The following is a 56,645-nucleotide window of genomic DNA, read 5'->3' on the forward strand; positions in this document are numbered from 1 at the left end:
ATTTCATATCGGCACAAAAAATATTCCTTGCGAAAGTGTTCCCCAAAATGTCGAGGAATGGGCAACCCTGTACCTGCAGCATTGCCAAGAGGTTCTATCATCACCGCCGCCGGCCTGCCGCATAAAACCGTGCCCGGTTGACCGGATTGCCTTGACGCCCTGCTCCCTGGTCGACATCGAGGACGTTTCGCTGGGGCAGACGCTTGTCAGTCGAAGCACCTCTCGCTCATTCAGCGAACAAGCCATTTCAATCGAGCAGGTCAGCACCCTCCTCTACCTGACCCTGGGTTACCTGAACGAGCGCCCTTTGGCTCACGAGACCGGTCATCCCGAAACGCTGGGCGCGCGACGCAGTAGCCCCTCGGGCGGCGGCCTGAATGCCTGCGAAGGTTACCTGTACGTGCGTCACGTGGCCGGGCTGGAGCCGGGAATCTACGCCTACCATCCGGCCGAACATGCCTTGAGCCTGATCCGGTCACTTCCGGATGAACCGCTGGGGCAATTGTTAGCCGGACAGCACTTCATCAATCCGTTGCCATTCGGGCTATTCATCACTTCGCGCTTCGACAAGCTCTGGTGGAAGTACGAACACTCGCGCGCCTATCGAATGGCGTTTGTCGAAACGGGCCACGTGTCCCAGACCTTTTTGATGGTGGCGACTGCGCTAGGCCTCAAGACCTGGCTGACCGGGGCATTGAGCGACCGTCAGGTAGAACGGCTGCTTGACCTTGAAGACACTCCCGAACAGCCGTTGTTTTTTGTCGGCTGCGGTCATGGCGATGGGCAGGTCCACTGCCAGGCGCTGATGGCGCTGGTCAATGGCCAGGACTCTGCATCATGAGCGACCCGACCTTCACTCAGAGGCCGCGCTACACCTTGGGCGACTGGGATAAAAAAGCTGCGGTGCGCGTGCGCAAAAACCACTACCGCCTACCCGACGATCTGGAGCATCAACTCGCCAGTCGCGACTGGTTTGCGCCAGCCTTCATACCCTATATCGAACATCCGCTGATCAATAAGGCGGGACGCGCCATTGCCCAACGCCTGGCGGCCAATCACCTGGTGTACTTCCTCGACTACACCACCTTACTCGAACACCGAGTGGTCAATCGCGCAGTGGAAACCATCGTCCATGGCGAACTGAGCGTACCCATCCCCAGCCAGATGAAAACCGCCGCCCTGCAGCTCTACACCGACGAGGGTTACCACGCACTGTTTTCCAATGAAGTGGCCGAACAGATCGTCGCCCTGTACGACATCCGCGACCGCTCGCTCCCCAGGCGCATCGACCGCCTGCTGGGCGTGATCGAAGCCACAAGCCCCCCGGATCGCCCTCTGGCGTGGTTTCTGCTGGGGTTCGTTTCCGAAACGATCATCGCCAAGGAGCTGCTGGCCATTACCCGCGAGACCTTGGTCTCCACGGTTTACCAGATGCTCAGGAATCATCTCGAGGACGAGGCACGCCATAGTCGCTATTTCAGCGAGGTGTTCCAGTATCTGTGGTCCGCCCTGGCCCCTGACCAGCGTGCTCTGGCCGCAAGGCTGCTGCTGGACATCATCGGCCTTTACTTCGAGCCCGACATCCCTTGGTTAACGCGCAGCCTCGCCAGCGTCGGCTTTGACGAACAGGACGCGTTGAAGATCGTTGCAAACCTCCTGCAACCGGACGCTCACGCCCAGCGAGTTCGCTCGGGAGCAGTCTCGACCTTCACGGCCATGCAGCAGGCAGGTTTCTTCGATGACGACCCCAATCGGCAGATGTTCTTCCAGGCGAGGTTTATCGATGGCTGACACTCATGAGCTCGCCACACGCAAAGCGGCCACTGTCGGCTTATTGTTGATGCTGACCTTGCTCGGCGTATTCCCCATCGATGTGGTGCTGCCTTCGTTTCCGGCGCTGTCCGCACACTTTGAGCGTCCATCGCCCGATATCGCCCTGTCTGTCAGCCTGTTCGCAGTGGGGATCGCAATGTCCCAACTGCTGGTCGGCCCGCTTTCCGACGCCATGGGACGGAAGAACCTGCTGCTGATCGGGATCATCGTCTCGGCCGTTGGCGCGACCGGGTGCGTGGTTGCCAATGACTACTGGTCCTTCCTGCTTTTCCGGGTCATCCAAGCCGTGGGATGCGGTTGTTTCGTGCTCTCTCAGGCACTGATCCAGGACCTGTTTACAGGCCAGGAGCAGCAGCGATTACGGATTTTCCTGGTCACCTGCGGTGGCATTTTCATTTCCGTTTCACCCTTGGCCGGCACCGGACTGCAAAGCTGGATGGGCTGGCGCGGCAGCTTCCTGGTATTCATTGCCCTGGCTGTCAGTGTGTTCTTGAGCGCCAGTCTTCTACTCAAGCCTTTGCCAGCGGATAGCCAACCCAGGCGCCCGGACTTCATTGCGTCCTACCGGACGGTATGCAGTGACTTCAACTTCATGGCCTACTGGCTGACGTCAGCATTGGCTTTTTCCTGCCATTTCTCGTTCATCGTCATCTCACCGCTGGTTTTCATTGACCAGTTACAACTGTCGCCGCAGGCATTTTCGCTGACGTTGCTGGGCTACGGGCTGGCCTATATCGGCGGTGGAGCGGTCGCGACCGTGCTGAGCAACCGGATCGACCCACAGACGCAAATCCTCACGGGGCTGTGCCTGATCCTGACGGCGGGAGTGTTGATGCTTGGGCTCTCCAGCCATCTGGGCTTGTCGGTCACCACGCTGCTGCTGCCCATGATCGTGTGCACCGCCGGAACGACCATTGCTCGTGCGGCCGCCCACACCCGGGCAATGAATATCTTCCCCGAGCAAGCCGGTACATCGGCCTCGGCGGGCAGCGTGCTGATCTTCATTGTCGGCGGTTTGACCAGCGCTGCGCTCAGCCTCACTCCGCTGGACCTGCAAACCACCCTGGCTCTATGCCTGATGTTGCTCAGCCTCCTGGGGCTGGCACTCAATGGTCTGCTTCGGCATCGTCACAGGACGCTGTTGACGGGTTGAACATCGCCAGTCGTCATCCCGAGCACGACATTGGCACCCGATCAGCGCTTTGCGTCATTTCATCCTGACGCCAGGGGTGTAGAATCGCGACATTCATCGCCATTCATCCCCGGCGGGTTTATGAGCTCATGCTGAGGCGCGCAGCGATCCTGCAAAGTCATCGGCCACTTCCGGACACACGGCCAAACCCGGGTGTTCCAGACGTCAACAGAAGCTCACTTCCCATTGATACCTGATACGTACCTGATTTGCCGCCCGGAGTGCTCCATGCCTGATTACCGCTCGAAAACATCCACCCATGGCCGCAACATGGCCGGCGCCCGTGCATTGTGGCGCGCCACGGGGATGAAGGATGACGACTTCAAGAAGCCGATCATCGCCATTGCCAACTCCTTCACCCAGTTCGTGCCAGGCCATGTTCACCTCAAGGACCTGGGCCAACTGGTTGCCCGGGAAATCGAACGCGCGGGTGGCGTAGCCAAAGAGTTCAACACCATTGCCGTGGATGACGGTATCGCCATGGGCCACGACGGCATGCTTTATTCGCTGCCCAGTCGCGAGATCATCGCCGACTCCGTCGAATACATGGTCAATGCCCATTGCGCCGACGCCATCGTGTGCATTTCCAACTGCGACAAGATCACCCCCGGCATGCTCATGGCGGCCTTGCGCCTGAACATCCCGGTGATCTTCGTTTCCGGCGGCCCGATGGAAGCCGGCAAGACCAAGCTCGCCAGCCATGGCCTTGACCTGGTCGACGCCATGGTGATCGCCGCCGACTCCAGCGCTTCCGATGAAAAGGTCGCGGAGTATGAGCGCAGCGCCTGTCCGACCTGCGGTTCGTGCTCCGGCATGTTTACCGCCAACTCGATGAACTGCCTGACCGAAGCCCTTGGCCTGGCCCTGCCGGGCAACGGTTCGACCCTCGCCACCCACAGCGATCGCGAACAGCTGTTCCTGCAGGCCGGCCGGACCATCGTCGAGCTGTGCAAGCGTTACTACGGCGAGGATGACGAGTCGGTGCTGCCGCGCAACATCGCCAACTTCAAGGCGTTCGAAAACGCCATGACCCTGGACATCGCCATGGGCGGCTCCACCAACACCATCCTGCATTTGCTGGCCGCCGCCCAGGAAGCCGAGATCGATTTCGACCTGCGCGACATCGACCGTCTGTCCCGTCACGTGCCGCAGCTGTGCAAGGTCGCGCCGAACATCCAGAAGTACCACATGGAAGACGTGCACCGCGCTGGCGGGATCTTCAGCATCCTCGGCTCCCTGGCCCGTGGTGGCCTGTTGCACACCGACCTGCCGACCGTACACAGCAAAACCATGGCCGAGGCCATCGCCAAGTGGGACATCACCCAGACCACCGACGAAGCCGTGCATCATTTCTTCAAGGCCGGCCCGGCAGGCATTCCAACGCAAACGGCGTTCAGCCAATCGACTCGCTGGGAAAGCCTGGACGATGACCGTGAAAACGGCTGCATCCGCAGCGTCGAGCACGCGTACTCCAAAGAAGGTGGCCTGGCTGTGCTGTACGGCAACATCGCTCTGGATGGCTGCGTGGTGAAAACCGCCGGCGTCGACGAATCGATCCATGTGTTCGAAGGCAACGCCAAGATTTTCGAAAGCCAGGACAGCGCCGTGCGCGGGATCCTCGCCGACGAAGTGAAGGCCGGCGATATCGTGATCATCCGCTACGAAGGGCCAAAAGGTGGTCCGGGCATGCAGGAAATGCTTTACCCCACGTCCTACCTGAAGTCCAAAGGACTGGGCAAAGACTGCGCACTGCTGACCGATGGCCGTTTCTCCGGCGGCACCTCGGGCCTGTCCATCGGCCACGCTTCACCGGAAGCCGCTGCTGGCGGTGCCATCGGCCTGGTGCGCGACGGCGACAAAGTCCTGATCGACATTCCGAACCGCTCGATCAACCTGCTGATCAGCGATGAAGAACTGGCTGGGCGCCGTGTTGAACAGGACAACAAAGGCTGGAAGCCGGTGGAAGTGCGTCCGCGCAAAGTCACCACCGCCCTCAAGGCCTATGCCCTGCTCGCCACCAGCGCCGACAAGGGCGCGGTGCGTAACAAGGCGATGCTCGACGGGTTGTAAGCGTCCATAAACAGCAATAAAAAATGCTCCACTCAAGGTGGGGCATTTTTTTGCAGTGAAACAAACCATCGATGATCAACTGTGCGAGCCTGCTTGCGAAGGCGGTGTGTCAGTCGGAATCGATGTTGAATGTGTCGCCGTCATCGCGAGCAGGCTCGCTCCCACAGGGTTTACTGGATATCTTCCGGCTTGACGATCACCCAGTTCTTGTCCGCCGTCACTGGCAGCCCTTCCTTGGCCTGGGCCGCGGCGTGCTTGGCCATCATGCCGTTGATCTGGTCCATGTACTTGTCCTTGCGGTTGACCCACAGGTGAATGCCACCCTTGGCCACGTTCACATCGTGGAACAGCATGTAGCCGTCGCTGCTGGGGGTGTCGCCAGCCACAAGCACCGGTTTTTTCCATTCGTCGATGTACGTCAGGATTGCCGCGTGCTTGCCGGCCATCCAGGTCGCCGGAGTCCACAGATACGGTGTGTACTCAAGACTCAGGTTGGCCTTCTCGTCATATTTGCCATTGGTGATCTGCTTGCGGGCGGTGGTCAGTTCGCCGGTCTTGCGATCCTTGAGCAACGTGGTCACGCCGATGATGTTCTGCGGCTTGAGGTTGTAGCCGTATTTCGGATCGGCGGCGACCATGCGCACCAATTCTTCCGAAGCCGCGGTCATGACATAGACCTCGATGCCGTTTTCCATCAGTTTGTTGTACAGCTCGACCTGACCGGTGAAAATCTTCGGCGGGTTGACGTTGTAGTTGACCACCTTGTCGCCGTCGTAATACGTGGTCGGGACCGGCTTGCCAGAAGCCATCAATTCGTCGACGTAGCCTTTGAGTTCTTTGAGGGTAAAGCCGGAAAACACTTGGGCGACCCAGGGGTAGCAGACCATGTCGTCCACTTCGCACAAACGGTAGTAGTAGCTGAACAGGCTTTCCTTGTGTTCGGCCGTGTCTTTGAACGGCATCAGCTTCAAGGATGGGTCGAGGGTTTCGCGGGTGATGAGGCCCTTGTTCTCCATGAACGGCAGCAAGGACTCTTCCAGGTCGTAGCGGTAACTGGTGTTGTCCATGTCGAACACCGCGTAGTTACCTTTGTTGGCGTTGGCCGCGATCATCGCGTCCAGCGCCTTGGCCTGCTCCGCGGGCCAGTGCTTGAGCTCAGTAGCGAGCGCCTGGCCAACGAGACCCAGGCCCAAGGCGACAACGAGAAGGTGAGGTGCAAGCTTCATCGGCGTTTCTCCAAGGTTCAAAGAACTCGACGCTAACAAATGCTTGTGACGTTTCTCTCCTGCCCGCGACCGCTTGCGTCTTGATACCGCCAGCGGCATGCCCATAAACGTCATTGCCTTATTCCATAAACGACAATCTACATACCTTTTTATTATTAATTCATTAGATATCAGGCTGTTAGGCTTCCCGCCTCGCAGTCGCGGCTTCAGGCGACTGGCACAAGTCCTATCGGAGTTTTTTTGATGAATCTGCCACTGATCCTCAATCTGCTGGTGTTCCTCGCCTTGCTGTTTGGTCTGGCGCAAACCCGTCACAGCACCTGGAGCCTGGCCAAAAAAGTCCTGCTGGCACTGGTGCTGGGCGTGGTGTTCGGCACCGTCCTGCACACGATTTACGGCGCCGGCAACCCGGTGTTGAAAGCCTCGATCGGCTGGTTTGACCTGGTGGGCAACGGCTATGTGCAGTTGCTGCAAATGATCGTGATTCCGCTGGTCTTCGCTTCAATTCTCAGCGCGGTAGCGCGCCTGCATAACGCCTCATCCCTGGGCAAGATCAGCTTCCTGACCATCGGCACACTGCTGTTCACCACCGCCATCGCCGCCCTTATCGGTATCGGCCTGACCAACCTGTTCGGTCTCACCGCCGAAGGCCTGGTGGCCGGCAGCCAGGAAATCGCACGCCTGCAGGTGATCCAGAGCGACTATGCCGGCAAGGTCGCAGACCTGAATATCCCGCAACTGCTGCTCTCGTTCGTTCCGCAGAACCCCTTTGCCGACCTGGCCCGGGCCAAGCCGACCTCGATCATCAGCGTGGTGATATTCGCGGCCTTCCTGGGTGTCGCGGCACTGCAATTGCTCAAGGATGACGTGGAAAAAGGTCAGAAAGTGATCAATGCCATCGACACCCTGCAAAGCTGGGTGACACGTTTGGTGCGGCTGGTGATGAAGCTGACCCCGTACGGCGTGCTGGCGCTGATGACCAAAGTGGTGGCCGGCTCCAACGTGCAGGACATCATCAAGCTTGGCAGTTTCGTGGTGGTGTCATACCTGGGACTGGGCCTGATGTTCGTGGTTCACGGTCTGCTGGTGTCCGCCGCTGGGATCAACCCGCTACGCTTTTTCCGCAAGATATGGCCGGTCCTGACCTTCGCCTTCACCAGCCGCTCCAGCGCCGCGACCATCCCGCTGAGTATCGAAGCCCAGACCAGCCGCCTCGGCATTCCACGGGCCATTGCCAGCTTCAGCGCGTCGTTCGGCGCCACCATCGGCCAGAACGGCTGCGCCGGCCTCTACCCGGCCATGCTGGCGGTGATGGTCGCGCCGACCGTGGGCATCAACCCGCTGGATCCGGTGTGGCTCGCGACGCTGGTAGCGATCGTGACCTTGAGCTCGGCCGGGGTGGCCGGTGTCGGTGGAGGCGCGACATTTGCCGCGCTAATCGTGCTGCCGGCCATGGGCTTGCCGGTTTCACTGGTGGCGCTGCTGATTTCCGTCGAGCCGCTGATCGACATGGGTCGCACGGCGTTGAACGTCAGCGGCTCGATCACCGCCGGGGCGATCACCAGCCAGGTGATGCAGCAGACCGACAAGGCTTTGCTGGATGCCGAGGAGCATGGGGAGTTGGTGCAGGCTTGATTGCTCCCACATGGCTTACAGCTTTTCCCACACCTCAAAGCTGTAGGCCGGCTTGTCGCCCTCGGCCGGATTCGGCTGGTTCGACACCTGTTTCCACTGGCTCGAATCGAACGCCGGAAACCAGGCATCGCCATCCGGGCTCAGCGCCACACGGGTCAGGTACAGTCGGTCCGCCTGCTCCAGGGCCTGGGCGTACAGCTGAGCGCCGCCGATCAACATCAGTTCGTCGACACCCTGCTGCAACGCCCACGCCTCGGCCCGTTCCACCGCTGCCTCCAGCGTGGAAAAAACTTCCGCGCCCTCCAGCACGAGGCCAGACTGACGACTGACCACGATGTTCAAGCGCCCCGGCAGCGGCCGCCCCAGGGAGTCCCAGGTCTTGCGGCCCATGATGATGGGCTTGCCCAAGGTGGTAGCCTTGAAGTATTTAAAGTCCCCCGGCAAGTGCCAGGGCATGCTGTTGTCGACGCCGATCACACGGTTTTCACCGAGGGCTGCGATCAGGCTTAAAGGGAGTGTTTTTTTCATGCCGGCGAGGATACCAGAGGCCACAGCGGTTATGCTCAACCCTCATTTGCGACGGAAGCGCCTGTGTCTGAGCCTCTGACTGAACTGTACGACCTCTGGTTGACCGAGACGGTACGTCTGCGTGAAGAACACGCCGGCCCGCTCGAAGATCAGGAGGCCAATCGCCTGGCCCGCGCGGCGGGTGGCGATTTATCCAGCCGTATCCGTCACCGCGCCCGCTGGCTGGCCGAGCGCGACGGCCTCAGCCAGGCCTTGCATCACTGGCTGCAAGGGGCGCGCCTGGCGCTGATCATAATGGCCGTACTCGCCATCATCAGTGGCGCTGGCCTGGGCTTTGCCGCACTCGGCGACGGACACACGCCGGTCAATGTGTTCTGGGCCCTGGGCAGCCTGTTGGCGTTAAACCTGATCTTGCTTATCGGCTGGGCCCTGGGCCTGATCTTTGCGGGTGAGCAAGGTGCAGCGCTGGGGCGCCTGTGGTTGTGGCTCAGCGAAAAACTCGCCCGCGACGCCAAGGCTGCGCAACTGGCGCCAGCCCTGCTGCTGTTATTGCAACGGCACAAGCTCAATCGCTGGGCCCTCGGTGCGCTGGTCAATGGTTTGTGGCTGCTGGCGATGCTCAGCGCGCTGGTCATCGTACTGATGCTGATGGCCACCCGGCGCTACGGTTTTGTATGGGAAACCACCATTCTCGGCGGTGAGACCTTCGTCGTCATGACCCAGGCCCTCGGCGCCCTGCCCGCCCTGCTGGGTTTGAGCGGGCCAACCGAAGAGATGATTCGCGCCAGTGGCGACGCCGCGCTGAATATCGAAAGCGCCCGCCAGGCCTGGGCCGCTTGGCTGGTGGGCGTGACGCTGGTCTACGGCGTGTTGCCGCGCCTGTGTCTGGCGCTGGTGTGCCTGTGGCGCTGGCGTCGCGGCCGCGCCACGCTGCGCCTGGACTTGAACCTGCCAGGTTATGCCCAACTGCGGGAGCGGCTAATGCCCAGTAGCGAGCGCCTGGGCATCAGCGATGCCGCGCCCGCGCAATTGCATCAAATTGAAAGTGACGTTGGCGCGCTGCAAAGCGACGGTGCGCTGCTGGTGGCGATCGAACTGGACGACCGGCCTTGGCCACCGAAACTGCCAGGCACGGTGAAAAACGCCGGAGTGCTCGACAGCCGCGAATCGCGCCACAAACTCCTCGAACAACTGTCCCGCTTTCCTCCCGCGCGCCTGGCGATTGCCTGCGACCCACGACGTTCACCGGATCGTGGCAGCCTGGCGCTGATCGCCGAACTGGCCCGCAGCGCCGGCGCCACCCGCATCTGGTTGTTGCAGGCACCGCCCGGGCAAGCGCTGGACGCTGAACGCCTGGGCGATTGGCACAACGCGCTGCAACAGTTGCAATTGCCCTTCGCGGACTGCGCGCCTTTGAACTGGCTGGAGACCGGCCATGACTGAACCCACCAAGCCGCTAAAGCTGGCCGTGGTTGGCCACACCAATGTGGGCAAAACCTCCTTGCTGCGCACACTGACCCGGGACGTCGGCTTCGGCGAAGTGTCCCACCGTCCCAGCACAACCCGACACGTCGAGGGCGCGCGCCTGTCGGTGGACGGCGAAGCGTTGCTGGAGCTGTACGACACGCCGGGCCTGGAAGACGCCATCGCCCTGCTTGACTACCTCGAACGCTTGGAGCGCCCCGGTGAGCGCTTGGACGGGCCGGCACGCCTGGCGCGATTCCTGGACGGCAGCGAGGCACGACAACGCTTCGAACAGGAAGCCAAAGTGCTGCGACAATTGCTCGCCAGCGATGCCGGACTCTATGTGATCGATGCGCGAGAGCCGGTGCTGGCCAAGTACCGGGATGAGCTTCAAGTGCTCGCCAGTTGCGGCAAACCGCTGCTGCCAGTGTTGAATTTCGTCAGCAGCGCCAGCCACCGCGAGCCCGACTGGCGCGAAGCCCTGGCACGGTTGGGGCTGCACGCTCTGGTGCGTTTCGACAGCGTCGCCCCACCCGAGGATGGCGAGCGACGCCTGTATGAAAGCCTCGCCCTGTTGCTGGAAAGCGCCCGTGGGCAACTGGAACGACTGGTCGCCGATCAACAGGCCCAACGCTTGGCCCGTCAGCAGAGCGCGCAGCGCTTGATCGCCGAACTGCTGATCGATTGCGCCGCTTGCCGACGCAGCGTAGCCAGCGATGCCGAGCTGGAACGACAGGCCATCAGCGAGCTGCGCAACGCAGTGCGTCAACGGGAGCAGCGCTGCGTCGAAGCCTTGCTCAAGCTCTACGCCTTCCGCCCCCAGGACGCCGCGGCCAGCGATTTGCCTCTACTTGACGGCCGCTGGGGCGATGACTTGTTCAATCCTGACACCCTCAAACAGCTGGGTGTGCGTGTGGGTGGTGGGATCGCCGCGGGCGCAGCGGCCGGTGCCGGCGTGGACTTGCTGGTGGGCGGTCTGACCCTCGGCGCCGCCGCCCTGGCCGGCGCCATTGCCGGTGGCGCCCTGCAAACCGCCCGCAGTTACGGGAACAGGTTGATGGGCAAGCTCAAGGGCCAGCGGGAGCTGACAGTGGACGACAGTGTGCTACGCCTGTTGGCCCTGCGCCAACGGCAACTGTTGCAAGCCCTCAACCAGCGCGGCCATGCGGCAATGGACAGCATCCACATCGCCACACCCCAGGATAAAACCTGGCGCGAGGGCAAACTGCCCGAAGCGCTGAACAAGGCCAGGGCGTACCCGCAATGGTCGTCGCTTAATCCGCAGGCGCGGTTGAGCCAATCGGAACGCCAGGAACAGATCGAGCAGCTGGCTGAGCAGCTCTAGATGACACAACCCCTGTGGCAAGGGGATTTGTGGGAGCAAGGCTTGCCCGCGATGAGAGTGTCGCTACCGGTGCTTATTCGTCGGTCAAGGCACTGAGCGCCGCCGCAGCTTCTGCCAATTCCAACTCACTGAACACTTGCACCCCATGACGTTTGAGCAAGGCCGCCGTCACGCCTTCGCCAGGCACTTTCACGCCGCTGAACGTGCCGTCGTAGGTCAACAGATTGCCGCACGACGGGCTGTTGGCCTTGAGCACGGCGATACGGATAGCGTGTTCGCGCACCCGCTCCAGCGCTTGATACGCGCCGGACAGAAACTGTTCACTGACGTCTTCACCCTCGGTGGTGATTACCGTCGCCTGGCCGTCGAGCACCTGAGTGCCTTGCCCACCGGGAATTTCTGCCGCCGCCCGAGGCGTGGGCAAGCCGCCGGCGACTTCCGGGCACAGCGGCACGACCCGACCTTCGTCGAGCCAACGTTGAAGCTGATCGAACGGGCCACTGGCACCGCCGTCGTAGCGCACGCGATGTCCGAGCAGGCAGCGGCTGACGAGGATCTTTTCCATGCTCAGAACACCTCGGTGCCGCGGCGCCGGAACCAGCCGGTCAAGGACAGGCGATCTCGCGCCGCCGGCAGGACTTCATGGGGGATGTCCCCCGACAGGAACACCACCAGACAACCGCCGGTGGGCACCACGTCGTGCTCCACGCCATCGTCCAGGTACATGCGTAACTGGCCGCCATGCTCCGGCAACCAGGCGTCGTTGAGGTAAAGCACCGCCGACACCATGCGTCGATCGTCATCGCGAAAGCGGTCGACGTGCTTGAGGTAGAAGGCGCCAGGAGGGTACAGCGCGAAGTGGCTTTCGAAATCCTCCAGCCCCAGGAACAACCCGCGATTGATCGCCTCCCGCAAGCTGTCCATCAAGCCCAGGTAACGGTCGCACGCTTGCGCCTGACCGGGCTCGATCCATTGGATACGATCACCCCGAATCCCTTCACGAATCTCCGAAAACGGCCCGCGCCCGACCGCCGCCGGGGCCAGTTCGCCTTCGGCGGCGCGCTGGCGACATTCGGCTGCCAGGGCGCGGGTCAGCGCGTCCGGCAGGAAGATATTCTGCTGCGACCAGCCGCGCTCGGCCAGGTCGTCGACGATACGTAACAGCAGTGGGTGATCAGAAGGTATTTGCATGGCGCGCATAGTATTCCTGTGCCTGCAAAACCGACAGCGCCGCGCAGCGGGTTTGTCACGCCTGATGGCGCAGGCGCAGGAACTTGATACGAATTCTCGACAAGTCCCCACACCCCACGGAGAATAGTCGGCTGCTGACAGGAGTCCCTATGCGCCGTTTGCTTTTCTCATTGTTGATGTTCTGTGCGTTGCCCGCCTGGGCAGACAGCTACGACCAGTTGTACAAGGTCGCCGGCTGGCCGGAACAACGGGCGCATTTCAATGACGCCTTGAGCGCCGCGCAGCAGCGTTACCAGAGCAGCCTGCCACCGGCAGTGTTCCAGGCACTGGTCAACAACAGCAATCAACGCTTTGCCCCCCAGGCCATGGACCAGCGGGCCGAGGCGCAATTGCGCAAGAACCTCACCGACCCAGCCCCGGCCCTGAGTTTTTTTCAGTCGCCCCTGGGCCGCAAAGTCGTGGCAGCCGAGCTGCTGGCGACCCGTCGCGACCAATTGGCGAAGAACGCCAAGGGCCTGCCGAAGATGCAAGTCAGCGACAACCGCCTATTGATCATCGGCCATCTGGCCCAGTCCCTGCCCGCCCGCGAGGCCGGCGCCGAAGTCAGCCTGGCGATCGCCGGCGTGGCGGCGGACAGCCTGAGCTCGATGATCCCCGGCCTGCTGGGTGCTGGCCAGGCCCAGGGCATGCTGAACGGTCAGCGCCAGCGTCTGATGGAGCAGATCGGCGCAGACCTGAACAACACACTGCTGTACGTCTACCGCGACCTGACGGACACCGAGCTGGAGGAGTTCGCCACCTTCGCCGAGTCGGCGGAGGGCCAGGCTTATTATCAAGCGGCCTTGGCAGCGATTCGGGCGGGGTTGGCGGTGGGGCAGACTCTCGGGCAATAGATAGATCTTCAGCGCCCCTGACACCGCTATCGCGAGCAGGCTCGCTCCCACAGGGTGTTTGAGTGAACTCAGATTTTGTGATCGTCGAAAAACCAGTGTGGGAGCGAGCCTGCTCGCGATAGCAATAGCCCGGTCAGCGCCGAACCCGGCTCATCCGCTTCGTCAGAAATCCAAACATCTCCTGCCGCATCGCCAGCGCCTCATTCGCCAGGTGATGCCGACCTTCGGGCAACATCAGCACCTGGGGCCGATCGAACTTGCTGCGCAACACTTGCAGGTTATGCGCCCAATCCACCGTCATGTCCGCCTGGCCCTGCACGATCAAGGGCTGGCGCGGGCTGCTCGGGGCGACTTCGATACGCTTGATCCATTGCCCCAACGCTCCGACCCACGCGGTGGGCAGGCGCAGCGGTTGCAACGGGTCGGCTTGCAGGAATGGCAGGAAGTCCGGGTCGGTAGAGTTCTCGCTGAAACGTCGGGCGATGCCGGTTACAAAGGGTTTGAGCAAGTAGTAACTCAGGCGCGACCAGCCCCAGGCCCGCGGCCGCACCAAGGGCGACAGCAGTATGACCTGACCTTGGGCCGGGCTGTGCTGGCCCTGGTTGAGCACGTGATCAACCACGATGGCCCCTCCGGTGCTTTGTCCGCACAGATGCCAGGGTTGCGGCAGTTCCAGCGTCCCGGCCTCGGTCAGCAGGCCTTGCAACGTGGCCTGGTACTCGGCGAAATCACCGATGCTGGCGCGTTCGCCACTGGACAGGCCGTGGCCCGGCAGGTCGCAGGCGATCACGGCGAATTTCTGCTCCAGCGCCCACTCGATCAAGTGCCGGTACAACCCCATATGGTCGTAATAGCCGTGGAACAGAAACAGCGTCGCTAGCGCTTTTTCCGGCCACCAGACCTGACCGACCAACTCATATCCGTCTATCTCGAAACGCCCCAGGCCCTTGCGCAACGTGCGGTGGGGAAAATCCACGCCGTAGAACCGCTGATAAGCCAGCGCCTGCGCAGACAGCGGCTGCCACTGAGCCAAAGGTTGCAGGCTGGCACGCAGGTGATCGGGGTCGAAACTGACGGGCATAGGATTTCCACATAAAAGCGCAACGCGCGAAACAGACTTTGTAGGCCTGCGATATTCATCTGTCGCGCCAGGCATGGCAAGCTACGCGGCCTCAGAGGATCGACTCCATGCGCCCGTCCCACCGCACGACCTTGCTTGCCAGCCTGCTTGCCCTCGGGTGCGCCGCCGTGTTGTGGATCGCCTACGACTGGTTCCAGGGCCGCTTTCTGCGAGCGTTCAGCGAACACACGGCGGTATTTTCCGGCGACCCTTTGCGCCTCCCCCCCGGCCTGGCCGGCCCTGGCCCGATCCGCCTGGTGCATTTCTGGGATCCCGCCTGCCCATGCAACGTCGGCAACCAACAGCACCTTTCCGAGCTGGTGGAGAAATACGCCCCCCAAGGCGTCGAGTTTTATGCAGTCCAAAAAACCGGCAGTCAGGGCCGATTGCCGACCACGCTGAGCAGCCTCAAACCGCTTTCGGTGCTCCCCGGCTCAAGTCAGATTCCCGCCAGCCCGGCGGTGGCGATCTGGGATCGCAGCGGCAAACTGGCGTACTTCGGCCCCTACAGCGAAGGCCTGACCTGCAATTCGAGCAACAGCTTCATCGAGCCGATTCTCGAGGCCCTGAGCAGCGGCCGGGCGGTGAATGCGACCCACACGCTGGCGGTAGGGTGTTATTGCCCGTGGGGGCAGGACACATCCGCCAAAGAATAGGCCGCAGGGAAAATCCCCCCGAGCAAGGATACGCAGACACCCGGCGGCATGTTAAACATGGGAATAAACAGCGAAACCATGGGACCGCTGTCACTCAATAAGGATTTAGCATGAAACGCAGCCTCATCGCCTTCCTGTCATTGGTCGTCACCGCCATCATCGTCGCGGGCGGCTACCTCTACAGCAAGCAGCCCACCCGCCAGGGCACGGTGCAGTTGCAAGGCCTGCAAGGCTCGGTGACCGTGCGCTACGACGAACGCGGCGTGCCGCATATCCGTGCTGAAAACGAAACCGACCTGTACCGCGCCCTGGGTTATGTCCATGCCCAGGACCGGCTGTTTCAAATGGAGATCATGCGCCGCCTCGCCCGTGGCGAACTGGCCGAGGTACTCGGGCCGAAGCTGCTCGACACCGACAAACTGATGCGCAGCCTGCGCATTCGCGAACGCGCCGCGACCTATCTGACGGAACAGGACCCACAGTCCCCGGCCTGGATCGCGATGCAGGCGTACCTGGATGGCATCAACCGCTACCAGGAAACCCACGCCAGACCGGTGGAGTTCGATGTGCTGGGCATCCCCAAGCGTCCTTTCACCGCAGAGGACACCGTGAGCATTGCCGGCTACATGGCCTACAGCTTTGCGGCCGCGTTTCGCACCGAGCCGCTTTTGACTTACGTGCGCGATCAACTGGGCAGCGACTACCTGAACATTTTCGACCTCGACTGGCAGCCCAATGGCGTGCTGGCCGAGACTCGCAAGAGCGGCCTGCCCCTGGCCGCCGCCGACTGGAAAGACCTCAACGCCCTGGCCCGTCTCAGTGAACAGGCCCTGGCCGAAAACGGCCTGCCGCAGTTCGAAGGCAGCAACGCCTGGGCGGTCTCCGGCAGCCGCACCCACAGCGGCAAACCGTTGCTGGCGGGCGACCCGCATATTCGCTTTTCCGCGCCGTCGGTGTGGTACGAGGCGCACCTGTCGGCCCCGGGTTTCGAGCTTTACGGGCATTACCAGGCGCTGATGCCCTTTGCGACGCTGGGCATGAACAAGGATTTCGGCTGGAGCGTCACGATGTTCCAAAACGACGACCTGGACCTGATCGTCGAACGGGTCAACCCGGATAATCCCGAGCAGGTCTGGTATCGCGACCAATGGGTGGACATGACCCGCAGCGAACAACAGATCGCAGTCAAGGGCCAGGCGCCGGTGACGCTGCAGCTGCGCCAGTCGCCCCATGGCCCGATCGTCAACGACGCCCTCGGCGCCCACGCCGGCAAGACCCCCATCGCCATGTGGTGGGGGTTCCTGGAAAGCCGCAACCCGATCCTCGAAGCCTTCTACCAGCTCAATCGCGCCGACACCCTGACCAAGGCTCGCAGCGCGTCAGCCAAGATCCACGCGCCAGGGCTGAATGTGGTGTGGGCCAACGCCAAGGGCGATATCGGTTGGTGGGCCGCGGCGCAATTGCCCAAACGGCCGGCCGACGTGAAGCCGGGCTTCATGCTCGACGGCGGCAGCGCAGAGGCGCAAAAGGAAGGTTTCTACCCCTTCAGCAGCAACCCCCAGGAAGAAAACCCGGCGCGAGGCTACATCGTGTCAGCCAATTTCCAGCCGGTATCGGCCAGCGGCATGGAAATTCCGGGTTATTACAACCTTGCCGACCGCGGCCAGAAACTCAACCTCCAACTGGGCGACAAGCAGGCCAAGTGGGACATCGCCACCACACGTGAACTGCAACTGGGCACCACCACCCCCTACGGCCGGCGCTTGCTCGCGCCTTTGCTACCGGTGCTGCGTAACGAGGTCAGCGACCCCCAGGAACGCAAATGGGTGGAGCAACTGGCCCAATGGCAGGGCGACTATCCGCTGGGCTCCATCAGCGCCACACTGTTCAACCAGTTCCTCTTCAACCTGGCCGACGCCGCGCTGCACGATGAATTGGGCGACGAGCTCTTCGAAACCGCGCTGTCGACCCGAGTGATCGACGCCGCGCTGCCACGCCTGGCGGCATCAGAGGATTCACCCTGGTGGGACGATCGCACCACCCCCGGCAAGGAGACCCGTGCCGACACGGTGATGAGGGCCTGGGGCAAGAGTCTGGCGCACCTGAAGGCCACCCTGGGTGACGATGCCAGCCAATGGCAATGGGGCAAGGCGCACACCCTCACCCATGGTCATCCACTGGGCCTGCAAAAGCCGCTGGACCGGATCTTCAACGTCGGCCCCTTTGCTGCACCCGGCACCCATGAAGTGCCCAATAACCTCTCGGCCAAAATCGGCCCGGCGCCCTGGCCAGTGACCTATGGCCCTTCCACCCGGCGCATCATCGATTTCGCCGATCCGGCCCACAGCGTCACCGTCAACCCCGTCGGCCAAAGCGGCGTGCCGTTCGACCCGCATTACGCGGATCAGGCCGAGTCTTACATCGAAGGGCTGTACTACCAGGCGCATCTGGCCGAAATAGAAGTGATGGCCAATACCCGCAGCACCTTGAAGCTGCTGCCGGTCGGGGCCGAACCCTGAGCCCAATGACGGGCAACGCTTTTCATCAATTAACAGGCTTGGGCGTTATTTATGGTCAAGACTGGAAGGGTTTAACAACTACCCCTCTTTATGGAGTCAACCCCATGTTCATCAACTGGTCCGAACTGCTGCCCACCATCAAAAGTGCCTTCGGCGCCCTGGGCAAAAGCAATCCGAAAATGGTCAAGGCCTACATGGCCCTGGATGAAGCCGCGGCCGATAACAACGTGCTGGATGCCAAGACCCGGGAGCTGATCTCCATCGCCGTGGCGATCACGACCCGCTGTGACGGCTGCATCGGCGTGCATACTGATGCAGCCATCAAGGCCGGCGCCACCCGCGAAGAGATCGCCGCCACCCTGGCCACTGCGGTTTCGCTGAATGCCGGCGCGGCGTATATCTACTCCCTGCGGGCGCTGGAAGCGCATGATGCGTTGAAGAAGTGAGAGGCGATCACTGAGATCTTCATTTACTGCTACGCCGCTATCGCGAGCAGGCTCGCTCCCACATTGGACTTGGGCCTGACCCCGGATTTGTGGGCAACAAAAAGACCTGTGGGAGCGGGCTTGCTCGCGATAGCGGACTGACATTCAACCTCTTCGTCGACTGTCACACCGCTTGCGCGAGCAAGCCCGCTCCAACAGTGACTCAGCGTCCGGTCAGACCGGCGCGGCTGCCCGGCGCGGGTCTGGCTGTTTCCAGGAGTCGGCGGCGCTTTCTTCGATAGCTTGCTGGATCGCCCGCTTGCGGTTTTCTTCGGCGCGGCGGCTGAAGTACCAGACCAGGAAAGTCACCAACGATACGGCCAGCAGGATCAGGCTCGCCACGGCATTGATTTCCGGTTTGACCCCCAGGCGTACCGCCGAGAACACTTCCATCGGCAAGGTTGTCGAGCCCGGGCCGGAGACGAAACTCGCCAGCACCAGATCGTCCAGCGACAAGGCGAACGACATCATGCCCCCCGCCGCCAGCGATGGCGCGATCATCGGGATGGTGATCAGGAAGAACACCTTCCACGGCCGCGCCCCCAGGTCCATGGCCGCTTCTTCGATGGACAGGTCCAGTTCACGCAAGCGTGCCGAGACCACCACCGCCACATAGGCCGAGCAGAACGTGGTGTGGGCGATCCAGATCGTGACCAAGCCACGCTCCTGGGGCCAGCCGATCATCTGCGCCATCGCCACGAACAGCAGCAACAACGACAGACCGGTGATCACTTCCGGCATCACCAGTGGTGCGGTGACCAGGCCGCCGAACAGCGTGCGGCCCTTGAAATGAGTAATACGGGTCAACACGAAGGCCGCCAGTGTACCCAGGGCCACCGCGGCGATCGCCGTATAGCAGGCGATTTCCAGCGAGCGCACCACCGAGCCCATCAACTGGCTGTTGTCCAGCAGACCGACGTACCACTTGATCGACCAGCCGCCCCACACCGTCACCAGTTTCGAAGCGTTGAAGGAGTAGATCACCAGGATCAGCATTGGCGCATAGATGAACAGCAGACCCAGCACCAGCATCAGGCTTGAAAAACTGAAGCGCTTCATTCCTTGCCCTCCATTTCTTTGGCCTGACTGCGGTTGAACAGGATGATGGGCACGATCAGGATCGCCAGCATCACCACTGCCAGCGCGGACGCCACCGGCCAGTCACGGTTGTTGAAGAATTCCTGCCACAGCACTTTGCCGATCATCAGGGTTTCCGGGCCACCCAGCAGTTCCGGGATCACGAACTCGCCCACCACCGGGATGAATACCAGCATGCAGCCGGCGATGATGCCGTTCTTGGACAGCGGTACGGTGATTTTCCAGAAACTGTTGAAGGTGCTCGACCCCAGGTCGGACGCCGCCTCCAGTAGGCTCGGGTCGTGCTTCACCAGGTTGGCGTAGAGCGGCAGGATCATGAACGGCAGGTACGAGTAGACGATGCCGATGTAGACCGCCAAGTTGGTGTTGAGGATCTGCAGCGGTTCGCTGATCCAGCCCATGCTCATCAAAAAGCCGTTGAGCAGACCGTTGTTGCTGAGGATGCCCATCCACGCATAGACGCGGATCAGGATCGCGGTCCAGGTCGGCATCATGATCAGCAGCAGGAGCACCGTTTGCAGGTCCGGGCGGGCCTTGGCGATGGCGTAGGCCATCGGGTAGCCGATCAGCAGGCACAAGACGGTGCTGATCAGGGCCATCTTCAGCGAGCCGAGGTAGGCGGCGATGTACAGATCATCTTCGCTGAGCAGCACATAGTTACTGAAGTTGAGCAGCACCTGCAGCTTCTGGTCGATGTAGCTGTAGATCTCGGTGTACGGCGGAATGGCCACGTCGGCTTCGGCAAAACTGATCTTCAGGACGATGAAGAACGGCAGCATGAAGAACAGGAACAGCCAGATGAAGGGCACCCCGATGACCAGTTGACGGCCACCGGGCGTTATTCGGTCGAGTCGGCGTTTGAATTTGCGCATGTTCATGAGCGAAGCACCACGCCGCTGTCGTCTTCCCACCACACGAATACCTGGTCGCCCCAGGTCGGACGCTGACCCCGGCGCTCGGCGTTGGCGACAAAGGACTGCACCAGCTTGCCGCTCGGCAATTCGACGTAGAACACCGAATGGCCGCCCAGGTAGGCGATGTCATGGACCTTGCCGCTGGACCAGTTGTGCTCGCAGTCCGGCTGCTCGGCGGTGACCAGCAGTTTTTCCGGGCGGATGGCGTAGGTGACCGATTTGTCCTGCACCGAGGTACTGATGCCGTGGCCCACGTAGATGTTGCGGTCCAGGTCCTTGCAAGTCAGCACCGCGTGGCCTTCGGCGTCGTCCACCACTTCGGTCTCGAAGATGTTGACGTTGCCGATGAACTCGCAGACCAGCCGGCTGGTGGGGGTTTCGTAGATGTCGATCGGGCTGCCGATCTGGGCGATCCAGCCCAGGTGCATGATCGCGATGCGCTCGGCCATGGTCATGGCCTCTTCCTGATCGTGGGTCACCATGACGCAGGTTACGCCGACCCGCTCGATGATCTCGACCAGCTCAAGCTGCATCTGCGAGCGCAGCTTCTTGTCCAAGGCCCCCATCGGTTCGTCGAGCAGCAACAGCTTGGGCCGCTTGGCCAAGGAACGGGCCAGGGCCACACGTTGACGCTGGCCGCCGGAGAGCTGATGCGGCTTGCGCTTGGCGTACTGGCTCATCTGCACCAGCTTGAGCATTTCGGCCACACGGGCGTCGATCTCGGCTTTCGGGATTTTGTCCTGCTGCAGGCCGAAAGCAATGTTCTGCGCCACGGTCATGTGGGGGAACAAGGCGTAGGACTGGAACATCATGTTGATCGGCCGCTCATAGGGCGGCATGTCGGTGATGTCTACACCGTCGAGGAAAATGCGCCCCTCCGTGGGCCGTTCGAAACCCGCCAGCATGCGGAGCAAGGTGGATTTGCCCGATCCCGAACCGCCGAGCAGGGCGAAGATTTCGCCTTTCTTGATTTCCAGGGACACATCGTCCACGGCAATCGTCTCGTCGAACTTTTTCGTGACCCGGTCGATTTTGACCAACACCTGCTTGGGTGTCTGGTCGCCCTCGAGGGCTTTCTTATAGGCGCCGGAGGCAACTGCCATTTACGAAACTCCCACAAAATTTGCAGCTCGCCCTGCGCGGACGAGCCTTGGAATAGTTAAAGCGCTTGACGCTATTTGCCTGACTTGACCCTGGTCCAACTGCGGGTCATGACGCGCTGGATCTTGGGCGGCAGCTCGGAGTTGACGTACAGCTTGTCAATGACCGCTTGCGGTGGGTAAACCGCTTCGTCGGTGCGCACCTGCTGGTCCATCAACTCGCCGGCCTTGGGATTGGGGTTCGCATAGCCGACGGCGTCACTGACTTGGGCGATCACCTCAGGCTTGAGCAAATAGTTGATGAAGGCGTGGGCTTCTTTGACGTTGGAGGAATCGCGCGGGATCGCCAGCATGTCGAACCAGAGGTTGGCGCCTTCCTTGGGAATCACATAAGCGATCTCGATGCCCTTTTTCGCTTCTTCAGCACGTTCGCGGGCCTGGAAGATGTCACCGGAGAAACCGGCAGCCACGCAGATCTCGCCATTGGCCAGATCGGAGATGTATTTGGAAGAGTTGAAGTAGGTGACGTAAGGCCGGATCTTGAGAAGTTGAGCCTCGGCCTTCTTGTAGTCTTCAGGGTTCTGGCTGTTGGGGTCCAGGCCCAGGTAATTGAGCATCGCCGGGATCATCTCGTCGCCCGAATCGAGGAACGAAACGCCACAGCTGGAGAGTTTCTTGATGTTTTCCGGTTCGAACAGCATGGCCCACGAGTCGATCTTGTCGACGCCCAGCGCAGCCTTGACCTTCTCGACGTTGTAGCCGATGCCGTTGGTGCCCCACAGATAAGGCACGGCGTACTGATTGCCCGGATCATTCTTTTCCAGGCGCTTGAGCAGCACCGGGTCCAGGTTGGCGTAGTTGCTCAACTGCGACTTGTCGAGTTTCTGGAACGCCCCGGCCTTGATCTGCTTGCCCAGAAAATGGTTGGACGGCACGACCACGTCGTAGCCGGTACGACCGGCCAGCAGTTTTCCTTCCAGGGTTTCGTTGGAGTCGAAGACGTCGTACACCGGTTTGATCCCCGTGGCCTTTTCAAAGTCCGCCAGGGTGGTCTCGCCGATGTAATCCGACCAGTTATAAATATGCACGGTGGAGGCAGCCTGGACGCTGACGGCAAGCGTCAGTCCGGCACCGATCAGCATGGCATTGCGTAACAAAGAAAAAACAGGCACGTGGAGGTCCTCTTAAATAGTTGGGCCCAAGTTGCCCCCGTTACCTGGCAGCGATGTGCCCTGCAACAAAACCGGCGCGCAACTTACCCTCGATAAACCGATCCAGCAAAACTTTTAGTCATTTAATTATTCCCGTTGCCGCCGCCGCGATGCCGACGACAACAGGAAGATGCCTCAGACCGGCTTACTTGCCAGACTTGATCTTGGTCCAGCTGCGGGTGATCAGACGCAACGTGCCGGCATCCAGATCACTGATTGCATACAGCTGCTTCTTCACTTCGTCAGACGGGTAGATGCTCGGATCGCTGGTGATGTCCTTGTCCACCAGTGGCGTGGCCGCCTTGTTGCCGTTCGGGAAACGTACGGCGTTGGTGATTTCAGCCATGATCTGCGGCTGCATCAGGAAGTTCATGAACTTGTAGGCGGATTCGACGTTCTCGGCGTCCTTGGGAATGGCGACCATGTCGTAGAAAGTGCCGGCGCCTTCTTTTGGAATGACGTAGCTGAGCTTGACCTTGTCTCCCGCTTCCTTGGCGCGCTCCTTGGACTGCTCCAGGTCGCCGGAGTAGCCCACGGCCACGCAGATGTTGCCGTTGGCCAGGTCCGAGATGTATTTGGAGGAGTGGAAATAGGCAACCGAAGGACGAATCTTCAGGAACAGGTCTTCAGCGGCCTTCAGGTCGGCCTTGTCCTTGCTGTCGGTCGGCTTGCCCAGGTAATGCAGTGCCGCCGGGATCATTTCGGTCGGTGCATCGAGGAAGCTCACGCCGCAGCTCTTGAGCTTGGCCATGTTTTCCGGTTTGAACACCACGTCCCACGAATCGATCTTGTCGATACCCAGTGCGGCCTTGACCTTCTCCGGGTTGTAGCCAATACCGATGGAGCCCCACATGTAGGGGAAGGCATATTTGTTGCCCTTGTCGCTGGCATCGCCCACGGCCTTGAGCAGGTCGGTGTCCAGGTTCTTCCAGTCCGGCAGCTTGGACTTGTCCAGCTCCTGGTAAACACCGGCCTTGATCTGCTTGGCCAGGAAGTTGTTCGACGGCACCACGATGTCATAACCGGACTTGCCCGCCAGCAACTTGGCTTCCAGGGTCTCGTTGCTGTCGAACACGTCGTAGACGACCTTGATCCCCGTCTCTTTCTCGAACTTGGCGACCGTGTCCGGTGCAATGTAATCGGACCAGTTATAGACGTGCAGCACTTTGTCGTCCGCCTGAACAGCACTCGCCATCACGCCCGTCAGGGACATGGCGAGGAGGGTCTTGCCAGCCATCTTCATACCTAATGTCTTCATGCCTAATGCCTTCATGAAAAATGCTCCAGTTATTCTTCTTAGCCGTCGTTCAGTAGCCGGCTCGCGGGCAACTTGAACAGCCGGTAGTCTGGCAAGTTACAGGCCAGCCTTTCAACAAAAGCCCAGCCTTTTGTTTACGCTGGACGAGGCCCGTACGGGCGCCTCGCTCAGAGCCTAGCACTTAGCCTTGCAACGCACTGAGCGTCAGGTCCAGGCAGTGCCGCGCCTTGGTCACCAGTTCATCGATCTCGGCCTTGCTGATCACCAGCGGCGGCGCAATGATCATGGTGTCACCCACGGCGCGCATGATCAGCCCGTTATCAAAACAGAACTGCCGGCAGATCATGCCCACGCCCCTGCCTTCGTAGCGCTTGCGCGTGGCCTTGTCCTGAACCAGTTCAATCGCCCCCAGCAAGCCGACACCGCGTACCTCACCCACCAGCGGATGATCGTTCAGTTCCCGCAGGCGCTGTTGCAAATAGGGTGCCGTTTCGCCATGAACACGCTCGACGATCTTTTCGTCGCGCAGAATGCGGATGTTTTCCAAGGCCACCGCAGCGGCTACCGGGTGACCGGAATAGGTAAACCCGTGGTTGAAGTCGCCGCCTTCGTTGAGCACAGCCACGACATCGTCGCGCACGATCAGGCCGCCCATGGGGATGTAACCGGAGGTCAGGCCCTTGGCGATGGTCATCATGTGGGGTTTCAACCCGTAATGATCGGTACCGAACCACTCACCGGTGCGACCGAAACCACAGATCACTTCATCGGCCACGAACAGGATGTCGTACTTGGCGAGGATTTCCTTCATGCGCGGCCAGTAGCTGTCCGGCGGCACGATGACTCCGCCCGCGCCCTGGATCGGCTCGGCGATGAAGGCACCGACATTGTCCACGCCGATTTCCAGGATCTTTTCTTCCAGCTGGTTGGCCGCCCATACGCCGAACTCTTCCGGGCTCATGTCGCCGCCCTCGCCGAACCAGTACGGTTGGGCGATGTGGACAATGCCGGGGATCGGCAGGTCGCCCTGCTCGTGCATGTACGTCATGCCGCCCAGGCTCGCGCCGGCCACGGTCGAACCGTGATAACCGTTCTTGCGGCTGATGATGACTTTTTTGTTCGGCTGGCCCTTGATCGCCCAGTAGTGGCGGACCATGCGCAGCATGGTGTCGTTGCCTTCGGAGCCGGAGCCGGTGAAGAACACGTGGTTCATGCCTTCAGGGGCGATGTCGGCGATGGCTTTGGACAATTCCAGCACCGGCGGGTGAGCGGTCTGGAAGAACAGATTGTAGTACGGCAGCTCGCGCATCTGCTGACTGGCGGCGTCGGCCAGTTCGTCGCGGCCGTAGCCGACGGCCACGCACCAGAGGCCGGCCATGCCATCGAGGATCTTGTTGCCTTCACTGTCCCACAGGTAAACGCCCTTGGCGTGGGTGATGATGCGCGGGCCTTTCTCTTTGAGCTGCTTGAAGTCGCTGAATGGCGCCAGGTGGTGATCGTTGCTCAGGGCCTGCCATTTACGGGTTTGCGGATTGTTGCCGGTCATGCGAATTCTCCTTGTAGATCGGTGGGGACGGAACTGCCTGAAGCAGTCCCGCCCGGCGCTTCAGACGGCAAAGAGCAGGAATTCCCGCTCCCACGAACTGATGACGCGCTTGAAGTTTTCATGCTCGGCCCGCTTGACCGCGACGTAGCCTGTGATGAATTTCTTGCCCAGGTATTTCTCGATGGTGGCGCTGTTTTCCATGCGCTCGAGGGCATCTTCGATGGTCAGTGGCAGGCGCAGGTTGCGACGTTCATACCCTCGCCCCACCACCGGCGCGCTCGGGTTGATGCCTTCGACCATGCCGATGTAGCCGCACAACAGGCTGGCGGCGATCGCCAAGTACGGGTTGGCGTCGGCGCCCGGCAAACGGTTTTCCACCCGACGGTTCTGCGGCCCGGCTTCCGGCACGCGCAGGCCCACGGTGCGGTTCTCTTCACCCCATTCCACGTTCACCGGCGCCGACGTATCCGGCAGGAAGCGGCGGAACGAGTTCACGTTAGGGGCAAACAGCGGCAGCAGCTCGGGGATGAACTTCTGCAGACCTCCAATGTGATTCAGGAACAGCGTGCTCATGGTCCCGTCTTCATTGGAAAAGACGTTCTTGCCGGTGTCTTTGTCGATGATGCTCTGGTGCAGATGCATCGCACTGCCGGGCTCGCCGGTCATGGGCTTGGCCATGAAAGTGGCGGCAACGTTGTGCTTGAGCGCCGCCTCGCGCATGGTGCGCTTGAACACCAGGATCTGGTCGGCCAGGGACAAGGCGTCGCCGTGACGGAAATTGATCTCCATCTGCGCCGTGCCGTCCTCATGGATCAGCGTGTCGAGGTCCAGCTCCTGCAGTTCGCACCAGTCGTAGACATCTTCGAACAACGGGTCGAATTCGTTGGCCGCTTCGATCGAGAACGACTGACGGCCGGTTTCCGGGCGACCGGAGCGGCCAATGGGCGGCTGCAACGGGAAGTCCGGGTCGTCGCTGCGCTTGGTCAGGTAGAACTCCATTTCCGGCGCGACGATCGGCTGCCAGCCCTTGTCGGCATAGAGCTTGAGCACTTTCTTGAGCACGTTGCGCGGCGACAGTTCGATGGGATTGCCATGCTTGTCGTAGGAGTCGTGGATAACCTGGGCGGTGGGCTCGATGGCCCAGGGCACAAGGAACACTGCGTTTTCGTCCGGGCGGCACATCATGTCGATGTCGGCAGGGTCGAGCAGTTCGTAATAGATGTCGTCTTCGACATAGTCGCCCGTAACGGTCTGGAGCAGAACGCTCTCGGGCAGGCGCATGCCTTTTTCGGCAATGAACTTGTTGGTCGGCGAAATCTTGCCCCGGGTGATGCCGGTCAGGTCGCCAATCATGCATTCGACTTCTGTGATCTTATGGTCTTTCAACCAATCGGTGAGCTGGTCGAGGTTGTTACTCATAAATGCCTCTAGGCGTGAGTTTCCTGGCTGCTATTTAGTAGTCAGGCGTTGTTTGACGCATCGGCGTCGCGTTGTGTTGCCCTTGCCCGGCAGGCATCGCCAAATGCCTGGAAAATCGCAAGGTAGTACGGGTTGGAGCTTACCTCCCATTCAGGGTGCCATTGCACACCTAAAGCAAAAGCCTTGCCTCCTGGCACCGAAACAGCCTCGATCAGGCCATCCGGCGCCACCGCTTCGGCCTGCAACCCAGGTGCCAGACGCTCGATACCCTGGCTATGGATCGAATTGACCTGAATCGCCAGCGGCAGCCCCAGCCCTGCCAGAATACCGCCAGGCTGGATATGCACGGCGTGGGCAGGACCGTATTGGACATCCACCGCTTGAGTGTCGTCTTCACGATGATCGATGAACGTTCCGACTTCATGAACTTTCTGATGCAGGCTGCCGCCAAAGGCTACGTTCATCTCCTGGAACCCACGGCAGATACCCAGCACCGGGATGCCGGCCGCTACAGCGGCGCGGATCAACGGCAGGGTGGTGGCATCCCGTGCAGGATCATGAGCAGTGCCCGGCGCGCTGGCGGGGCCCTGATAGTGAAAAGGTTCTACATTAGAAGGAGAGCCGGTAAAAAGAATGCCGTCCAGGGCGTCCAGAATATCGGACGGCGGGAACAGATCCGCCAGGGACGGAATCAGCACTGGCAAGCCCTTGGCGGCTGTCGCGACAGCCCGGGAATATTTATCGCCACTGACGTGATACGCATGCAGACCCATCTGCCTGGAGCAGGTGGTGACGCCGATTAACGGCAGGCGAGACATGAAGCACCCCGGTATTATTGCTGTTATGGGTTTGAATCGAGCTTAGCCTTGTTCATTTTTTTACACAACACCCCCGTAAAAAATACAACACGGCCCGCTCAAGCCTGCGGGCGCCATCTCCTCCAAAGGGAAAAAAACGCCCCAAATTGCCTCAAAAAAGCCCCGCAGGTGCTTTTTTAGAGCAAAAAAGGCCCAGCTTGACTTCGGCATGCCGTTCGGGTTGACTGGGTTTAGAAGAGATCAATGATTGATATTTTTAACAACAAAGGTGTTGCATCATGTCGGTACCCCCGCGTGCCGTTCAGCTTAACGAAGCGAACGCGTTCCTTAAGGAACATCCTGAGGTTCTGTACGTTGACCTTCTGATTGCGGATATGAATGGTGTGGTGCGCGGCAAGCGCATTGAACGCACCAGCCTCCACAAGGTTTACGAGAAAGGCATCAACCTGCCGGCCTCTTTATTTGCCCTGGATATCAACGGCTCCACGGTGGAAAGCACCGGCCTGGGCCTGGACATCGGCGACGCTGACCGGATCTGTTATCCAATCCCTGACACCCTGTGCAACGAGCCCTGGCAGAAGCGCCCTACCGCGCAACTGTTAATGACCATGCACGAACTTGAAGGTGACCCTTTCTTCGCCGACCCTCGCGAAGTCCTGCGCCAGGTCGTGACCAAGTTCGATGAGCTGGGCCTGACCATCTGCGCGGCATTCGAGCTGGAGTTCTACCTGATCGACCAGGAGAACGTGAATGGACGCCCACAACCGCCCCGCTCGCCGATCTCCGGCAAACGCCCGCACTCGACACAGGTCTACCTGATCGACGACCTCGACGAATACGTCGATTGCCTCCAGGACATTCTGGAGGGAGCCAAGGAGCAAGGCATTCCCGCCGATGCCATCGTCAAGGAAAGTGCCCCGGCGCAGTTCGAAGTGAACCTGCACCACGTGGCCGACCCGATCAAGGCCTGCGACTACGCGGTACTGCTCAAGCGCCTGATCAAGAACATCGCCTACGACCATGAAATGGACACCACCTTCATGGCCAAGCCGTATCCGGGCCAGGCGGGCAATGGCCTGCACGTCCACATTTCGATCCTGGATAAAGATGGCAAGAATATTTTTGCCAGCGAGGATCCCGAGCAGAACGCCGCACTGCGTCACGCGATCGGCGGTGTGCTCGAGACCCTGCCGGCGCAGATGGCTTTCCTCTGCCCGAACGTGAACTCCTACCGTCGCTTCGGCGCACAGTTCTACGTGCCGAACTCGCCAACCTGGGGCCTGGACAACCGCACCGTGGCCCTGCGCGTACCCACCGGCTCCGCCGATGCGGTGCGTCTGGAACACCGCGTGGCCGGCGCCGACGCCAACCCGTATCTGCTGATGGCCGCCGTACTGGCTGGCGTGCACCATGGCCTGGTCAACAAGATCGAGCCCGGTGCGCCGGTGGAAGGCAACAGCTACGAGCAGAACGAGCAAAGCCTGCCGAACAACCTGCGCGATGCCCTGCGCGAGCTGGACGACAGCGAAGTCATGGCCAAGTACATCGATCCGAAATACATCGATATCTTCGTGGCCTGCAAGGAAAGCGAGCTGGAGGAGTTCGAACACTCCATCTCCGACCTTGAGTACAACTGGTACCTGCATACCGTGTAAGCGGGTTGCAGTAAAAAACGCCGCAGGCCTTCGAGGCTGCGGCGTTTTTTTATGCCTTGGGGTGGATGGCCGCCTTCGGCGGATCGCGAGCAGGCTCGCTCCCACAGGGAACAGTGGTGAGCATGATTAACTGACCACCAAAGATCCAATGTGGGAGCGAGCCTGCTCGCGATGACGGCCTTGAAGACAACACTGAACCCGGCTCGTACAATGCCCGGCAGCCCCGCAGGAGATACCGATGACGCGCACCGCCACCCCTCGCAAGCCTCGCGCCCGCAGCCAGGCCCGGATCGACTCGATTCTCGATGCCGCCCGCACGCTGCTTGCTGCCGAAGGCGTGGCCAGCCTGTCGATCTACAGCGTCGCCGAACGCGCCGGGATTCCGCCCTCCTCGGTGTATCACTTCTTCGCCAGCGTCCCGGCCCTGCTGCAAGGGCTGACCGCCGACGTCCACGCGGCCTTTCGCGCCTGCCTGCAAGTGCCGATCGATCATGCGCGACTGAACCACTGGCACGACCTGTCGCGGCAGGTGGAGCAACGCATGCTGACCATCTACAGCCAGGACGCCGCCGCCCGCCAACTGATCCTGGCCCAACATGGCCTGACTGAAGTCATCCAGGCCGACCGTCAGCACGATCTCGAACTCGGCGAATTGTTGCACAAGCTCTTCGCTCGCCATTTCGAACTGCCGGCACTGCCCCATGACGTTGATGTGTTCGCCCTGGCCATGGAACTGGGCGACCGCGTCTACGCGCGCTCGGTGCAGCAACACGGCCAGATCACCCCGCGCATGGCCGAAGAAGGCATGCGGGTGTTCGATGCTTACCTGGGGTTGTATCTGCCGCCGTATTTGCCCAAGCGTGATGCCCCCTGAAACATCGCTCACAACTTGGCGATAGACACCTCCGTGGATTTGACGAAGGCGATCACTTCGCTGCCGATCGCCAGCTCCAGCTCCTTGACGGAACGAGTGGTGATGACCGAGGTGACAATACCCGAGGCAGTCTGTACGTCGATTTCCGACAGCACGTCGCCCTCGACGATTTCCTTGATGGTGCCTTTGAACTGGTTGCGTACGTTGATGGCTTTGATAGTCATGGTGTCGATTCCTGTCTGGATGAAGTTATTGCGCCCAACGCAGTTGCGTAGGCAAGGGTGAAATCGGTTCGGGCTCCGGCGGTTGGCCGGGCAAGGACAGCACGCGGTTGAGAACTTCGGTTTCCAGGCTCGCCAGCCGATGAGAGCCGCGAGCCCGTGGGCGTGGCAGGTCGATGGCCAAGTCGAGGCCGATCCGGCCGTCCTCGATCAGGATCACCCGGTCGGCGATGGCCACCGCCTCGCTGACGTCATGGGTCACCAGCAGCACGGTGAAGCCGTGTTGCTGCCACAGGCGCTCGATCAATTGCTGCATCTCGATCCGGGTCAGGGCGTCCAGCGCCCCCAAGGGTTCGTCGAGCAGCAACAGGCGTGGCTGATGAATCAGCGCGCGGGCCAGGGCCACCCGTTGTTTCTGTCCGCCAGACAGCGCCGCCGGCCACTCATGAGCGCGGTCGGCCAAACCGACGGCTTCCAGTGCTTGCAACGCCTGCGGGCGCCAGTTGCCCTTTAGCCCGAGGCCAACGTTGTCGATGATTTTTTTCCAGGGCAGCAAACGCGCCTCCTGGAACATCAACCGCGTGTCCTGTTGTGCGGCACTCAACGGTGCCGAACCCGCCAGTAATTGGCCGTCGGTGGGTTGATCGAGGCCAGCCAGCAAGCGCAGCAAAGTACTTTTGCCGCAGCCGCTGCGCCCGACCACTGCCACGAACTGCCCGGCCGGTATATGCAGGTCGATGTCACGCAGCACCTGGCGCGAACCGAAGTTTTTTTGCAATTTGCGCACGGCCAGCGGGATACCGCGCAGCAAGCGTGGAGGTTGTTGGGCGGTCATGCGGGACCTCCCTTGCTCACTTGATACGCCGGGTGCCAGCGCAGCCAGACCCGCTCAAGCCCGCGGGCGGCAAGGTCGGCCAGTTTGCCGAGCACGGCGTACAGAAGAATCGCCAGGACCACCACGTCGGTCTGCAGGAATTCCCGGGCATTCATCGCCAGATAACCGATGCCGGCACTGGCTGAAATGGTTTCCGCCACGATCAGCGTCAGCCACATGAAGCCCAACGCAAAGCGCACGCCCACCAGGATCGAAGGCAAGGCGCCGGGCAGGATCACTTGGCGAAACAGGCTGAAGCCGGACAAGCCGTAGCTGCGCGACATTTCCACCAGCGCCGGATCGACGTTACGAATCCCGTGGTAGGTGTTGAGGTAGATGGGGAACAGCGTGCCCAGCGCCACCAGGAAAATTTTCGCTGACTCATCGATGCCGAACCACAGGATCACCAGCGGAATCAGCGCCAGGTGCGGCACGTTACGCACCATCTGCACCGAGCTGTCCAACAGTCGCTCGCCCCATGTCGACAAACCGGTGATGAAACCCAGGGTCAGGCCGATGCCGCCGCCGATCAGGAAGCCCACCGCTGCGCGCCAACCGCTGATGGCCAAGTGCGTCCAGATTTCGCCGCTGCGCACCAGGTTGACCCCGGCTTCGATGACGGCCACGGGGGCCGGCAGGATCCGCGTGGACAACCAGCCTGCCGATACCGACAGTTGCCACACCGCCAGCGACAGCAGCGGCACCGCCCAGGGCGCCAGGTTGTGGATAATTTTCTTCATGGCCGCCTCAGCTCTGGGACGCGGCTTTGGGAAGAATGTCGTTGGCGACCATTTCACCAAACGGGCTCACATAGCCCTGGCTCTTCGGCAACTCCGGGCGCTCCACGTCCAGGTGTGGGAACAGCAGTTCCGCCACGCGATAGGACTCTTCCAGGTGTGGATAACCGGAGAAGATAAAGGTGTCGATACCAAGGTCGGCGTACTCCTTGACCCGGGCCGCCACGGTCGGGCCATCGCCCACCAACGCCGTTCCGGCGCCGCCGCGCACCAGGCCGACACCGGCCCACAGGTTGGGGCTGACTTCCAACTTGTCGCGTCGGCCGCCATGCAACGCGGCCATACGTTGCTGGCCCACCGAATCGAAACGCGCCAGGGAGGCCTGCGCACGGGCAATGGTGTCGTCGTCCAGGTGGGAGATCAGCCGGTCGGCCGCTCGCCAGGCTTCGGCGTTGGTTTCACGCACGATCACATGCAGGCGGATGCCGAAGCGCACGGTACGGCCAAGCTTCGCGGCCTTGGCCCGCACTTGTTCGATTTTTTGCGCGACGGCTGCGGGCGACTCACCCCAGGTCAGCACCATTTCCACCTGTTCGGCCGCAAGATCCTGGGCAGCTTCCGACGAGCCGCCGAAATACAGCGGCGGACGCGGTTGCTGAATCGGCGGATAGAGCAGCTTGGCGCCCTTCACACTGATGTGCTCACCGTCATAATCCACGGTTTCGCCTTCCAGCACCCGGCGCCAGATGCGGGTGAATTCCACCGACGCCTGGTAGCGTTGCTCGTGGTCCAGGAACAGGCCGTCGCCAGCCAGTTCGTCCGGGTCGCCGCCGGTCACCAGGTTGAACAGCGCACGTCCACCGGACAACCGGTCGAGCGTCGCGGCCTGGCGCGCCGCCACCGTCGGGGAAATGATCCCGGGGCGCAGGGCGACGAGGAACTTCAGGCGCTGGGTCACCGGAATCAACGAAGCGGCCACTAGCCAGGAGTCCTCGCAGGAACGTCCGGTAGGAATCAGCACACCGCCGAAACCCAGTCGATCCGCCGCCTGGGCTACCTGCTGCAGGTAGCCGTGATCGACGGCGCGGGCGCCTTCAGCAGTGCCAAGGTAATGGCCATCGCCGTGGGTGGGCAGGAACCAGAAAATATTGAGGCTCATGGAGTGTTCTCCTAAGGGATCGAATTACTGCGCTTTCGCAACGGCCGCCGGCGGCGTCCAGATCACGTCCTTGATGCTCAAGGGTTTGGGGATCAATTTGAGCTGGTAGAAGCGGTCAGCGATTTTCTGCTGCGCCGCCACCACTTCCGGCGTGAGGAACAACGCCCCGTAGCCTTGGCGTTTCACCGCCGTCAGGGTGATGTCCGCCGGCAGGCCGAGCAGCGGCGCTACCTGCTGGGTCACCTCTTCAGGGTTGGCCTTGGACCACTCCCCCACCGCGCGCACTTCTTCCACCAGCGTCGTGATGACCTGGGGATTTTTTTGCGCATAGGGTTTGGTGGCGAGGTAGAACTGGTGGTTATCGACGATGCCTTTGCCGTCACGCAGGGTGCGTGCCTGCAACTGTTGCTCAGCGGCCGCCTGATACGGATCCCAGATCACCCAGGCGTCCACGCTGCTACGTTCGAACGCCGCACGGGCATCGGCCGGTGGTAGGAAAACGGTCTGGATATCGGCGTACTTGAGGCCTGCATCTTCGAGTGCCCGGACCAGCAGGTAGTGGACGTTGGAGCCTTTGTTCAGCGCGACTTTCTTGCCCTTGAGGTCCTGCACCGACTGGATGGGCGAGCCCTTGGGCACCAGGATCGCCTCGCTGTCAGGCGCGGGCGGCTCGTAAGCAACATAAAGCAGGTCAGCGCCGGCCGCCTGGGCGAATACCGGAGGGGTTTCGCCGGTCACACCAAAATCGATGGAGCCGACGTTCAAGCCTTCAAGCAGTTGGGGGCCGCCGGGAAACTCGGTCCATTGCACGTCCACGCCCTGGGCGGCGAGGCGCTTTTCCAAAGTACCCTTGGCCTTGAGCAGCACCAACGTGCCGTATTTTTGGTAACCGATCCGAAGGGTCTCGGCTTGAGCCTGGGTGATGGCGCCGAAGGACACAGCCGCAGCAAACAGAGCGACCAGCCCGCGACGCAAAATGACAGTGCGCATGGCGCCTCTCCTTTTGCTGTGGGGTTTTGGCTGCACCTGCTTGGCCGTTGGCGGCTGAGTAAGGTGGAGTTGAATCAGTGATGTATCGGGTCAGATGCTCCAGCGAGCACTCAATAGGCGTTCATTCAATACGCTGGGGTCCAGCGGCTTTGGCCGACGAGCCATGGCGCTGTAGAACTGCTCCAGCGCTTCGCTCAGGCGCGCTTGCAGGGCCGGGGCCAACTGCGCCTGGGCACTGCCTTCGCCATAAGCGATCTGGCTGTCTTCGGCGAAAATCCCATGGAGCATTTCCTGGGCCTTGAGCGCCGACAGCACCGGCTTGAGGGCGTAATCCACCGCCAGCATATGGGCGATGCTGCCGCCCGTGGCCATGGGCAATACCACCTTATGGGCCAGGGCACGTTCCGGCAGAAGGTCCAGCACTGTCTTCAATGCACCGGAAAAAGACGCCTTGTAGACCGGCGTGGCGATCAACAGCCCGTCGGCGTTTTCGATCTGGGCGAGCAGGTCCACCACCTTGGGGCTGCCGAAGCGGGCATGGAGCAAATCCTCGGCGGGAAAATCCCGCACCTGATAGCTCACCACTTCCACCCCCTGTTGCTGCAACCAACGTTGTGAGCGCTCCAACAGCACTCCTGAACGGGAGCGCTGGCTAGGACTGCCGCCGAGCGAGACAACCAACATACCAACCATTCCTTAACTGTCACGTGCGATGCGCAGTGGGCGATCTCGCGGGATGGAGCAAACCATAACAGCCGGTTTATATATCCTTAAATCATATTTTTTCATTTGTTTATTCGATAAAGAGATATAAACATCAAGACGTAAAAAAGGCCGTCGGAACGGCCAAAACCCTTAGTGCACAGAGATCCTCTTTGTGGGAGCGAGCCTGCTCGCGATGGCGGCCGGCGGCGATGTCGACTGATAGACCACTATCGCGAGCAGGCTCGCTCCCACAGGTTTAGGTTTTGCGTCAGCGATTGGGCTGCGGAGTGAGGCGCAGGTAAGGTTTTACCGCGCGGTAACCCTTGGGAAAGCGCTGTTTGATTTCGTCCTCATCCTTGAGCGACGGCACGATCACCACTTCATCGCCGTCCTGCCAGTTGGCCGGTGTGGCCACCTTGTAGTTGTCGGTCAGTTGCAATGAGTCGATCACCCGCAGGATCTCGTTGAAATTGCGCCCGGTGCTGGCCGGATACGTGATAGTCAGGCGGATTTTCTTGTTCGGATCGATCACGAACAGGGAGCGCACGGTCAGCGTGTCACTGGCGTTGGGGTGGATCAGGTCATACAGGTCTGACACCTTGCGGTCGGCGTCGGCCAGGATCGGGAAATTGACCACCGCATTCTGAGTTTCGTTGATGTCCTCGATCCACTTGTGGTGCGAGTCCACCGGGTCTACCGAGAGAGCAATGGCCTTGACTCCACGTTTGGCGAACTCGTCCTTGAGCTTGGCGGTCAGGCCCAGTTCGGTGGTGCACACCGGTGTGAAATCCGCCGGATGGGAAAACAGCACTCCCCAGCTATCGCCGAGCCACTCGTGGAAGCGAATCTTGCCGGCGCTGGAATCCTGTTCGAAATCGGGGGCGATGTCGCCGAGTCTGAGGCTCATGGTGCGGCTCCTGATGGTTTTTGTGAGTCCAAACTGTGCACCGGTTTTGATTGCTTTAAAAAGAATCAATATCCATTTATCTAGATCAATAGCGAATATAAAAAACTGTTCACTGGCGGCTTCGGGCCTAGCCGCTCATGATTATTTCCGAGGTTTCGAGAAGGCCTCGAGTTGCTGAAAGAGGAGAAGGTTCGGAGAAGGCTACAGGGGTGGGCCTGATCCGAAGACGCAAAGGCCCCGCCCGGCGTATAGCCGGGCGGGGCTTTTTTTGTTTTGTACCCACACTGCGGAAATTATTGACGCGATTTCAGGACGAGCGGCTAGGATAGGCAGATGAACACTCAAGCCTTGCTGACTCATCTGCAAAACCATCTCCCGGGACTGCTGGCAGTTTACCTGTTCGGTAGCCATGCACAGGGCACCGCCGGGCCTGACAGTGATGTCGATATTGCTGTGCTTTTGTCCGGCGAAGTCGATCCTGTGTCGTTATGGCAGCTTTCAGGTGACTTGGCGGATATCGCGGGCAGTCCGGTGGATCTGATTGATTTACGCGGGGCAACAACCGTCATGCAATACCAGATCGTGACCCGAGGCCAGAGGCTCTGGGCCAGAGACGTACAGGCGGGGTTGTTCGAGTGTTTTATTCTCAGCGAAAAAACCGCTCTCGATGAGGCTCGGGCGGGATTGCTCAAGGATATTCAGGAAGAAGGCAGCGTGTATGGCCGATGACGTACTGATCAATAAAGCAGCGAGTATCGAGCGTTGCGTCGCCAGGGTACGGGAGGAGTACGAGAAAGATCCCGCTACGTTTGCCACCGATTTCACTCGCCAGGATTCGGCAGTCCTGAACATCCAGCGTGCGTGCGAAGCGGCACTGGATATGGGACAGCATTTGATTCGACGTGAGCGATTGGGTGTCCCGCAAAGTGCCCGCGATACATTCGAGTTGCTTTTTCAAGGAGGCTGGGTGGAAGAAGGTCTGGTGAAAAACCTGAAGAACATGGTGGGTTTCAGGAATATCGCCGTGCATGACTACCAAGCCCTGCAATTGCCGATCATGGTTGCGATCATTACCGGACATCTGGACGATTTTCTGGCATTCAGTGCGTTCATCCTGCGTAAAGATGCGACGGAGTCTGCACGATAGCGAAGGGACCGCTTAAAAATCCTCCCGCCTCCCCAGAAACGCAAAAGCCCCGCCCGGCGTGCTGCCGGGCGGGGCTTCTTTACTTCGCTACGTCTTACATGAAGTTGTAAGTGTAGTTGAAGATCACGCGAGTCTGATCCTGATCATCGCCAACACCGCTGCTGCGGTAGGAGCCGTGACGCACGGTGGTACCGAAGCCTTTCAACGCGCCCTGCTGGATGACGTAATCCACCCGCATGTCGCGTTCCCACTCGGAGTAATCGCTTGCGCCGCTGACGGTTTTAACGTCATCACCACGCAGGTAGGAAACCGAGGCTTTCAGGCCTGGGACGCCCAAGGAAGCGAAGTCGTAGGAGTATTGGCCGAAAGTAGTGTTTTCACCTGCACGGACAAAACCGTTGATCATGCTGTCGGTGAACAGGTAGAAGCTCGCACCACCGGCACCTTCGAGGCGACCGTTGCCATCAACTACGTTGTTCTGGTTCAGGTAGACAAAACCGCCGTCATCGCCGACTTGCTGGTGACCCAACAGGAAGGCACTGCCACCGAGGGTGTAAGTGAACATCGCGCTCCAGGTCTTGTTATCGACCTCGCCCGGCGTCTTGGCGTAACCGTTGTTGTTGTTGAATTGATAGCCCGCATCGCCGTTACGACCATCCGAACTGCTGTCGAAATAGCGCAGGTCGGTCTTGAAGGATTGACCTTCACTGATCGGGAAAACGTGTACCGCGCCCAGGAAGTGCTGCTTGTAGTAATCCTGCAGGTTGGCGTAGTAGTACTGCAGCGTCAGGTCTTTGGTGACCTTCCAGTCAGCACCGGCGTAACGGAACTGGTTGCTTTCCTCGGTACCGCCCGCCACTGCCAGACCAGTGCTGTTGCTCGATGCACGACCTGTGGCGTGTTCCAGCTGACCAGCGTTGAAAGTAACGTTGTCGATTTCCTTGGAGGTGATGGTGCCACCTTCAAAGGTCTGTGGCAGCAGACGGCTGTCGTTGGCAACCAGGATCGGCAGGTTTGGTGCCAGGGCGCCACCCACGTGTGCTTCGGTCTTGGAGAAAAGCGCCTTTACGTTGCCGGACAAACGGCTCCACTCATGTACAGCCGAACCATCAGTATCGGCTGGCATGTAGGAGCCGGCGTTACGACCTCTCCCCCCATCGAGACGAATACCAACCAGTGCCTGAGCGTCGATACCAAAACCAACCACGCCTTGCGTGAAGCCAGACTTGTAGTCGAACTTGAGGCCAGTGCCCGTTTCGCGCAGGTCCTCACCGCCTTCACGGTTATCGTTATTGAAATACAACGTACGAGAACTGACAGACGCCTTGCTGTCCTCGATAAAACCCGCGGCGCCTGCCTGCTGCGCCAGAACCCCAACGGCCACAGCCAGGGCCAAGGTGGACTTGTTCATGCTTCGCTCCTCTCGTTTTCTAATTCTTGTGTGTCTTTGGTTCCGGGTCGAACGCCCGGAATCCGCGGATGCGTGATTAGCGCCAGACCGTGACTGGCAAGTCAATCGTAAGCATTTGTGATTACGACCATCGTCTAACCCCGCGACACCGGCCCGCAGAATAATGGTTTGTTTATAAATCTAAAAAGAATTGTTTCATAAGTTTTCAGCTCATTTGGAAATATCACCGCCATCAAAGCGTCATCCAACCGTGACATGGCATATCGGCCAGTCTGTGAATTACTGAATATTTTTATTGATAGCGATTCTGCACTGTGGCGATCGTGGGAAACGCAGCCGGCTTCCATGCATTCCAAGTGCAGCACTCATGGACAAAACAGCGTAGCTGCGATCTTGATGGATTCCAGCCTGACGGATCATTGTCTGGAATCAAGAAGGTCGCAGCTACGCGGTTCACTCCGATGTGCGGCTCCCCCCAGGCAGGACGCCTAGAGGGCTTTTTCGAAGATTTTCGAGTTGCGCTGATAGTTGTACAGCGATGCCCGCGCCGCTGGCAGGCGCTCGACACTGCTGGGCTCAAAGCCCCGCTCGCGGAACCAATGGGCCGTACGGGTGGTGAGTACGAAGAGCGTCTTGAGCCCTTTGGCCCGAGCCCGGGTTTCGATCCGCTCCAGCAGCTCATCGCCACGACCGCCGTGGCGGTATTCCGGATTCACCGCCAGGCACGCCAGCTCCCCGGCATCCGAATCGGCGATCTGGTAAAGCGCCGCGCAGGCGATGATCATGCCTTCGCGCTCGACCACACTGAATTGCTCAATCTCACGCTCCAGCACTTCGCGGGAACGACGCACCAGAATCCCCTGTTCTTCCAGCGGGCTGATCAGGTCCAGCAAACCGCCAACATCCTCGATGGCCGCTTCGCGCACCACCTCGAATTGTTCCTGGGCCACCAGCGTGCCGCTGCCATCACGGGTGAACAGTTCGGCCAGCAACGCACCGTCTTCGACGTAGCTGACAATATGACTGCGCGCCACACCACCGCGACAGGCCTGGGCCGCCGCATCCAGCAGCTCGGCCTGATAGTCGCTGCCCAGTCGTTGCATGTGGGCAGGGACCTGTTGCGGGCGCAACTCGCGCACTAAACGACCGTCTTCGCCGATCAGCCCCTGCTCGGCACCGAACAGCAGCAGTTTGTCGGCTGCCAGGTCGATGGCCGCCCGGGTCGCGACGTCTTCGCAGGCGAGGTTGAAAATCTCCCCGGTCGGCGAATAGCCCAATGGTGACAGCAGGACGATGGAGCGTTCGTCCAGCAGGCGATTGATGCCCTTGCGATCGACCCGACGGACTTCGCCGGTGTGGTGATAATCCACGCCTTCCAGTACGCCGATGGGCCGTGCCGTCACCAGGTTGCCGCTGGCGACCCGCAGGCGCGAACCCTGCATCGGCGAGGACGCCATGTCCATCGACAGGCGCGCTTCAATGGCGATGCGTAGCTGGCCGACAGCGTCGATCACGCACTCCAGGGTTGCAGCGTCGGTGATGCGCATACCGTGGTGGTAATGGGGCGTCAGGCCCCGCGCGGCGAGGCGGGTTTCGATCTGTGGACGCGAACCATGAACCAGCACCAGACGCACGCCAAGGCTGTGCAGCAACACCAGGTCGTGGACGATGTTGCCGAAGTTCGGATGTTCCACACCATCGCCGGGCAGCATGACGATGAAGGTGCAATCGCGGTGGGCGTTGATGTAGGGCGAAGCGTGACGAAGCCAATTGACGTATTCGGGCATGAACCTGGGCCTGTAAATAAATAGCAGCCGAAAAAAGACGAAACGGAACGCACAGCGGGCTGATGGTTATCGTCGGAACAGGCTTGGCGACACGCGCGCTCTCCTCATGAATACGGGCCCGGATGTGGGCAATTTAGCCGGCCGTGGCCGGTGTCAGGCAGTAATGTTCGATCAGTTGCCGCAATAGCTGCACGGTAGGTTGCAAACGTGACATTTCAAGGTACTCGCCCGGTTGGTGGGCACAGGCGATATCGCCGGGGCCAAGTACCAGGGTTTCGCAGCCAAGACGCTGAAGATAAGGCGCTTCGGTGCCAAACGCCACTGCTTCGGCACGATGGCCGGTGAGTCGCTCGGCCACTCGCACCAGTTCGCAGTCTTCGGCCTGCTCGAAGGGGGGCACTTCGGGGAACAGCGGTGCGTAGTCGATCTTGACTTTATGGCGCTCGGCGATGGGATTGAGCTTCTGCTGGATCGCCGCCCGCAAGACATTCGGGTCCATGCCGGGCAATGGCCGCAGGTCGAACTCCATGGAGCACTGGCCGCAAATCCGGTTGGGGTTGTCGCCACCGTGGATGCAGCCGAAATTCAGGGTGGGCTGTGGCACGGTGAATTGCGGGTTACGAAATTCGCGCTGCCATTGCAGGCGCAGGCCACGCAACTCGCCCATGGCGTCGTGCATCGCTTCAAGGGCGCTGTGACCCAGGCTCGGGTCGGAGGAATGACCGCTGCGCCCGAGAATGTCGATGCGCTCCATCATGATGCCTTTGTGCATCCGAATCGGCTTGAGGCCGGTCGGCTCGCCGATCACCGCCGCACGCCCCAACGGCCTTCCGGCATCGGCCAGGGCACGGGCGCCGGCCATGGAGCTTTCTTCGTCGCAAGTGGCCAGGATCAGCAAGGGCTGCTTGAACGGTTGCTCCAGCAAGGGCTTGACCGCTTCGATGGCCAGGGCGAAAAAACCCTTCATGTCGCAACTGCCCAGGCCAACCCAACGGCCATCGACCTCGGTGAGCTTCAGCGGATCGGTCTGCCACAACTGGCCGTCGAACGGCACCGTGTCGCTGTGCCCGGCCAGTACCAGGCCTCCGGGACCGCTGCCGAAACTGGCCAGCAAATTGAACTTGCCGGGGCTGACCTGCTGGATATCGCAGGAGAACCCCAGATCGGCGAGCCAGCCCGCCAACAGCTCGATCACGGCGCTGTTGGACTGGTCCAGCCCAGGTTGGGTACAACTGACCGAAGGCGCGGCGATCAGGGCAGCGAACTGATCTTTCAGGGTGGGCAAAGGCATCGCTGGCTCCGGACTTACAAATTGATGTCCATCATAGAACCATCTTGCGCGAGTGTCCTGTCTCACCAAAAAGGAACAGTATTGGTGAGACAGGACACTCCCATAAACCGCCGCGGCGCGTAGAACGGATGAGTCCTGTACACTGCACGGCCTTGGCAGCCACACCTTCCCCCGGCTGCGCACCCGATCCCTGGATTTTCCGGCCATGCAGAAAGAAACCGAAATCAAACTCCGCGTCAGCCGCGAGACCCTGGCAGCCTTGCGCGAGCACCCATTGCTCAAGAAACGCAACAAAAGCGGCTGGGAACGCCACGAACTGATGAACCAGTATTTCGACACGCCAGAGCGTGACCTGGCCGGGGCCAAGGTCGCCCTGCGCCTGCGTCGCGACGGCGAAGAGGTGATCCAGACCCTCAAGACTCGCGGCCAGAGCATCGCCGGCCTGTCCGAGCGCAACGAGTACGACTGGCACCTGCCCAAAGCCAAGCTCGACCTGAAGAAACTCGATGGCGAATGCTGGCCAGAGGCGTTGGCCGAACTGGACAAGAAAACCCTCAAGGCCATCTTCACCACCGATTTCGTTCGTGAACGCGCGGAAATCGCCTGGGGCCGCGGCAAAAGCAAAGTGGTCATCGAGGCCGCGCTGGACCTGGGCCACGTCGTGGTCGGCAAGCAGAAGGAAGAAATCTGCGAGCTGGAGCTGGAATTGCGCGAAGGTGAACCCGCTGCCCTGCTGGAACTGGCCGCCGAGCTGGCCGCGACCCTGCCCTTGATGCCGTGTGATATCAGCAAGGCCGAGCGTGGTTATCGCCTGCATGATGCGAACAGCTATGCCCTGAGTCTGCCGGCCCCGCAATTGACCGCCCAGATGCCACTCGATGATGCCTTTGCCGCGCTGAGTTGGCATTTGCTGAGCAGCAGCCAGCGTCTGGCCGAACAGTATCGTTTTAACGGCCACTGGCGCCTGCTGCAGGATTGGGTGGAAAACCTGGCCGAATTGCGCGCCCTGCTCAGCAGCCTCGGCCAGGCCGCACCACGCCAATCGACGCATGATTTGCGCGTCGCCCTGGACGCACTGTTGGAAGACTGGCGCCCGTTGGTCCAGGCCGGCCTGGATGACGAAGACGTGCGCAAGGCCGCGCCGGAACAGTTCCTTGAAGAGCTGCAAGACCCTCGCTGGGGCCAATTCTCCCTCAACACCTCACGCTGGCTGCTGGCCCGCAGTTGGGCCGCCGAGCGCAACACCCGAGGCAATCGCCAGGGTGCCGCCCAACTGGCTAGCTGGCTGCCGCGCCTGCTGGGCGAAGAGTCCTCGTCGCTGCAACTGCAACGCTATCAGCAACAACCGGAAGACCTGGCCGAACAGCTGCCGCGCATTGAACGCATCCAGGCCTGGCTGCACCACGCTCGCCATGTGCTGGAAATCCCGGAAATGGACCGTCTCTACGGTGAGCTGAACAAACTGGCGCAACTGGCCAACGAGCCGATTACCGAAGAAGCCCTGGAGGCGCGCAAGCAACAAGCGATCGCGGTTTATCAGAATCGGGCCTGGAAGACTTTGCTGCGCCTGTAACATCGCCATCGCGAGCAGGCTCGCTCCCACAATGGATCATCGGCGAACAGAGATCCCATGTGGGAGCGATCCTGCTCGCGATGGGGCCAGCACAAACACCGCAAAAACAAGCTCAGCGCACCACCGGCAAACTCGTCGTCGATTTGATCTCCGACAGCGCCACAATCGAGTTCACTTCCTGGATCCCCGGCACCATCGACAGCTTTTCGAAGAAGAAGCGTTCATACGCCTCGATGTCCGCCGTGACGATGCGCAGCAGGAAATCCACCGACCCCATCAGCACGTAGCATTCCAGCACCTCGGGGAAGCCGCGAATGGCTTCGGTGAACTCGGTGAAGTTCGAACGTCCGTGCGCGTTGAGTTTGATTTCGGCGAATATCTGCGTGTTGAGGCCGATTTTCTTGCGATCGAGCAAGGTCACCTGACCGCGAATAATCCCCTCCTCCTTCATCCGTTGAATCCGCCGCCAGCAGGGTGATTGGGACAAGCCCACCTGTTCGGCGATCTGCGCGCTGGACAGCGAAGCATCCTCTTGGAGCAGCGCCAGGATCCTGCGGTCGTAGCCGTCCAACTCTCCGTGCATAAATAAACCTCTTCTAGGCTGAATCCAGAATCATACGATTCACCGGATCTGAATCATCACTCATATTAGATAAGAAATACCCCGCCGCGCATGTAAACATTTCTCCACATCCCCGGAGACCGTCCATGCCCCCTCTCGAAGCCGTCACATCCAACCGACCCGATGTCTGGCACGCCCAGAATCGCCATTGTCGCGCCCACTACCATCTGCGGGCCGAAGCCGAACCGGATCTGCTGTGCCGGGCGCTGAATCTGTTTGCCTTGCAAGGCCTGACACCCCGACAGGTCCACGTCGAACGCGACGACGATCTGCTGTCGATGGAGATCCTCATGGACGGGTTGAGCTGGCACCGTGCCCAAGTGCTCGCTGAAAAATTACGTAACCTGATCAGCGTGTGCTCCGTGGACCTGCAAGACGCTGACAGTGCGCGCCTTGAGCCGGCCCAGGCGGCAGGCTGAACGGCTGCCGGCAAGAATTCGAAACGCATTGGTCGGGTAGTGGCCCAACGGTCCATAGTGTCGGGACTATTCTTTTGCAGACCGAGCGAGGACGCCGAAGCGTCTGTATCGCGGCTTTGCTGCAATTGTCCAATAGGAACCCGCATGTCCACCAAACACGCCACTCAGGACCGCTGGCTGGACCTCAATGATCTGCTGCGCCAATTGGTCGCCCAGGGCTTCATCAGCCAGGACTGCGCCGAAACCGCACTCAATGCGCGCCGGCGCCATAGCGCCAGCGCCCAGCTGCACCCACTGGAGTTCATCGCCAACCAGCATCTGGACGATCTCAGCCGCCCCGGCAAGCGCCTGGACCTGGAAAGCCTGACCCTCTGGCTGTCGCAACAGGCCGGCCAGCCCTACCTGCGCATCGACCCGCTGAAAATCAACGTGGCGGCCGTCACGCCGCTGATGTCCTACGCCTTTGCCCAGCGCCACAAGATTCTCGCGGTGGCTGTGGACCGCGACGCGGTCACGGTGGCCAGCGCCCAGCCTTACGTCAGCAGTTGGGAAGCGGACCTGACCCATGTACTCAAGCTGCCGATCCAGAGGGTCGTTGCCAACCCGGTGGATATCCAGCGCCTGAGCGTGGAGTTCTATCGCCTGGCCAAATCGGTCAGCGGTGCCACTACGGTCGACCAGCAACCGAGCAACCTGAGCAACTTCGAACAACTGCTCAACCTGGGCGCCAGCGATCAGGAGCCGGACGCCAACGACGCCCATATCGTCAACATTGTCGACTGGCTGTTCCAATACGCCTTCCAGCAACGGGCCAGCGATATCCACATCGAACCGCGTCGCGAGCAGGGCACGGTGCGCTTTCGCATCGACGGGGTGCTGCACACCGTCTATCAGTTCCCGCCGCAGGTGACGATGGCGATCATCAGTCGCCTCAAGAGCCTGGGGCGGATGAACGTCGCGGAAAAGCGCAAGCCCCAGGACGGCCGGGTCAAGACCAAGACTCCGGACGGTGGCGAAGTGGAATTGCGCCTGTCGACGCTGCCCACGGCGTTTGGCGAAAAAATGGTCATGCGGATCTTCGATCCCGAAGTACTGCTCAAGGACTTCGACCAGCTCGGCTTCTCCGCCGATGACCTGCGCCGCTGGCAAGACATGACCCGTCAGCCCAACGGCATCATCCTGGTGACCGGCCCGACCGGTTCGGGCAAGACCACCACCCTCTACACCACCCTCAAGAAGCTGGCCACGCCAGAGGTAAACCTTTGCACCATCGAGGACCCGATTGAAATGGTCGAGGCGTCCTTCAACCAGATGCAGGTGCAGCACAACATCGACCTGACCTTCGCCGCCGGCGTGCGTGCGTTGATGCGGCAAGACCCGGACATCATCATGATCGGCGAGATCCGCGATCTGGAAACCGCTGAAATGGCGATCCAGGCGGCGCTCACCGGACACCTCGTCCTCTCGACCCTGCACACCAACGATGCACCGAGCGCCATCAGTCGCTTGCTGGAGCTAGGCGTGCCCCATTACCTGATCAAAGCCACGGTGCTCGGCGTCATGGCCCAGCGCCTGGTACGCACGCTGTGCCCGCACTGCAAGGCCCCTCTGACCCTGGATGAAGACGATTGGCAGACCCTGACACGCCCCTGGCAGGCCCCGTTGCCGGCCAATGCCCAACAGGCCGTCGGCTGCCTGGAATGCCGTGACACCGGCTATCGCGGCCGCGCCGGGGTCTACGAAATCATGCAATTGACCGACAGCGTCAAAGGCTTGATTCACCCCGACACCGACCTGCTGGCGGTGCGTCGCCAGGCATTCAAGGAAGGGATGCGCAGCTTGCGGTTATCGGGCGCACAAAAAGTCGCCGCCGGGCTGACGACCGTTGAGGAAGTCCTGCGCGTGACCCCGCAGAGCGAGCAGAAGTAGCTGTGGGGAGAGGCTGTGGGAGCAAGGCTTGCCCGCGATGAAAATGACGCGGTCTCCCAAGGAAGCAAGGCGCCTGCATCGCGAGCAAGCTTTGCTCCCTCTGAGTGATGACAATGGCCGTTTGCCCTACACTCAGGGCGCGCAAGTCATTTTCAATCAGAACAGGGAACAGTCATGCAGATCGGTAGCGTACTTTTACTTTTTATCGGCCTCGTGGTCGCCATTCTATTCATGGGCTTCAAGGTCGTGCCCCAGGGCTACCAATGGACTGTCGAACGGTTCGGCCGCTACACCAACACCCTCAAGCCCGGCTTGAACATCATCATCCCAGTGATGGATCGCATCGGCCGCAAGATCAATGTCATGGAAAGCGTACTGGACATCCCACCTCAGGAAGTCATTACCGCCGACAACGCCACGGTACAGATCGACGCAGTGTGCTTCTTCCAGGTGGTCAACACGGCCCAGGCAGCCTACGAGGTCAACAACCTCGAGCACGCGATCCGCAATCTGCTGCAAACCAATATCCGCACCGTGTTGGGGTCCATGGAGCTGGACGCGATGCTGAGCCAGCGTGATGGCATCAATGAAAAACTGCTGCGCACTGTCGATGAAGCTACAGCACCGTGGGGCATCAAGATCACCCGGATCGAGATCAAGGACATCAGCCCACCGGCCGACCTGATGGCCGCCATGTCAGGGCAGATGAAAGCCGAACGCATCAAGCGTGCCCAAATCCTGGAAGCCGAGGGCTTGCGAGCGTCGGCGATTCTCACCGCCGAGGGCAAGAAGCAGGCGCAGATCCTCGAGGCAGAGGGCAGCCGCCAGGCCGCGTTCCTGGAGTCCGAGGCCCGCGAGCGTCAAGCGCAAGCCGAAGCGCTGGCCACCCAGGTGGTATCCCAGGCAATCGCAGACGGCAACGTCCAGGCCGTGAACTACTTCGTCGCGCAAAAATACATTGATGCGCTGGGCCGCCTGGCGTCGGCCAACAACAGCAAAGTGATCCTGATGCCGCTGGAAGCCAGTCAGGTCATCGGAGCGGTTGGTGGCATCGGTGAGATCGTCAAGGCCACCTTCGACAGCAAGAAAGCCTGAGGCGCCAATATGTGGGTGTTCCTGCAACAACTATCGTACTGGGACTGGCTGGCGCTGGGCGTCATCCTGCTGATCCTCGAAGTGTTTGGCGCCGGCGGCTACCTGCTGTGGATCGGCATAGCCGCCGCCGCGGTCGGCGTGCTCACGTTCATCCTGCCGCAGATGCCGTGGGAAATGCAGTTCCTGTTGTTCGGCCTTTTCGCCATCGCGACAGCACTGTACTGGTGGCGACGCCAGCGCAGCGCAGTGCGCCAAAGCGATCAACCGCTCCTGAACCTGCGCGGGCAGGAACTGATCGGCAAGGTCTTTCAGATTCATGAAGCGATTATCGATGGACGCGGCAAGATCAAGGTGGCGGACAGTGTCTGGCTGGCCAAGGGGCCCGAGTCGCCCGTGGGCACGCGGGTCAGGGTGGTGGCACAGGAAGGCGCGGTGCTGCTGGTAGAACGGGCTGACTGAGACGTCATGGAACTCAATCGAGGGGTTGGTTATCCAAAGTCATAGTTAACCCAGTGGAGTCACCTATCATGCGTCTCAAACTTGCTGTCGCGACCTTGGCCTTGCTTGCTCTTCCTGTCGGCTCGGCAATGGCCGACACGTTTTGGCGTAACGTCATCTCGTCCGGTGCAACCACCGGTTCCACCTACCTGACTTTCAAGGATAACAAGCTGATCGTCGCCGCTCAGGACGACGCCGGCAGCTTCGTTGCCAGCGACGGCGGTATCCGTGGTCCATACCTGGAAGCTGCGATGCAGAAAGTCCGTGCCGACAACCCGGGCTTGCAGGCCACCGACATGGAGCTGGCCAACGCGATCCTGGCGAAAAACGCCGTCGCCCAGGACTGATTCCAGACCGATGAAAAATGCCGCTCGATTGAGCGGCATTTTCTTGCCTGGCAATTCTCTCCAAGGCACTTAAAACCTGTGGGAGCGAGCCTGCTCGCGATGGCGGTGGATCAGTGGCAACCATATTGACTGACCCACAGCCATCGCGAGCAGGCTCGCTCCCACAGGCTTGTTGCTTATTCGCCAATAGCAGCCTTGTAGCCTGCTGCATCAAGCAGCTTGTCCAGCTCAGCCTTGTCGCTTGGCTTGAGCTTGAAGATCCAGGCCCCGTATGGATCGGAGTTCAGCAGTTCCGGTGAACCGCCCAGGTCTTCGTTGATTGCGATCACTTCGCCACTGATCGGCGAGTAGATGTCGGAAGCGGCTTTTACCGACTCCACCACACCGGCCTGGTCACCCGCGGAATAAACCTTACCGACCTCGGTCAGCTCGACAAACACCACATCACCCAGAGCTTCCTGCGCATGATCGCTGATGCCCACGGTGACCGTACCGTCAGCTTCCAGACGCGCCCACTCATGGCTTTCGGCAAAACGCAGTTCGGCAGGGATATCACTCATATTCTGTGTCCTCAAGAGAAGTGTCAGCGGTCAGCGGCCCGCCGCAAAAGGTTAAATCAGGGTTTTGCCATGGCGGACGAAGGTCGGCTTGACCACTCGTACCGGGTACCACTTACCACGAATTTCCACCTCGGCACGATCGGCGGTGGCCATCGGAACGCGTGCCAAGGCAATTGACTTGCTAAGCGTAGGAGAAAAACTACCACTGGTGATCTCCCCTTCGCCAACATCGGCGATGCGGACCACCTGATGAGCGCGCAGAACGCCGCGTTCTTCCAGCACCAGGCCCACCAGCTTTTGCTGTACACCGCCGGCCAGCTCGGCTTCCAGAGCACTGCGCCCGATGAACTGACGGCTCGCCGGTTCCCAGGCGATGCTCCAGGCCATGTTCGAGGCCAGCGGAGAAACGTCCTGGTGGATGTCCTGGCCATACAGGTTCATGCCAGCTTCCAGACGCAAGGTATCGCGAGCGCCAAGGCCGATGGGAGAAATGCCGGCGCCCACCAGATCATTGAAAAAACTCGGGGCTTCGTGGGCAGGCAGGACGATTTCCAGGCCATCTTCGCCAGTGTAGCCGGTACGGGCGATGAACCAGTCACCGTCGGCACGGCCTTCGAAAGGCTTGAGTTGCTGGATCAGTTGGCCGCGCGATTGCGAAACCAGTTCGGCAATCTTGTGCCGGGCCTGGGGGCCCTGGATCGCCAGCATTGCAAGTTCGGGGCGTTCAAGCAGGTGCACATCGTATTCACCAAGCTGTGCCTGCATCCAGGCCAGGTCCTGATCGCGGGTCGAGGCGTTGAAGACCAGCCGATAGCCGTGCTCGACCCGATAAATGATCATGTCGTCGACGATGCCGCCGCGCTCGTTAAGCATGGTGCTGTACAAGGCACGTCCCGTGTCCTGCAAGCGATCGACATCGTTGGCCAGCAAGCGCTGCAACCAGACCTTGGCCTGGGGACCGGCGACATCGATAACGGTCATGTGGGATACATCGAACACACCGCAGTCGCGACGCACCTGATGGTGCTCCTCAACCTGCGAGCCGTAATGCAAAGGCATATCCCAACCGCCAAAATCGACCATCTTCGCGCCGAGGGCGAGATGAAGGTCATACAGAGGCGTACGCTGTCCCATGGGTGTCTCCTTCCGGGCTTGGCGAAGGTGCGGACGAGCACTGCACAGCGTGAACGCCAAAAACGTTTTCAGACGCTATCAGTTGCCCGGTCCGACAGACGGACCGCACCGAATGCCGCGCATTGTAGCCGCATGATGTAGGACTGACACCTAGCTGTTTCGATGGGCCGAGCGTCGTATCAATCCGATGACCGGCAACAACCCCACCAGCACCAGGGTCAGCGCCGGTAACGCGGCCCGGGCCCACTCCCCTTCACTGGTCATTTCAAAGATCCGTACCGCCAGCGTGTCCCAGCCGAACGGGCGCATCAGCAGGGTCGCGGGCATTTCCTTGAGCACATCGACGAACACCAGCAACGCCGCACTCAAGGTGCCCGGCAACAGCAACGGCAGATACACTTTGAAAAACAGTCGCGGCCCACTGACCCCAAGGCTGCGTGCTGCTTCAGGCAAAGAAGGACGGATTCGCGCGAGGCTGCTTTCCAGTGGACCGTAGGCCACGGCCAAAAAGCGCACCAGATAGGCCAGCAGCAGGGCCGACAGGCTGCCCAACAGCAACGGTTTGCCGGCACCGCCAAGTAGCGTTGACAGGGGGATGACCAGTTCGCGGTCCAAATAACTGAAGGCAAGCATGATCGATACCGCCAGCACCGAACCGGGCAAGGCGTAGCCCAGGTTCGCCAGGCCGACACCGGCGCGAATGGGACGGGTCGGCGCCAGGCGTCGAGCGAAGGCCAACAGCAAGGCGACGCAAACGGTGACCAGTGCCGCGAGCCCACCCAGATAGAGGGTATGGACGATCAGCCCGGCATAACGCTCATCCAGATCGAACCGGCCACGCTGCCAGAACCACACCAGCAGTTGCAGCATCGGAATAACAAATGCGCAGGCAAACACCAGGGCGCACCAGCCGCTGGCCGCCACCGCCTTGAGACCGCGCAAGTGATAAAGCGCCTTGACCCGGGGTCGCTCGTTGCTCGCCCGCTGGGCGCCTCGGGCGCGGCGTTCGCCGTAAAGCACCAGCATCACCGCCAGCAGCAACAGGCTGGCCAGTTGCGCGGCGCTGGAGAGGCTGAAGAAGCCGTACCAGGTTTTGTAGATGGCCGTGGTGAAGGTGTCGAAGTTGAACACCGACACCGCGCCGAAATCCGCCAAGGTTTCCATCAACGCCAGCGCCACGCCGGCACCAATGGCCGGTCGGGCCACCGGCAACGCCACTCGCCAGAACGCCTGCCACGGCGACTGCCCGAGCACCCGGGCCGCTTCCATCAATCCCTTGCCTTGGGCCAGGAACGCACTTCGCGCCAGCAAATAAACGTAAGGGTAAAAGACCAGGACCAGCACCAGGATCACTCCGCCGGTGGAGCGTACCCGGGGCAGGCGCAGGTCGCTGCCGAACCATTCGCGCATCAATGTCTGCACCGGACCGGCAAAGTCCAGCAGGCCCACGAAGACAAACGCCAGCACGTAGGCCGGAATCGCAAACGGCAACATCAACGCCCAGTCGAGCCAGCGTCGCCCGGGGAACTCACACAGGCTGGTGAGCCAGGCAAGGCTGACGCCCAGCAACGTTACACCGACACCCACACCGACAATCAGCGTCAGGGTGTTGCCCAACAAGCGTGGCATCTGGGTATCCCACAGGTGGGACCAGATTTGCTGATCGATGTTTTGCCAGGACAGCAGCAGGACGCTCAAGGGCAACAGCACCAGCGCGGCGATAGCAAAAACCAGAGGGTACCAGCGGCGTTGGACGGGGTGGGTCAAGGGGGAATCTCGGGGCAGTCAGCAAACGCCTATTAAACCGCAAAAAAAAGATCGCAGCCTGCGCCACCTTCTACATTGGAACGCGATCCCCTGTAGAAGCTGTCGCAGGCTGCGATCTTGAGTGCTTTTTTAGTTCCAGCCAGCGCGATCCATCAAGCGGATGGCTTCGGCCTGGCGTTTACCCGCCACTTCAACCGGCAGGGTGTCAGCCTTGAACTTGCCCCAGGCGGCGACTTCCTTGGAAGGCTCCACGTTCGGATTGGCCGGGAACTCCTGGTTCACGTCGGCAAAGATGTTCTGGGCTTCGGGCGTGGTCATCCACTCCACCAGTTTCTTCGCGGCTTCCGGGTGCGGTGCGTACTTGGTCAGGCCGATGCCCGAGAGATTGATGTGCACGCCACGGTCGGCCTGGTTCGGCCAGAACAGCTTGACCTTCAGGTCCGGCTTCTGCTGGTGCAGGCGACCGAAGTAGTAAGTGTTGACGATACCGACGTCGCACTGCCCGGCATTGATGGCTTCAAGCAGTGCCGTGTCATCGGAGAACACATCGGTGGACAGGTTCTTGACCCAGCCCTTGATGATTTCTTCGGTTTTTTCCGCGCCGTGGGTTTCGATCAAGGTGGCGGTCAGGGACTGGTTGTAGACCTTCTTCGAGGTGCGCAGGCACAGGCGGCCTTCCCACTCTTTACCCGCCAGGGCTTCATAGGTGGTCAGTTCGCTCGGTTTGACCCGGTCGGTGGAGTAGACAATGGTCCGCGCCCGCAGGCTCAGGCCGGTCCAGGCGTGGGAAGACGCGCGGTATTGGGCCGGGATGTTGGCGTCGATCACCTTGGAAGTGAACGGTTGGAGAATCCCCATCTGCTCGGCCTGCCAGAGGTTGCCGGCGTCGACGGTCAGCAACAGATCCGCGGTGGCGTTTTCACCCTCGGCCTTGATCCGCTGCATCAATGGCGCTTCCTTGTCGGTGATGAACTTCACCGAGACGCCCGTCTTTTTGGTGTAGGCATCGAAAACCGGCTTGATCAGCTCATCGATACGCGAGGAGTAGACCACTACCTCATCGGCAGCCTGGGCGGCGGTAGCGCCGATCAGGGTCAAGGCGAGGACGGACAGCAGACGCTTGGGTGCCAACATGGGAGCGGTCTCTCGATTGTTATAAGTGCGCGAATGATAAGGACTCACATTTGCCTTCTCAATCGAACAGTGTCCAGACACGTTTCAAAATGTTGCGACTATGAGAGGAGCTGTGTTTTTGCGTCCGCCATCGCGGGCAAGCCGTGCTCCCACAACAGCTCGTCCCACATTGCCCCTGTGGAAGCAAGAGCTTGTGGGAGCAAGGCTTGCCCGCGATAGGGCCATAAGCCCCAACCCATCTCTCAGACCTTGGCCAAATCCGGCAAATCCCCGGTCAACCCCAACGCCTCACGTACGAACAACGCCTTGGCCTCGGGCAGACCGTCCACCAGTTTCAGCCCGGTATTACGCAGCCAACGCACCGGCAACGGATCGGCCTGGAACAGCCGCTCAAACCCTTCCATCGCGGCCATCAGCGCCAGGTTATGGGGCATGCGTCGGCGTTCGTAGCGGCTCAGTACCTTCACGTCCGCCAGCCGTTCACCGCGCCCGGCCGCCTGCAACAGCACTTCGGCCAGGACGGCGGCATCCAGGAAACCCAGGTTCACCCCCTGTCCGGCCAGCGGATGGATGGTGTGGGCCGCATCGCCGATCAGCGCCAGCCCTTCGGCCACGTAGCGCTTGGCATGGCGCTGGCGCAGCGGTACGCACAAGCGCGAATCGGCGCTCAGCACCGTCCCCAGTTGCCCCTCGAAGGCCCGCTCCAGCTCGTTGCAGAAATCCGCTTCCTCAAGCGCCATCAACCGCTGAGCTTCGCCAGGGGTGGTGGACCAGACGATCGAGCACCAGTCGTGCAGGCCGTCGCGCTCCAGTGGCAGGAATGCCAAGGGACCGTTATCGGTGAAGCGCTGCCATGCGGTCATCCGATGAGGCCGGGCGCTGCGCACACTGGTTACGATGGCGTGGTGCAGGTAATCCCATTCCCGGGTGGCAACCCCCGTCAAGCGACGCACGGCGGAGTTCGCACCGTCGGCGGCGATCACCAGCGGTGCCCGCAGGGTGCGGCCATCGGCCAGGGTCAGCAACCAGTCATCGCCGGAGCGGCGCATCTGCTCAAGCCGCGCGTTGGCCAGCAGGCCCAGATCACAGTCATGCAGGCGGTCCAGCAGGGCATCCTGCACGACGCGGTTTTCGACGATGTGCCCCAGGACCTCGGCATGCAGGCTGGCCGCCGAGAAATGGATCTGCCCGGTGCCGCTGCCATCCCAGACGTGCATGTTGGTATAAGGACTGGCGCGCCGGGCGATAATGCCGTCCCAGACCTCAAGACGATCAAGGATCCGCTGGCTCGCCGCCGACAATGCACTGACCCGAGGTTCGAAGGCAGCCTGGGGATCGAAGGGTTTGACGCTCATCGGGCTGCCGTCGAGCAACAGCACTTGCAGGCCACTACCCTGCAACGCCAGCGCCAGGGCGCTGCCGACCATTCCGGCGCCGACAATCAGCAGATCTGCACGCAATTCCATGCTTTAAGCCTGTTGTGCTGGCGACATGAGTCGCCCATGAGAAAAATGATCGAACCAAGCCTCACGCATCGGGACGCGTCCCCAACCCCATGGCCTGGCGGGCGAACCAGCGCTTGGCCGGAGGCAGCAGGTCGAGCCCCAGCAGGCCAAGGTTGCGGCCCAGGGACACCAGCGGCAGGTTGCTGCTGAACAGCCGCGTAACCTGGTCGGAAAACCCGACGGTCAGCGTCTGATCCATCCGCTGACGCTCGCGATAGGCTTGCAGCACGGCGAAATCCCCCAGCGCGCTGTCGCTGTCGAGCAAGGCGTCGGCCAGGGCCTGGGCATCGCGCAGGGACAGGTTGAACCCCTGGCCGGCAATTGGATGCAGACTGTGGGCCGCGTTGCCCAGGATCGCCAGATGCGGGCGGACCTGTTCTTCGGCTTCCACCAGCGCCAACGGATAAAGATGCCGAGCGCCCACTTGTTTCAGGGTGCCCAGGCGATAACCGAACACGCCCTGCAATTCGCTGAGGAAGCTGCGCTCATCCAGGGCCGCCAGACGTTGCGCATCCATGCCCTGACGGGTCCAGACCAGCGCGCAACGGCTCTCCGGCAGCGGCAACAAGGCCATCGGGCCGTCGTCGGTGAAGCGCTCGAAGGCCATGCCGTTGTGGGCTTCGCCCGGTGTGATGTTGGCAATCAGCGCGCTCTGGCCATAAGGTCGATTGCGCACGCCAATACCCAGCTGTTCGCGCAGGCTGGAACGACCACCGTCAGCCAGCACGGCAAGGTCGCATTCCAAGGTGGTTTCGTCATCGAGCGTCAGGCGATAGCCGCCGACCATGGGCTCCATCCGGGTGACTTGTGCCGGACAGTGCCAACTGACCACTTCAGTGTCCAACCCTTGCCACAGGCACTGGCCGAGCCAGGCGTTTTCCACCACATACCCCAGGGCCGGCACCCCTTCTTCCATGGCCGACAACCGCGCCGTGGAAAATCGCCCGCGATCAGACACGTGGATCTGCTTGATCGGCTCGGCGCGACGAGAAACTTCCTGCCAGATACCCAGGCGTTGATAAATCTGCCGGGACCCGAACGACAAGGCCGAGGAACGGGCATCGTAGCTCGGCTGCCAGGCATCGCCGGGGGCGAAGGGCTCGATCAGCATGATCTTCCAACCCCGGGCCTTGGCGCCGGCTTGCAGGGCCAGTGCCAGGCTCGCGCCTACAAGGCCACCGCCGACGATCGCCAGATTGACCCGGCTCATGCCGCATCAGCCCGGGCGGCGGCCATCAGGGCCTCGATTTCGGCGACCGTCTTGGGTACGCCGTGACTCAGGATTTCACAACCGGTTTTGGTCACTACCACGTCATCCTCGATGCGCACGCCAATGCCGCGCCATTTTTTCGCTACGTTGCGGTTGTTCGGGGCGATGTAGATGCCCGGCTCCACGGTCAACGTCATACCGACTTCCAGTACCCGCCATTCGCCGCCGACCCGGTACTCGCCAACGTCGTGCACGTCCATGCCCAGCCAGTGGCCGGCGCGGTGCATGTAGAAGGCCCTATGGGCTTCGCTGGCGATCAACTCGTCCACCTCGCCCTCCAGCAGGCCCAGGCGCACCAGCCCTTCGGTAATGACTCGCACTGTTGCTTCGTGAGCCTGGTTCCAGTGTTTGTCCGGCGCAATTTCGGCGAACGCCGCTTCCTGGGCGGCCAGCACCACTTCGTAGATCGCCTTCTGCTCGGGCGAAAACTTGCCGCTGACTGGCCAGGTACGGGTGATATCACTGGCGTAGCAGTCGATTTCACAACCGGCGTCGATCAATACCAGGTCGCCGTCCTTGAGCAGTGCGTCGTTCTGCTGGTAATGCAGGATGCAGCTGTTGCGACCCGCCGCGACGATCGACCCGTAGGCCGGCATTTTTGCCCCGCCCTTGCGGAACTCATAATCCAGCTCGGCCTCCAGGCTGTATTCGTACAACCCCGTGTGCGCGGCCTGCATGGCCCGGATGTGCGCCTGGGCGGAAATCCGCGCCGCTTCGCGCATCACCTTCACCTCTGCCGCCGATTTATACAGGCGCATGTCGTGCAGCAGATGATCCAGGGCAACGAATTCGTTCGGCGGCTGGGCACCGAGATGGGCCTTGGAGCGAATCACGTTGATCCACTCCATCAGGTGCCGGTCGAATTCCGGGTTGCTGCCCATGGCCGAATACACCCGGTCACGGCCCTCGATCAGGCCCGGCAGGATATCGTCGATGTCGGTGATGGGAAATGCATCGTCGGCGCCATAGTCACGCATCGCCCCTTCCTGGCCGGCTCGCAGGCCATCCCACAACTCCCGCTCGGCGTTGCGTTCGCGGCAGAACAGGATGTATTCGCCATGGGCCCGGCCGGGCATCAGCACGATCACCGCTTGCGGCTCGGGGAAGCCGCTGAGGTATTGAAAGTCGCTGTCCTGGCGGTAAACGTGCTCGACGTCGCGGTTGCGGATGGCAACGGCGGCGGCGGGCAGGATTGCGATGCTGTTGGGTTCCATCTGCGCCATCAGGGCCTTGCGGCGACGGCTGTATTCCGATTTCGGGATATGAATCATGGGCAGACGGTGTTCCCTTTCAAGCAATCAGTGCAAGGACGGCTTGGCGGCCGGTTCAGCGGTTTTCTTGGTTTCGGTGAACAGGAGCAATGGCGCGACCCGCAGGTACTCCATCACTTCCATATAGTCGCTTTCACCGTCATCGGATTCTTCCAGGGCGTCCTGGACCTGAGAGATCGCCGCCAGGTCTTGCAATACTTCCTTGGCCTCGTCACTCAACGCATATTCGCGGCGGGTCAGGC

Annotated in this window: 53 protein-coding genes (2 of these 53 only partly in view); 21 read left to right on the forward strand and 32 right to left on the reverse strand. The window is 60.9% G+C overall.

All coding sequences use genetic code 11. The features are described from left to right. The 4 genes from QOM08_RS26635 to ilvD form a co-directional block, all read left to right on the forward strand. Nucleotides 1-841 carry the 3' portion of a SagB family peptide dehydrogenase gene (locus QOM08_RS26635; RefSeq protein WP_316912311.1) on the forward strand. It extends 242 nt beyond the left edge of the window, so 841 of the gene's 1,083 nt are visible here — the last part of the coding sequence; its start codon lies off the left edge, out of view; the stop codon is at nt 839-841. After that, a complete protein-coding gene (locus QOM08_RS26640; protein WP_316912312.1) occupies nt 838-1,791 on the forward strand; it encodes a diiron oxygenase in 954 nt (317 codons plus the stop codon). Before QOM08_RS26635 ends, QOM08_RS26640 begins: the two co-directional genes overlap by 4 nt. Beyond that, nucleotides 1,784-2,986 (forward strand): MFS transporter, encoded by a 1,203-nt coding sequence (locus tag QOM08_RS26645; protein WP_316912313.1) that lies wholly within the window; start codon nt 1,784-1,786, stop codon nt 2,984-2,986. The genes QOM08_RS26640 and QOM08_RS26645 overlap by 8 nt, the downstream gene beginning before the upstream one ends. Nucleotides 2,987-3,253: 267 nt before the next feature. Continuing rightward, entirely contained in the window at nt 3,254-5,095 is a 1,842-nt protein-coding gene (gene ilvD / locus QOM08_RS26650; protein WP_316912314.1) for a dihydroxy-acid dehydratase, read from the forward strand. A gap of 170 nt (nt 5,096-5,265) precedes the next feature. On the opposite strand, the gene QOM08_RS26655 is transcribed toward ilvD, so the two are convergent. Beyond that, nucleotides 5,266-6,321: a phosphorylcholine phosphatase gene (locus QOM08_RS26655; RefSeq protein ID WP_092452705.1), complete on the reverse strand. Its 1,056-nt coding sequence runs from the start codon at nt 6,319-6,321 to the stop codon at nt 5,266-5,268. A gap of 243 nt (nt 6,322-6,564) precedes the next feature. On the opposite strand from QOM08_RS26655, the gene QOM08_RS26660 reads away from it, so the two are divergent. Next, nucleotides 6,565-7,956 carry an L-cystine transporter gene (locus QOM08_RS26660; RefSeq protein WP_316912315.1) on the forward strand — a complete coding sequence of 464 codons (1,392 nt, stop codon included), beginning with the start codon at nt 6,565-6,567 and terminating at the stop codon, nt 7,954-7,956. A 15-nt stretch (nt 7,957-7,971) separates the two neighbouring features. Here the strand turns inward: QOM08_RS26660 and QOM08_RS26665 are convergent, their stop codons facing one another. Beyond that, nucleotides 7,972-8,484, reverse strand: coding sequence for a dihydrofolate reductase (locus QOM08_RS26665; RefSeq protein WP_173407482.1), 513 nt, complete (start codon nt 8,482-8,484; stop codon nt 7,972-7,974). A gap of 75 nt (nt 8,485-8,559) precedes the next feature. On the opposite strand from QOM08_RS26665, the gene QOM08_RS26670 reads away from it, so the two are divergent. Next, nucleotides 8,560-9,927, forward strand: a complete 1,368-nt coding sequence (locus QOM08_RS26670; RefSeq protein ID WP_316913256.1) for a DUF2868 domain-containing protein — start codon at nt 8,560-8,562, stop codon at nt 9,925-9,927. Continuing rightward, a complete protein-coding gene (locus QOM08_RS26675) occupies nt 9,920-11,293 on the forward strand; it encodes a GTPase/DUF3482 domain-containing protein (RefSeq protein ID WP_160893846.1) in 1,374 nt (457 codons plus the stop codon). Before QOM08_RS26670 ends, QOM08_RS26675 begins: the two co-directional genes overlap by 8 nt. 73 nt (nt 11,294-11,366) lie before the next feature. On the opposite strand, the gene QOM08_RS26680 is transcribed toward QOM08_RS26675, so the two are convergent. Both QOM08_RS26680 and QOM08_RS26685 read right to left on the reverse strand, forming a co-directional pair. Next, nucleotides 11,367-11,858: a DUF523 domain-containing protein gene (locus QOM08_RS26680; protein WP_139048926.1), complete on the reverse strand. Its 492-nt coding sequence runs from the start codon at nt 11,856-11,858 to the stop codon at nt 11,367-11,369. Between the two features lie 2 nt (nt 11,859-11,860). Next, nucleotides 11,861-12,493, reverse strand: a complete 633-nt coding sequence (locus QOM08_RS26685) for a 2OG-Fe(II) oxygenase (RefSeq protein WP_047226044.1) — start codon at nt 12,491-12,493, stop codon at nt 11,861-11,863. 140 nt (nt 12,494-12,633) lie between these two features. Here QOM08_RS26685 and QOM08_RS26690 point away from each other — a divergent pair, with 140 nt between their 5' ends. Beyond that, a complete protein-coding gene (locus tag QOM08_RS26690; protein ID WP_047226045.1) occupies nt 12,634-13,377 on the forward strand; it encodes a DUF2059 domain-containing protein in 744 nt (247 codons plus the stop codon). 133 nt (nt 13,378-13,510) lie between these two features. Here the strand turns inward: QOM08_RS26690 and QOM08_RS26695 are convergent, their stop codons facing one another. Continuing rightward, complete coding sequence (locus QOM08_RS26695) at nt 13,511-14,458, reverse strand: alpha/beta hydrolase (RefSeq protein WP_316912316.1); 948 nt, start codon at nt 14,456-14,458, stop codon at nt 13,511-13,513. A gap of 107 nt (nt 14,459-14,565) precedes the next feature. On the opposite strand from QOM08_RS26695, the gene QOM08_RS26700 reads away from it, so the two are divergent. From QOM08_RS26700 to QOM08_RS26710, 3 genes are all read left to right on the forward strand, one after another. Further along, nucleotides 14,566-15,153, forward strand: a complete 588-nt coding sequence (locus QOM08_RS26700) for a DUF6436 domain-containing protein (protein ID WP_316912317.1) — start codon at nt 14,566-14,568, stop codon at nt 15,151-15,153. Between the two features lie 110 nt (nt 15,154-15,263). After that, nucleotides 15,264-17,672: a penicillin acylase family protein gene (locus QOM08_RS26705; RefSeq protein WP_316912318.1), complete on the forward strand. Its 2,409-nt coding sequence runs from the start codon at nt 15,264-15,266 to the stop codon at nt 17,670-17,672. Nucleotides 17,673-17,776: 104 nt separating this feature from the next. Continuing rightward, complete coding sequence (locus QOM08_RS26710) at nt 17,777-18,118, forward strand: carboxymuconolactone decarboxylase family protein (RefSeq protein ID WP_047226049.1); 342 nt, start codon at nt 17,777-17,779, stop codon at nt 18,116-18,118. 213 nt (nt 18,119-18,331) lie between these two features. On the opposite strand, the gene QOM08_RS26715 is transcribed toward QOM08_RS26710, so the two are convergent. From QOM08_RS26715 to QOM08_RS26750, 8 genes are all read right to left on the reverse strand, one after another. Next, nucleotides 18,332-19,216 (reverse strand): ABC transporter permease subunit, encoded by an 885-nt coding sequence (locus QOM08_RS26715; protein ID WP_139048922.1) that lies wholly within the window; start codon nt 19,214-19,216, stop codon nt 18,332-18,334. Beyond that, nucleotides 19,213-20,133, reverse strand: coding sequence for an ABC transporter permease subunit (locus QOM08_RS26720; RefSeq protein WP_047226051.1), 921 nt, complete (start codon nt 20,131-20,133; stop codon nt 19,213-19,215). Before QOM08_RS26720 ends, QOM08_RS26715 begins: the two co-directional genes overlap by 4 nt. Next, a complete protein-coding gene (locus tag QOM08_RS26725) occupies nt 20,130-21,272 on the reverse strand; it encodes an ABC transporter ATP-binding protein (RefSeq protein ID WP_047226052.1) in 1,143 nt (380 codons plus the stop codon). Before QOM08_RS26725 ends, QOM08_RS26720 begins: the two co-directional genes overlap by 4 nt. A 71-nt stretch (nt 21,273-21,343) precedes the next feature. Continuing rightward, nucleotides 21,344-22,411 carry a polyamine ABC transporter substrate-binding protein gene (locus QOM08_RS26730; RefSeq protein ID WP_139049040.1) on the reverse strand — a complete coding sequence of 356 codons (1,068 nt, stop codon included), beginning with the start codon at nt 22,409-22,411 and terminating at the stop codon, nt 21,344-21,346. Nucleotides 22,412-22,625: 214 nt separating this feature from the next. Next, the gene (locus tag QOM08_RS26735; protein WP_076386499.1) at nt 22,626-23,738 is read right to left on the reverse strand and encodes a polyamine ABC transporter substrate-binding protein; all 1,113 of its coding nucleotides are present in this window, start codon (nt 23,736-23,738) and stop codon (nt 22,626-22,628) included. A gap of 181 nt (nt 23,739-23,919) precedes the next feature. Next, entirely contained in the window at nt 23,920-25,284 is a 1,365-nt protein-coding gene (locus QOM08_RS26740) for an aspartate aminotransferase family protein (RefSeq protein ID WP_047226055.1), read from the reverse strand. 60 nt (nt 25,285-25,344) lie between these two features. After that, the gene (locus QOM08_RS26745) at nt 25,345-26,703 is read right to left on the reverse strand and encodes a glutamine synthetase family protein (RefSeq protein ID WP_047226056.1); all 1,359 of its coding nucleotides are present in this window, start codon (nt 26,701-26,703) and stop codon (nt 25,345-25,347) included. A gap of 41 nt (nt 26,704-26,744) precedes the next feature. Beyond that, a complete protein-coding gene (locus tag QOM08_RS26750) occupies nt 26,745-27,521 on the reverse strand; it encodes a gamma-glutamyl-gamma-aminobutyrate hydrolase family protein (protein WP_076383050.1) in 777 nt (258 codons plus the stop codon). A 278-nt stretch (nt 27,522-27,799) separates the two neighbouring features. Between QOM08_RS26750 and QOM08_RS26755 the strand changes: the two genes are divergently transcribed. Together QOM08_RS26755 and QOM08_RS26760 are read left to right on the forward strand one after the other, a co-directional pair. Beyond that, nucleotides 27,800-29,176, forward strand: a complete 1,377-nt coding sequence (locus QOM08_RS26755) for a glutamine synthetase family protein (RefSeq protein ID WP_047226058.1) — start codon at nt 27,800-27,802, stop codon at nt 29,174-29,176. 238 nt (nt 29,177-29,414) lie between these two features. Next, a complete protein-coding gene (locus QOM08_RS26760; protein ID WP_274091167.1) occupies nt 29,415-30,050 on the forward strand; it encodes a TetR/AcrR family transcriptional regulator in 636 nt (211 codons plus the stop codon). Between the two features lie 8 nt (nt 30,051-30,058). Here QOM08_RS26760 and QOM08_RS26765 read toward each other — a convergent pair whose 3' ends face one another. From QOM08_RS26765 to QOM08_RS26795, 7 genes are all read right to left on the reverse strand, one after another. After that, nucleotides 30,059-30,274 (reverse strand): molybdopterin-binding protein, encoded by a 216-nt coding sequence (locus QOM08_RS26765; protein ID WP_003177394.1) that lies wholly within the window; start codon nt 30,272-30,274, stop codon nt 30,059-30,061. A 25-nt stretch (nt 30,275-30,299) separates the two neighbouring features. After that, nucleotides 30,300-31,106 carry an aliphatic sulfonates ABC transporter ATP-binding protein gene (gene ssuB, locus QOM08_RS26770; protein ID WP_107321383.1) on the reverse strand — a complete coding sequence of 269 codons (807 nt, stop codon included), beginning with the start codon at nt 31,104-31,106 and terminating at the stop codon, nt 30,300-30,302. Beyond that, the gene (gene ssuC / locus QOM08_RS26775; protein ID WP_316912320.1) at nt 31,103-31,885 is read right to left on the reverse strand and encodes an aliphatic sulfonate ABC transporter permease SsuC; all 783 of its coding nucleotides are present in this window, start codon (nt 31,883-31,885) and stop codon (nt 31,103-31,105) included. The genes ssuB and ssuC overlap by 4 nt, the downstream gene beginning before the upstream one ends. A 7-nt stretch (nt 31,886-31,892) precedes the next feature. Further along, complete coding sequence (gene ssuD / locus QOM08_RS26780; RefSeq protein WP_047226062.1) at nt 31,893-33,041, reverse strand: FMNH2-dependent alkanesulfonate monooxygenase; 1,149 nt, start codon at nt 33,039-33,041, stop codon at nt 31,893-31,895. Nucleotides 33,042-33,065: 24 nt separating this feature from the next. Then, the gene (locus QOM08_RS26785) at nt 33,066-34,031 is read right to left on the reverse strand and encodes a sulfonate ABC transporter substrate-binding protein (RefSeq protein WP_316912321.1); all 966 of its coding nucleotides are present in this window, start codon (nt 34,029-34,031) and stop codon (nt 33,066-33,068) included. Between the two features lie 90 nt (nt 34,032-34,121). Next, the gene (ssuE, locus tag QOM08_RS26790) at nt 34,122-34,715 is read right to left on the reverse strand and encodes an NADPH-dependent FMN reductase (protein ID WP_047226064.1); all 594 of its coding nucleotides are present in this window, start codon (nt 34,713-34,715) and stop codon (nt 34,122-34,124) included. A 289-nt stretch (nt 34,716-35,004) separates the two neighbouring features. Further along, nucleotides 35,005-35,643, reverse strand: a complete 639-nt coding sequence (locus QOM08_RS26795) for a peroxiredoxin (protein ID WP_047226065.1) — start codon at nt 35,641-35,643, stop codon at nt 35,005-35,007. Between the two features lie 333 nt (nt 35,644-35,976). Here QOM08_RS26795 and mntA point away from each other — a divergent pair, with 333 nt between their 5' ends. Further along, complete coding sequence (gene mntA, locus QOM08_RS26800; RefSeq protein WP_316912322.1) at nt 35,977-36,372, forward strand: type VII toxin-antitoxin system MntA family adenylyltransferase antitoxin; 396 nt, start codon at nt 35,977-35,979, stop codon at nt 36,370-36,372. Next, entirely contained in the window at nt 36,362-36,790 is a 429-nt protein-coding gene (gene hepT / locus QOM08_RS26805) for a type VII toxin-antitoxin system HepT family RNase toxin (RefSeq protein ID WP_139048917.1), read from the forward strand. Before mntA ends, hepT begins: the two co-directional genes overlap by 11 nt. 94 nt (nt 36,791-36,884) lie before the next feature. Here hepT and QOM08_RS26810 read toward each other — a convergent pair whose 3' ends face one another. The 3 genes from QOM08_RS26810 to argE all read right to left on the reverse strand — a co-directional run bounded on the left by QOM08_RS26810 (nt 36,885) and on the right by argE (nt 41,279). Beyond that, nucleotides 36,885-38,201 (reverse strand): OprD family porin, encoded by a 1,317-nt coding sequence (locus tag QOM08_RS26810; protein WP_316912323.1) that lies wholly within the window; start codon nt 38,199-38,201, stop codon nt 36,885-36,887. A gap of 488 nt (nt 38,202-38,689) precedes the next feature. Next, nucleotides 38,690-39,988, reverse strand: coding sequence for an amino-acid N-acetyltransferase (gene argA / locus QOM08_RS26815; protein ID WP_047226067.1), 1,299 nt, complete (start codon nt 39,986-39,988; stop codon nt 38,690-38,692). A 133-nt stretch (nt 39,989-40,121) separates the two neighbouring features. Next, complete coding sequence (gene argE / locus QOM08_RS26820) at nt 40,122-41,279, reverse strand: acetylornithine deacetylase (RefSeq protein WP_047226068.1); 1,158 nt, start codon at nt 41,277-41,279, stop codon at nt 40,122-40,124. Between the two features lie 205 nt (nt 41,280-41,484). Between argE and QOM08_RS26825 the strand changes: the two genes are divergently transcribed. After that, the gene (locus QOM08_RS26825; RefSeq protein ID WP_316912324.1) at nt 41,485-42,852 is read left to right on the forward strand and encodes an inorganic triphosphatase; all 1,368 of its coding nucleotides are present in this window, start codon (nt 41,485-41,487) and stop codon (nt 42,850-42,852) included. Nucleotides 42,853-42,964: 112 nt separating this feature from the next. On the opposite strand, the gene QOM08_RS26830 is transcribed toward QOM08_RS26825, so the two are convergent. After that, nucleotides 42,965-43,435 carry an Lrp/AsnC family transcriptional regulator gene (locus QOM08_RS26830; RefSeq protein WP_047226070.1) on the reverse strand — a complete coding sequence of 157 codons (471 nt, stop codon included), beginning with the start codon at nt 43,433-43,435 and terminating at the stop codon, nt 42,965-42,967. 125 nt (nt 43,436-43,560) lie between these two features. On the opposite strand from QOM08_RS26830, the gene QOM08_RS26835 reads away from it, so the two are divergent. From QOM08_RS26835 to QOM08_RS26855, 5 genes are all read left to right on the forward strand, one after another. Beyond that, a complete protein-coding gene (locus tag QOM08_RS26835) occupies nt 43,561-43,893 on the forward strand; it encodes a hypothetical protein (RefSeq protein WP_047226071.1) in 333 nt (110 codons plus the stop codon). Nucleotides 43,894-44,037: 144 nt separating this feature from the next. Further along, nucleotides 44,038-45,822 (forward strand): GspE/PulE family protein, encoded by a 1,785-nt coding sequence (locus QOM08_RS26840; RefSeq protein WP_047226072.1) that lies wholly within the window; start codon nt 44,038-44,040, stop codon nt 45,820-45,822. Between the two features lie 174 nt (nt 45,823-45,996). Further along, nucleotides 45,997-46,917, forward strand: a complete 921-nt coding sequence (locus tag QOM08_RS26845) for an SPFH domain-containing protein (protein WP_047226073.1) — start codon at nt 45,997-45,999, stop codon at nt 46,915-46,917. 9 nt (nt 46,918-46,926) lie between these two features. After that, complete coding sequence (locus QOM08_RS26850; RefSeq protein ID WP_047226074.1) at nt 46,927-47,376, forward strand: NfeD family protein; 450 nt, start codon at nt 46,927-46,929, stop codon at nt 47,374-47,376. Between the two features lie 65 nt (nt 47,377-47,441). Next, entirely contained in the window at nt 47,442-47,762 is a 321-nt protein-coding gene (locus QOM08_RS26855) for a DUF2388 domain-containing protein (RefSeq protein ID WP_171061308.1), read from the forward strand. Between the two features lie 176 nt (nt 47,763-47,938). Here the strand turns inward: QOM08_RS26855 and gcvH are convergent, their stop codons facing one another. From gcvH to QOM08_RS26895, 8 genes are all read right to left on the reverse strand, one after another. Then, nucleotides 47,939-48,322 (reverse strand): glycine cleavage system protein GcvH, encoded by a 384-nt coding sequence (gene gcvH / locus QOM08_RS26860; protein WP_139048913.1) that lies wholly within the window; start codon nt 48,320-48,322, stop codon nt 47,939-47,941. Between the two features lie 51 nt (nt 48,323-48,373). Further along, on the reverse strand, nt 48,374-49,456 hold the full coding sequence (gene gcvT, locus QOM08_RS26865) for a glycine cleavage system aminomethyltransferase GcvT (protein ID WP_047226077.1): 1,083 nt from the start codon (nt 49,454-49,456) through the stop codon (nt 48,374-48,376). 150 nt (nt 49,457-49,606) lie between these two features. Further along, nucleotides 49,607-51,223 (reverse strand): ABC transporter permease, encoded by a 1,617-nt coding sequence (locus QOM08_RS26870; RefSeq protein ID WP_139048912.1) that lies wholly within the window; start codon nt 51,221-51,223, stop codon nt 49,607-49,609. Nucleotides 51,224-51,352: 129 nt separating this feature from the next. After that, nucleotides 51,353-52,357, reverse strand: a complete 1,005-nt coding sequence (locus tag QOM08_RS26875; protein WP_076383055.1) for an extracellular solute-binding protein — start codon at nt 52,355-52,357, stop codon at nt 51,353-51,355. 242 nt (nt 52,358-52,599) lie between these two features. Next, the gene (locus tag QOM08_RS26880; protein ID WP_188251480.1) at nt 52,600-53,817 is read right to left on the reverse strand and encodes a 2-octaprenyl-3-methyl-6-methoxy-1,4-benzoquinol hydroxylase; all 1,218 of its coding nucleotides are present in this window, start codon (nt 53,815-53,817) and stop codon (nt 52,600-52,602) included. 67 nt (nt 53,818-53,884) lie between these two features. Then, on the reverse strand, nt 53,885-55,072 hold the full coding sequence (gene ubiH, locus QOM08_RS26885; protein ID WP_316912325.1) for a 2-octaprenyl-6-methoxyphenyl hydroxylase: 1,188 nt from the start codon (nt 55,070-55,072) through the stop codon (nt 53,885-53,887). Next, nucleotides 55,069-56,403 carry a Xaa-Pro aminopeptidase gene (gene pepP / locus QOM08_RS26890; protein ID WP_316912326.1) on the reverse strand — a complete coding sequence of 445 codons (1,335 nt, stop codon included), beginning with the start codon at nt 56,401-56,403 and terminating at the stop codon, nt 55,069-55,071. The genes ubiH and pepP overlap by 4 nt, the downstream gene beginning before the upstream one ends. A gap of 27 nt (nt 56,404-56,430) precedes the next feature. After that, a protein-coding gene (locus QOM08_RS26895) for a YecA family protein (protein ID WP_047226083.1) crosses the window boundary here: on the reverse strand, nt 56,431-56,645 show its 3' end. 340 nt of this gene lie beyond the right edge of the window; the window shows 215 of its 555 coding nt (coding positions 341-555); its start codon lies beyond the right edge, outside the window; the stop codon is at nt 56,431-56,433.

The organism is Pseudomonas sp. P105, from assembly GCF_032614175.1.
GTDB lineage: Bacteria > Pseudomonadota > Gammaproteobacteria > Pseudomonadales > Pseudomonadaceae > Aquipseudomonas > Aquipseudomonas rhizophila.

Coding starts and splice junctions, on each gene's coding strand:
- QOM08_RS26645 (WP_316912313.1), top strand. CDS start 1,784: ATGGCTGACACTCATGAGCTCGCCACACGCAAAGCGGCCACTGTCGGC.
- mntA (WP_316912322.1), top strand. CDS start 35,977: ATGAACACTCAAGCCTTGCTGACTCATCTGCAAAACCATCTCCCGGGA.
- QOM08_RS26840 (WP_047226072.1), top strand. CDS start 44,038: ATGTCCACCAAACACGCCACTCAGGACCGCTGGCTGGACCTCAATGAT.
- QOM08_RS26735 (WP_076386499.1), bottom strand. CDS start 23,738: ATGAAGACATTAGGTATGAAGATGGCTGGCAAGACCCTCCTCGCCATG.
- QOM08_RS26760 (WP_274091167.1), top strand. CDS start 29,415: ATGACGCGCACCGCCACCCCTCGCAAGCCTCGCGCCCGCAGCCAGGCC.
- QOM08_RS26715 (WP_139048922.1), bottom strand. CDS start 19,216: ATGAAGCGCTTCAGTTTTTCAAGCCTGATGCTGGTGCTGGGTCTGCTG.
- QOM08_RS26665 (WP_173407482.1), bottom strand. CDS start 8,484: ATGAAAAAAACACTCCCTTTAAGCCTGATCGCAGCCCTCGGTGAAAAC.
- QOM08_RS26745 (WP_047226056.1), bottom strand. CDS start 26,703: ATGAGTAACAACCTCGACCAGCTCACCGATTGGTTGAAAGACCATAAG.
- QOM08_RS26705 (WP_316912318.1), top strand. CDS start 15,264: ATGAAACGCAGCCTCATCGCCTTCCTGTCATTGGTCGTCACCGCCATC.
- QOM08_RS26795 (WP_047226065.1), bottom strand. CDS start 35,643: ATGAGCCTCAGACTCGGCGACATCGCCCCCGATTTCGAACAGGATTCC.
- QOM08_RS26660 (WP_316912315.1), top strand. CDS start 6,565: ATGAATCTGCCACTGATCCTCAATCTGCTGGTGTTCCTCGCCTTGCTG.
- QOM08_RS26785 (WP_316912321.1), bottom strand. CDS start 34,031: ATGCGCACTGTCATTTTGCGTCGCGGGCTGGTCGCTCTGTTTGCTGCG.
- QOM08_RS26845 (WP_047226073.1), top strand. CDS start 45,997: ATGCAGATCGGTAGCGTACTTTTACTTTTTATCGGCCTCGTGGTCGCC.
- QOM08_RS26810 (WP_316912323.1), bottom strand. CDS start 38,201: ATGAACAAGTCCACCTTGGCCCTGGCTGTGGCCGTTGGGGTTCTGGCG.
- QOM08_RS26825 (WP_316912324.1), top strand. CDS start 41,485: ATGCAGAAAGAAACCGAAATCAAACTCCGCGTCAGCCGCGAGACCCTG.
- ubiH (WP_316912325.1), bottom strand. CDS start 55,072: ATGAGCCGGGTCAATCTGGCGATCGTCGGCGGTGGCCTTGTAGGCGCG.
- QOM08_RS26710 (WP_047226049.1), top strand. CDS start 17,777: ATGTTCATCAACTGGTCCGAACTGCTGCCCACCATCAAAAGTGCCTTC.
- ssuD (WP_047226062.1), bottom strand. CDS start 33,041: ATGAGCCTCAATATTTTCTGGTTCCTGCCCACCCACGGCGATGGCCAT.
- QOM08_RS26640 (WP_316912312.1), top strand. CDS start 838: ATGAGCGACCCGACCTTCACTCAGAGGCCGCGCTACACCTTGGGCGAC.
- gcvH (WP_139048913.1), bottom strand. CDS start 48,322: ATGAGTGATATCCCTGCCGAACTGCGTTTTGCCGAAAGCCATGAGTGG.
- QOM08_RS26755 (WP_047226058.1), top strand. CDS start 27,800: ATGTCGGTACCCCCGCGTGCCGTTCAGCTTAACGAAGCGAACGCGTTC.
- QOM08_RS26875 (WP_076383055.1), bottom strand. CDS start 52,357: ATGTTGGCACCCAAGCGTCTGCTGTCCGTCCTCGCCTTGACCCTGATC.
- ssuB (WP_107321383.1), bottom strand. CDS start 31,106: ATGACCGCCCAACAACCTCCACGCTTGCTGCGCGGTATCCCGCTGGCC.
- gcvT (WP_047226077.1), bottom strand. CDS start 49,456: ATGGGACAGCGTACGCCTCTGTATGACCTTCATCTCGCCCTCGGCGCG.
- QOM08_RS26700 (WP_316912317.1), top strand. CDS start 14,566: ATGCGCCCGTCCCACCGCACGACCTTGCTTGCCAGCCTGCTTGCCCTC.
- QOM08_RS26740 (WP_047226055.1), bottom strand. CDS start 25,284: ATGACCGGCAACAATCCGCAAACCCGTAAATGGCAGGCCCTGAGCAAC.
- hepT (WP_139048917.1), top strand. CDS start 36,362: ATGGCCGATGACGTACTGATCAATAAAGCAGCGAGTATCGAGCGTTGC.
- pepP (WP_316912326.1), bottom strand. CDS start 56,403: ATGATTCATATCCCGAAATCGGAATACAGCCGTCGCCGCAAGGCCCTG.
- ilvD (WP_316912314.1), top strand. CDS start 3,254: ATGCCTGATTACCGCTCGAAAACATCCACCCATGGCCGCAACATGGCC.
- QOM08_RS26850 (WP_047226074.1), top strand. CDS start 46,927: ATGTGGGTGTTCCTGCAACAACTATCGTACTGGGACTGGCTGGCGCTG.
- ssuE (WP_047226064.1), bottom strand. CDS start 34,715: ATGTTGGTTGTCTCGCTCGGCGGCAGTCCTAGCCAGCGCTCCCGTTCA.
- QOM08_RS26750 (WP_076383050.1), bottom strand. CDS start 27,521: ATGTCTCGCCTGCCGTTAATCGGCGTCACCACCTGCTCCAGGCAGATG.
- QOM08_RS26765 (WP_003177394.1), bottom strand. CDS start 30,274: ATGACTATCAAAGCCATCAACGTACGCAACCAGTTCAAAGGCACCATC.
- QOM08_RS26680 (WP_139048926.1), bottom strand. CDS start 11,858: ATGGAAAAGATCCTCGTCAGCCGCTGCCTGCTCGGACATCGCGTGCGC.
- QOM08_RS26730 (WP_139049040.1), bottom strand. CDS start 22,411: ATGCTGATCGGTGCCGGACTGACGCTTGCCGTCAGCGTCCAGGCTGCC.
- QOM08_RS26720 (WP_047226051.1), bottom strand. CDS start 20,133: ATGAACATGCGCAAATTCAAACGCCGACTCGACCGAATAACGCCCGGT.
- QOM08_RS26675 (WP_160893846.1), top strand. CDS start 9,920: ATGACTGAACCCACCAAGCCGCTAAAGCTGGCCGTGGTTGGCCACACC.
- QOM08_RS26655 (WP_092452705.1), bottom strand. CDS start 6,321: ATGAAGCTTGCACCTCACCTTCTCGTTGTCGCCTTGGGCCTGGGTCTC.
- QOM08_RS26835 (WP_047226071.1), top strand. CDS start 43,561: ATGCCCCCTCTCGAAGCCGTCACATCCAACCGACCCGATGTCTGGCAC.
- QOM08_RS26725 (WP_047226052.1), bottom strand. CDS start 21,272: ATGGCAGTTGCCTCCGGCGCCTATAAGAAAGCCCTCGAGGGCGACCAG.
- argA (WP_047226067.1), bottom strand. CDS start 39,988: ATGCCCGAATACGTCAATTGGCTTCGTCACGCTTCGCCCTACATCAAC.
- ssuC (WP_316912320.1), bottom strand. CDS start 31,885: ATGAAGAAAATTATCCACAACCTGGCGCCCTGGGCGGTGCCGCTGCTG.
- QOM08_RS26690 (WP_047226045.1), top strand. CDS start 12,634: ATGCGCCGTTTGCTTTTCTCATTGTTGATGTTCTGTGCGTTGCCCGCC.
- QOM08_RS26695 (WP_316912316.1), bottom strand. CDS start 14,458: ATGCCCGTCAGTTTCGACCCCGATCACCTGCGTGCCAGCCTGCAACCT.
- argE (WP_047226068.1), bottom strand. CDS start 41,279: ATGCCTTTGCCCACCCTGAAAGATCAGTTCGCTGCCCTGATCGCCGCG.
- QOM08_RS26685 (WP_047226044.1), bottom strand. CDS start 12,493: ATGCGCGCCATGCAAATACCTTCTGATCACCCACTGCTGTTACGTATC.
- QOM08_RS26830 (WP_047226070.1), bottom strand. CDS start 43,435: ATGCACGGAGAGTTGGACGGCTACGACCGCAGGATCCTGGCGCTGCTC.